Source organism: Nonomuraea mesophila (genome assembly GCF_004352805.1).
In the GTDB taxonomy this organism is placed as follows: Bacteria; Actinomycetota; Actinomycetes; order Streptosporangiales; family Streptosporangiaceae; genus Nonomuraea; species Nonomuraea longispora.
Genome location: NZ_SMLD01000026.1, coordinates 1 through 57,671, shown reverse-complemented (window position 1 = coordinate 57,671; position 57,671 = coordinate 1). Strand labels below are relative to the sequence as shown.

Annotated in this window: 53 protein-coding genes (1 of these 53 running past the window's edge); 26 read left to right on the top strand and 27 right to left on the bottom strand. The window is 69.9% G+C overall.

Going from position 1 to position 57,671, the window contains the following annotated elements; all coding sequences use genetic code 11:
* Together E1295_RS13075 and E1295_RS13070 are read right to left on the bottom strand one after the other, a co-directional pair.
* Positions 1-43, bottom strand: partial view of a phenylacetate--CoA ligase family protein gene (locus E1295_RS13075; RefSeq protein WP_132630526.1) — the 5' end (the start) only. The gene continues 1,022 nt to the left of window position 1, outside the view; the window shows 43 of its 1,065 coding nt (coding positions 1-43); its start codon is at positions 41-43; its stop codon lies beyond the left edge, outside the window.
* Entirely contained in the window at positions 40-1,107 is a 1,068-nt protein-coding gene (locus tag E1295_RS13070) for an LLM class flavin-dependent oxidoreductase (RefSeq protein WP_132630525.1), read from the bottom strand. Before E1295_RS13070 ends, E1295_RS13075 begins: the two co-directional genes overlap by 4 nt.
* 92 nt (positions 1,108-1,199) lie before the next feature.
* On the opposite strand from E1295_RS13070, the gene E1295_RS13065 reads away from it, so the two are divergent.
* Complete coding sequence (locus E1295_RS13065) at positions 1,200-1,718, top strand: hypothetical protein (protein ID WP_132630524.1); 519 nt, start codon at positions 1,200-1,202, stop codon at positions 1,716-1,718.
* On the opposite strand, the gene E1295_RS13060 is transcribed toward E1295_RS13065, so the two are convergent.
* A complete protein-coding gene (locus E1295_RS13060) occupies positions 1,715-2,650 on the bottom strand; it encodes an acyl-CoA dehydrogenase family protein (protein WP_132630523.1) in 936 nt (311 codons plus the stop codon). The genes E1295_RS13065 and E1295_RS13060 overlap by 4 nt on opposite strands.
* 129 nt (positions 2,651-2,779) lie before the next feature.
* On the opposite strand from E1295_RS13060, the gene E1295_RS13055 reads away from it, so the two are divergent.
* Entirely contained in the window at positions 2,780-3,448 is a 669-nt protein-coding gene (locus tag E1295_RS13055; RefSeq protein ID WP_132630522.1) for a hypothetical protein, read from the top strand.
* An 82-nt stretch (positions 3,449-3,530) separates the two neighbouring features.
* Positions 3,531-5,276, top strand: coding sequence for a proline--tRNA ligase (locus E1295_RS13050; protein ID WP_181957981.1), 1,746 nt, complete (start codon positions 3,531-3,533; stop codon positions 5,274-5,276).
* A 61-nt stretch (positions 5,277-5,337) separates the two neighbouring features.
* Here the strand turns inward: E1295_RS13050 and E1295_RS13045 are convergent, their stop codons facing one another.
* The 4 genes from E1295_RS13045 to E1295_RS13030 are packed head-to-tail and all read right to left on the bottom strand — an operon-like array spanning position 5,338 to position 9,155.
* On the bottom strand, positions 5,338-6,852 hold the full coding sequence (locus tag E1295_RS13045) for a tripartite tricarboxylate transporter permease (protein WP_132630521.1): 1,515 nt from the start codon (positions 6,850-6,852) through the stop codon (positions 5,338-5,340).
* 1 nt (position 6,853) lies between these two features.
* On the bottom strand, positions 6,854-7,327 hold the full coding sequence (locus tag E1295_RS13040; RefSeq protein WP_220448682.1) for a tripartite tricarboxylate transporter TctB family protein: 474 nt from the start codon (positions 7,325-7,327) through the stop codon (positions 6,854-6,856).
* The gene (locus E1295_RS50070; protein ID WP_132630520.1) at positions 7,324-8,313 is read right to left on the bottom strand and encodes a Bug family tripartite tricarboxylate transporter substrate binding protein; all 990 of its coding nucleotides are present in this window, start codon (positions 8,311-8,313) and stop codon (positions 7,324-7,326) included. Before E1295_RS50070 ends, E1295_RS13040 begins: the two co-directional genes overlap by 4 nt.
* Entirely contained in the window at positions 8,310-9,155 is an 846-nt protein-coding gene (locus E1295_RS13030; protein ID WP_132630519.1) for an alpha/beta hydrolase family protein, read from the bottom strand. Before E1295_RS13030 ends, E1295_RS50070 begins: the two co-directional genes overlap by 4 nt.
* Before the next feature lie 68 nt (positions 9,156-9,223).
* Between E1295_RS13030 and E1295_RS13025 the strand changes: the two genes are divergently transcribed.
* Entirely contained in the window at positions 9,224-10,291 is a 1,068-nt protein-coding gene (locus E1295_RS13025) for an ArsR/SmtB family transcription factor (RefSeq protein ID WP_132630518.1), read from the top strand.
* Here the strand turns inward: E1295_RS13025 and E1295_RS13020 are convergent.
* Together E1295_RS13020 and E1295_RS13015 are read right to left on the bottom strand one after the other, a co-directional pair.
* Entirely contained in the window at positions 10,268-10,735 is a 468-nt protein-coding gene (locus tag E1295_RS13020; RefSeq protein ID WP_132630517.1) for a ferritin-like domain-containing protein, read from the bottom strand. The two genes, E1295_RS13025 and E1295_RS13020, sit on opposite strands and share 24 nt — an antisense overlap.
* Positions 10,732-11,274, bottom strand: a complete 543-nt coding sequence (locus E1295_RS13015) for a hypothetical protein (RefSeq protein ID WP_132630516.1) — start codon at positions 11,272-11,274, stop codon at positions 10,732-10,734. The genes E1295_RS13020 and E1295_RS13015 overlap by 4 nt, the downstream gene beginning before the upstream one ends.
* A 259-nt stretch (positions 11,275-11,533) precedes the next feature.
* Here E1295_RS13015 and rimP point away from each other — a divergent pair, with 259 nt between their 5' ends.
* The 8 genes from rimP (at position 11,534) to truB (ending at position 19,323) form a co-directional block, all read left to right on the top strand.
* Entirely contained in the window at positions 11,534-12,019 is a 486-nt protein-coding gene (gene rimP / locus E1295_RS13010; protein WP_132630515.1) for a ribosome maturation factor RimP, read from the top strand.
* A 25-nt stretch (positions 12,020-12,044) separates the two neighbouring features.
* Complete coding sequence (nusA, locus tag E1295_RS13005) at positions 12,045-13,037, top strand: transcription termination factor NusA (RefSeq protein ID WP_132630544.1); 993 nt, start codon at positions 12,045-12,047, stop codon at positions 13,035-13,037.
* Positions 13,021-13,332 (top strand): YlxR family protein, encoded by a 312-nt coding sequence (locus E1295_RS13000; protein WP_132630514.1) that lies wholly within the window; start codon positions 13,021-13,023, stop codon positions 13,330-13,332. Before nusA ends, E1295_RS13000 begins: the two co-directional genes overlap by 17 nt.
* Positions 13,333-13,444: 112 nt before the next feature.
* The gene (infB, locus tag E1295_RS12995) at positions 13,445-16,498 is read left to right on the top strand and encodes a translation initiation factor IF-2 (protein WP_132630513.1); all 3,054 of its coding nucleotides are present in this window, start codon (positions 13,445-13,447) and stop codon (positions 16,496-16,498) included.
* Positions 16,499-16,618: 120 nt separating this feature from the next.
* Positions 16,619-16,915, top strand: coding sequence for a DUF503 domain-containing protein (locus tag E1295_RS12990; RefSeq protein WP_132630512.1), 297 nt, complete (start codon positions 16,619-16,621; stop codon positions 16,913-16,915).
* A gap of 40 nt (positions 16,916-16,955) precedes the next feature.
* On the top strand, positions 16,956-17,417 hold the full coding sequence (gene rbfA, locus E1295_RS12985) for a 30S ribosome-binding factor RbfA (protein WP_132630511.1): 462 nt from the start codon (positions 16,956-16,958) through the stop codon (positions 17,415-17,417).
* The gene (locus E1295_RS12980) at positions 17,414-18,451 is read left to right on the top strand and encodes a DHH family phosphoesterase (RefSeq protein ID WP_132630510.1); all 1,038 of its coding nucleotides are present in this window, start codon (positions 17,414-17,416) and stop codon (positions 18,449-18,451) included. Before rbfA ends, E1295_RS12980 begins: the two co-directional genes overlap by 4 nt.
* Complete coding sequence (truB, locus tag E1295_RS12975) at positions 18,451-19,323, top strand: tRNA pseudouridine(55) synthase TruB (protein WP_132630509.1); 873 nt, start codon at positions 18,451-18,453, stop codon at positions 19,321-19,323. Before E1295_RS12980 ends, truB begins: the two co-directional genes overlap by 1 nt.
* 85 nt (positions 19,324-19,408) lie before the next feature.
* Here truB and E1295_RS12970 read toward each other — a convergent pair whose 3' ends face one another.
* Entirely contained in the window at positions 19,409-20,428 is a 1,020-nt protein-coding gene (locus tag E1295_RS12970) for a TRM11 family SAM-dependent methyltransferase (RefSeq protein WP_132630508.1), read from the bottom strand.
* 127 nt (positions 20,429-20,555) lie between these two features.
* Here E1295_RS12970 and E1295_RS12965 point away from each other — a divergent pair, with 127 nt between their 5' ends.
* The 6 genes from E1295_RS12965 to E1295_RS12940 all read left to right on the top strand — a co-directional run bounded on the left by E1295_RS12965 (position 20,556) and on the right by E1295_RS12940 (position 27,419).
* Positions 20,556-21,482: a bifunctional riboflavin kinase/FAD synthetase gene (locus tag E1295_RS12965; RefSeq protein ID WP_132630507.1), complete on the top strand. Its 927-nt coding sequence runs from the start codon at positions 20,556-20,558 to the stop codon at positions 21,480-21,482.
* Between the two features lie 195 nt (positions 21,483-21,677).
* Complete coding sequence (gene rpsO, locus E1295_RS12960) at positions 21,678-21,947, top strand: 30S ribosomal protein S15 (protein WP_132630506.1); 270 nt, start codon at positions 21,678-21,680, stop codon at positions 21,945-21,947.
* 288 nt (positions 21,948-22,235) lie between these two features.
* Positions 22,236-24,572 (top strand): polyribonucleotide nucleotidyltransferase, encoded by a 2,337-nt coding sequence (locus tag E1295_RS12955; protein ID WP_132630505.1) that lies wholly within the window; start codon positions 22,236-22,238, stop codon positions 24,570-24,572.
* Positions 24,573-24,627: 55 nt separating this feature from the next.
* Entirely contained in the window at positions 24,628-25,938 is a 1,311-nt protein-coding gene (locus tag E1295_RS12950) for a M16 family metallopeptidase (protein ID WP_132630504.1), read from the top strand.
* Positions 25,939-26,037: 99 nt separating this feature from the next.
* A complete protein-coding gene (dapB, locus tag E1295_RS12945) occupies positions 26,038-26,775 on the top strand; it encodes a 4-hydroxy-tetrahydrodipicolinate reductase (RefSeq protein WP_132630503.1) in 738 nt (245 codons plus the stop codon).
* Positions 26,776-26,945: 170 nt separating this feature from the next.
* A complete protein-coding gene (locus E1295_RS12940; RefSeq protein WP_132630502.1) occupies positions 26,946-27,419 on the top strand; it encodes a GNAT family N-acetyltransferase in 474 nt (157 codons plus the stop codon).
* Here E1295_RS12940 and E1295_RS12935 read toward each other — a convergent pair.
* Positions 27,416-28,141 carry an AAC(3) family N-acetyltransferase gene (locus tag E1295_RS12935; RefSeq protein ID WP_246080006.1) on the bottom strand — a complete coding sequence of 242 codons (726 nt, stop codon included), beginning with the start codon at positions 28,139-28,141 and terminating at the stop codon, positions 27,416-27,418. The two genes, E1295_RS12940 and E1295_RS12935, sit on opposite strands and share 4 nt — an antisense overlap.
* Before the next feature lie 279 nt (positions 28,142-28,420).
* Here E1295_RS12935 and E1295_RS12930 point away from each other — a divergent pair, with 279 nt between their 5' ends.
* Entirely contained in the window at positions 28,421-29,740 is a 1,320-nt protein-coding gene (locus E1295_RS12930) for an MFS transporter (protein WP_281284736.1), read from the top strand.
* Here E1295_RS12930 and E1295_RS12925 read toward each other — a convergent pair.
* Positions 29,690-31,660, bottom strand: a complete 1,971-nt coding sequence (locus tag E1295_RS12925; RefSeq protein WP_132630499.1) for a tetratricopeptide repeat protein — start codon at positions 31,658-31,660, stop codon at positions 29,690-29,692. The two genes, E1295_RS12930 and E1295_RS12925, sit on opposite strands and share 51 nt — an antisense overlap.
* A 211-nt stretch (positions 31,661-31,871) precedes the next feature.
* The gene (locus tag E1295_RS48650; RefSeq protein ID WP_166427198.1) at positions 31,872-32,030 is read right to left on the bottom strand and encodes a hypothetical protein; all 159 of its coding nucleotides are present in this window, start codon (positions 32,028-32,030) and stop codon (positions 31,872-31,874) included.
* Between the two features lie 210 nt (positions 32,031-32,240).
* Here E1295_RS48650 and fxsT point away from each other — a divergent pair, with 210 nt between their 5' ends.
* Positions 32,241-34,736 carry an FxSxx-COOH system tetratricopeptide repeat protein gene (gene fxsT / locus E1295_RS12920; protein ID WP_166427197.1) on the top strand — a complete coding sequence of 832 codons (2,496 nt, stop codon included), beginning with the start codon at positions 32,241-32,243 and terminating at the stop codon, positions 34,734-34,736.
* A 24-nt stretch (positions 34,737-34,760) separates the two neighbouring features.
* Here the strand turns inward: fxsT and E1295_RS12915 are convergent, their stop codons facing one another.
* From E1295_RS12915 to E1295_RS12870, 10 genes are all read right to left on the bottom strand, one after another.
* The gene (locus E1295_RS12915; RefSeq protein WP_132630497.1) at positions 34,761-36,044 is read right to left on the bottom strand and encodes an HEXXH motif domain-containing protein; all 1,284 of its coding nucleotides are present in this window, start codon (positions 36,042-36,044) and stop codon (positions 34,761-34,763) included.
* The gene (locus E1295_RS12910; RefSeq protein ID WP_246080005.1) at positions 36,041-37,273 is read right to left on the bottom strand and encodes an FxsB family cyclophane-forming radical SAM/SPASM peptide maturase; all 1,233 of its coding nucleotides are present in this window, start codon (positions 37,271-37,273) and stop codon (positions 36,041-36,043) included. The genes E1295_RS12915 and E1295_RS12910 overlap by 4 nt, the downstream gene beginning before the upstream one ends.
* A gap of 97 nt (positions 37,274-37,370) precedes the next feature.
* Positions 37,371-40,055 (bottom strand): hypothetical protein, encoded by a 2,685-nt coding sequence (locus tag E1295_RS12905; protein ID WP_132630496.1) that lies wholly within the window; start codon positions 40,053-40,055, stop codon positions 37,371-37,373.
* On the bottom strand, positions 40,048-41,031 hold the full coding sequence (locus tag E1295_RS12900; RefSeq protein WP_132630495.1) for a hypothetical protein: 984 nt from the start codon (positions 41,029-41,031) through the stop codon (positions 40,048-40,050). The genes E1295_RS12905 and E1295_RS12900 overlap by 8 nt, the downstream gene beginning before the upstream one ends.
* Position 41,032: 1 nt before the next feature.
* Entirely contained in the window at positions 41,033-42,283 is a 1,251-nt protein-coding gene (locus E1295_RS12895; RefSeq protein ID WP_132630494.1) for a KAP family P-loop NTPase fold protein, read from the bottom strand.
* 76 nt (positions 42,284-42,359) lie between these two features.
* Positions 42,360-43,364, bottom strand: coding sequence for an adenosine deaminase (gene add, locus E1295_RS12890; RefSeq protein ID WP_132630493.1), 1,005 nt, complete (start codon positions 43,362-43,364; stop codon positions 42,360-42,362).
* A 9-nt stretch (positions 43,365-43,373) separates the two neighbouring features.
* On the bottom strand, positions 43,374-44,249 hold the full coding sequence (locus E1295_RS12885) for a 1,4-dihydroxy-2-naphthoate polyprenyltransferase (protein WP_132630492.1): 876 nt from the start codon (positions 44,247-44,249) through the stop codon (positions 43,374-43,376).
* A gap of 12 nt (positions 44,250-44,261) precedes the next feature.
* Entirely contained in the window at positions 44,262-44,870 is a 609-nt protein-coding gene (locus E1295_RS12880) for a GNAT family N-acetyltransferase (RefSeq protein WP_166427196.1), read from the bottom strand.
* Between the two features lie 44 nt (positions 44,871-44,914).
* Positions 44,915-45,430, bottom strand: a complete 516-nt coding sequence (locus tag E1295_RS12875) for a CGNR zinc finger domain-containing protein (protein ID WP_132630491.1) — start codon at positions 45,428-45,430, stop codon at positions 44,915-44,917.
* 43 nt (positions 45,431-45,473) lie between these two features.
* On the bottom strand, positions 45,474-46,880 hold the full coding sequence (locus E1295_RS12870) for an aminotransferase-like domain-containing protein (protein ID WP_132630490.1): 1,407 nt from the start codon (positions 46,878-46,880) through the stop codon (positions 45,474-45,476).
* On the opposite strand from E1295_RS12870, the gene E1295_RS51810 reads away from it, so the two are divergent.
* The 3 genes from E1295_RS51810 (at position 46,879) to E1295_RS52410 (ending at position 49,656) form a co-directional block, all read left to right on the top strand.
* Entirely contained in the window at positions 46,879-47,817 is a 939-nt protein-coding gene (locus tag E1295_RS51810) for a DMT family transporter (protein WP_132630489.1), read from the top strand. The genes E1295_RS12870 and E1295_RS51810 overlap by 2 nt on opposite strands.
* Before the next feature lie 44 nt (positions 47,818-47,861).
* Positions 47,862-48,884, top strand: a complete 1,023-nt coding sequence (locus E1295_RS12860; RefSeq protein ID WP_132630488.1) for a hypothetical protein — start codon at positions 47,862-47,864, stop codon at positions 48,882-48,884.
* Positions 48,885-49,452: 568 nt separating this feature from the next.
* On the top strand, positions 49,453-49,656 hold the full coding sequence (locus E1295_RS52410) for a pentapeptide repeat-containing protein (RefSeq protein WP_132630487.1): 204 nt from the start codon (positions 49,453-49,455) through the stop codon (positions 49,654-49,656).
* On the opposite strand, the gene E1295_RS12850 is transcribed toward E1295_RS52410, so the two are convergent.
* Entirely contained in the window at positions 49,589-50,104 is a 516-nt protein-coding gene (locus E1295_RS12850) for a GntR family transcriptional regulator (RefSeq protein WP_132630486.1), read from the bottom strand. The two genes, E1295_RS52410 and E1295_RS12850, sit on opposite strands and share 68 nt — an antisense overlap.
* A 323-nt stretch (positions 50,105-50,427) precedes the next feature.
* Between E1295_RS12850 and E1295_RS12845 the strand changes: the two genes are divergently transcribed.
* Positions 50,428-50,682 (top strand): hypothetical protein, encoded by a 255-nt coding sequence (locus tag E1295_RS12845; protein ID WP_220448681.1) that lies wholly within the window; start codon positions 50,428-50,430, stop codon positions 50,680-50,682.
* A 229-nt stretch (positions 50,683-50,911) separates the two neighbouring features.
* On the opposite strand, the gene E1295_RS12835 is transcribed toward E1295_RS12845, so the two are convergent.
* The gene (locus E1295_RS12835) at positions 50,912-51,472 is read right to left on the bottom strand and encodes a hypothetical protein (RefSeq protein ID WP_220448680.1); all 561 of its coding nucleotides are present in this window, start codon (positions 51,470-51,472) and stop codon (positions 50,912-50,914) included.
* A gap of 594 nt (positions 51,473-52,066) precedes the next feature.
* On the opposite strand from E1295_RS12835, the gene E1295_RS12825 reads away from it, so the two are divergent.
* Positions 52,067-52,843 carry a class I SAM-dependent methyltransferase gene (locus tag E1295_RS12825; protein WP_132630483.1) on the top strand — a complete coding sequence of 259 codons (777 nt, stop codon included), beginning with the start codon at positions 52,067-52,069 and terminating at the stop codon, positions 52,841-52,843.
* A 1,083-nt stretch (positions 52,844-53,926) separates the two neighbouring features.
* Here the strand turns inward: E1295_RS12825 and radC are convergent.
* On the bottom strand, positions 53,927-54,583 hold the full coding sequence (gene radC / locus E1295_RS12820) for a RadC family protein (protein WP_132630482.1): 657 nt from the start codon (positions 54,581-54,583) through the stop codon (positions 53,927-53,929).
* A gap of 425 nt (positions 54,584-55,008) precedes the next feature.
* On the opposite strand from radC, the gene E1295_RS12815 reads away from it, so the two are divergent.
* The gene (locus E1295_RS12815) at positions 55,009-55,773 is read left to right on the top strand and encodes a dienelactone hydrolase family protein (RefSeq protein ID WP_132630481.1); all 765 of its coding nucleotides are present in this window, start codon (positions 55,009-55,011) and stop codon (positions 55,771-55,773) included.
* 742 nt (positions 55,774-56,515) lie between these two features.
* Here E1295_RS12815 and E1295_RS12805 read toward each other — a convergent pair.
* Positions 56,516-57,232, bottom strand: coding sequence for a GntR family transcriptional regulator (locus E1295_RS12805; protein ID WP_132630480.1), 717 nt, complete (start codon positions 57,230-57,232; stop codon positions 56,516-56,518).
* Between the last annotated feature and the right edge of the window lie 439 nt (positions 57,233-57,671).

Sequence of the window (57,671 nt, the reverse complement as noted above, 5' to 3'; positions counted from 1 at the left end):
CGGCGGCCCCGAGATCGTCGCGGGTCAGCCAGCGGGAGGTCATCGCGCCACCTCGGACATGAACAGCGTCATCGCGTCGCACACCCGGTCGTGCGCCAGGCCGCCGACCTGCGCCTGGATGATGAGATCGGTGGCGCCGGCCTCGGCGATCCTGGCCAGGGCCTTGCGCGAGCCCGCCACGTCGTCCACCACCACCATGAGGTTCTCGCGCAGGGTGCCCATCGCCTCCTCCGGCGGCAGACCGGCGGCCAGCTGGCCCAGCACGCGGTGCGTGGCGTGGCGGGCGTCGTAGTAGTCGGGCGGGGTGACCAGGTTGACCTGGCGGCGGATGTACCACAGGACGGCGTCGGCGGCGGCGGCGGTCGCCTCGTCGCGGGTGGGGGCGACGTACCAGGGGATCATGAGGGCGACGCGCCTGGTGGCCGGGTCGAAGCCGTTCTCGGCCAGACATTCCCGATATTTCGTGATGTCGGTGGCCACGTCGTCGATGCCTTTGAGCATCGTCATGCCGAGCAGGTTGTAGCCGTTCCTGGCCGCCGCGAGATAGCCCTCCAGCGACGTGGACGCCACCCACACCGGCGGGTGCGGCTCCTGCGCGGGGCGGGGATAGACGGCCACGTCGGGGATCTCGAAGAACGCGTTCGAGCGGCTGACGGAGGCGCCGTCCGCCTGCCAGATCGCCAGCGTCGCCTCCAGCGAGTCCTCCCAGATGCGCCGCGACTGCTCGAACGGCCGCCGGAACGCCTGGTACTCCAGCGGCGAGGCGCCGCGCCCCGTGCCGAACTCCACCCGCCCGCCGCTCAGCACGTCCAGCGTGGCGACGCGCTCGGCCGTGCGGATCGGGGACTGGAACGGCAGCAGCACCACGCCGAGCCCCAGGCGGATGCGCTCGGTGCGCTGGGAGATGGCGGCCAGGACCAGGTCGGGGGCGGAGGAGTGGGAGAAGCCCCGGGTGAAGTGGTGCTCCACGAACCAGGCGGTGTCGTACCCCAGCCGGTCGCCCAGCACGGCCTGCTCGACCACGTTACTGAACGCCTGCTGCTCGACCTCCCGGGTGCGGCCGCGGACCTCCAGTTCGTATCCCAGGCTGATCCGTAGGGACGTCATCGCGCCTCCGGCAGGTTGGTGACCAAGCGCTCGCTTGGTAGAGCGTATCAGCGGCAAAGACTTGCGGGAAGGGCGCGGCGGCGATCAGAGTGATGCCCGTGAAGCGAAAGCGCGCACCGCGGCGGCCCAGGGACGGCGCGCACCCCGGTCCCGTCGACGGCGCCGCCGACCGGCGGGCCGGCGACCGCGAAGAGCACGGCGACCTCTCACCCACAAGTGCCCGCGGATACGAGGCGTTCGGGCGGGTGATGGCCGCGCTCGCCACCGAGGTCGACTTCATCGAGTCGTGCCGCGACCTGACCTGGTGGCGCGGGGCCGACCACAGCTGGCACATCGAGTGGCGCGACGGCCCGTACGCCTCCGAGGTGGCCGCGCTGCTCTCCGGCCACGTCCGCGCCTCCGACGGCCCTCTCGTGACCGAGAAGGGCCAGGGCGGCGCGGGCTCGGCCGTGCTCGACGTGATGGGCGTACGCTTCGAGTTGCGCGCGATCGACCCGATGGGCCGGGCCGCCCTGCGGGCGCGTTCCGGCTTCTGGCGGTTGTCCGAGGCCCTCGACACCACCCGCCGCACCAACGCCCGCCACCCGTGGGAGGAACTGCTCGGCGGTTAGCCGAACACGTGGGCCGCCAGGCGGGCGCGGTGGGCCTGCGGAGGCCCGAAGAGCTGCGCGTCCGAGGTGGCGCGTTTGAGATAGCGGTGCGCCTGATGCTCCCAGGTGATCCCGATCCCGCCGTGGACCTGGATGTTCTCCCCGGCCGCCGCCAGATAGGCCTCCGTGCAGTACGACCCGGCGATCGCCGCGGACACCTCGTCGCGCGCCGCGGCCTGCGCCGCCGACGTGGCCGACTCCACCAGCAGCAGCAGGTCGGCCAGCTTGTGCTTGATCGCCTGGAACGACCCGATCGGCCGCCCGAACTGCCGCCGCGTCTTGGCGTGCTCGACGGCCATCTCCAGGCACCGCCGCGCCCCGCCCGCCTGCTCGGCGGCCAGGGCCGCGATGCCGAGATCTCGGACGCGGGTCCACGACCCGCCGTCCCCCAGCCGCCGCGCCGGGGCCTGGTCGAAGACGAGCCGCTGCAGGGGGCGGCTCTCGTCCATCGTCGCGTACGGCTCACGCCGCGTCGGCGCGGCCTGCACCAGCAGTCCGGCGACGTGGACGAGCACGACCTCGCCCGCGAGCGCGTACGGGACGACGCCCGTCAGCAGGTCGCCGTCCAGCCGCAGGTCGCCGTCTCCCGGCAGCACCACGGTCGCGGTCGGCGAGCCGCCGGCCAGCGACTCCAGCAGCTCCGCGGCCCCGGCGGCCCGGGCCGCCGCGACGGCCATCACCGCCGACTGCAGGAACGGGTAGGGGCACAGGGCCCGGCCCAGCTCCCCGGCCACCGCGGCCATCTCGGCGGGGCCGCAGCCCGCCCCGCCGTGTTCCTCGGGAACGAGCAGCCCGGCGATGCCCAGGTCGCGCGCGCACTCTTGCCACGGCGCGCCCGCCCGGCCGGCGAGATAGGCGCGTACGGCGTCGCGCAGCTCGTCGGGAAGTCCCACGAACACATCTTAACCAAGCGATTGCTTGCCTGTCCCCTAATGACCTAATTTTGCCCTTTCTGTACGATTTCATAGTGTGGAACTGGTCATCCCTGGAACTTGCCGGGAAAGGGCTGACCGGGGATGGAGATGAACCACACCACGATCGACTACGGCGACTTCGCCGAATACGACCGTCGTCTGCGCGACATCGAGCACCACCTGCTGGCGGCCTTCCTCGGAGGCCTGGCCGTCGGCTTCATCGGCGTGTTCGTCACCGGCGACGGCCCCGGATGGCTGGGCCGGCTCTACGAACCGTACGTCTGCTTCGCCCTGGCCCTGGCGGTCGGGGCCACCGCGTCGGGATTCGGATGGGCGCTGGTGACGACGTTCCTCGCGGCCGTGTCCACGCTGGTCGCGGCCATGGGTGCGAGCGCGCTGCGCGGCGACGAGGTCCTCGGGATGGCGGACGACGCCGCCGGGGTCAACCGGACGCTCGCCCTGCTCGTCTGCCTGGGCCTGGCCGCCTACGTCACCCGCAGGGACGACGTGTGGGGCGACCTCGCGGCGGCCGCGGCCGGCGCGGCTCTGATCGCGGACGTGGCGGGCAGGGCGGTCCCCGGGCTCGCCGGGAGCGACCGCTCCTTCTGGCCGTATCCCGCGATGGTGATCGGGCTGCTGTCCGTGGCGCTGGTGCTCGCACTGCGCAGGAACGTGTGGGGCCGGGTGCGCGCGCTGGCGCTGGCCGCGATGCTGTCCGGCCTGCTCTCGGCCGGCCTCGCCGGTGCCCCGGCGGGGGTGCTCCCGCTGCCGGCATGACCGTGCGGGCAAGCGGAGCGGCGCGGCGCCCGGAGTCGATAACCTGTAGTCCTTCACATCCGGGTCCGAGCAAGGAGTAGCCGTGTTGCTGCGCATGTCGTCGTTGTTTCTACGCACGCTGCGGGACGACCCGGCAGACGCGGAAGTGCCGAGCCACAAGCTCCTCGTCCGCGCCGGCTACGTCCGCCGCGTGGCGCCCGGCATCTACTCCTGGCTCCCCCTCGGCAAGCTGGTGCTCGACAACATCGCCAGGATCGTCCGCGAGGAGATGAACCGCATGGGCGGTCAGGAGGTGCTCTTCCCCGCCCTGCTGCCCCGCGAATACTACGAGGCGACCGGCCGCTGGACCGAATACGGCGACACGCTCTTCCGCCTCCAGGACCGCAAGGGCGCCGACTACCTGCTCGGCCCCACGCACGAGGAGCTCTTCGCCGACATGGTCAAAGGCGAATACTCCTCCTACAAGGACTTCCCGGTCACCCTCTACCAGATCCAGACCAAATACCGTGACGAGGCGCGGCCCAGGGCGGGCATCCTGCGCGGCCGCGAGTTCCTCATGAAGGACTCCTACTCCTTCGACCTCGACGACGACGGGCTCAAGCGCTCCTACGAGCAGCACCGCGAGACCTACATCCGCACGTTCGACCGCCTCGGCATCAGCTACAAGATCGTCTTCGCGCAGTCGGGAGCGATGGGCGGCTCGGCCTCGGAGGAGTTCCTGGCGCCCACGCCCACCGGCGAGGACACGTTCGTCGCCTGCCGCTCCTGCGGCTACGCGGCCAACGCCGAGGCCGTCGTCACGCCGGCGCCCGCCGCCCGCCCCTTCGACGACGTGCCGGCGACGCGCGTCATGGACACCCCCGACACCCCGACCATCGAGACGCTGGTGTCCTACGTCAACGAGCACCACGGCCTGTCCGTCACCGCCGCCGACACGCTGAAGAACGTCGTCGTCAAGGTGAGCACGCCCGGCTCCGACAAGACCGAGACGCTGGTCATCGGCGTGCCCGGCGACCGCGAGGTCGACTTCAAGCGCCTCGAGGCCGCCCTCGCGCCCGGCGAGCCCGCCATCTTCGAGGCCGCCGACTTCGCCAGGCACCCGGGCCTCGTGCGCGGCTACATCGGGCCGCAGGTCCTGCGCGAGCTCGGCATCCGCTACCTCGTCGACCCGCGCGTCGTCACCGGCAGCTCCTGGGTGACGGGCGCCAACGAGCCGGGCAAGCACGCCGCCAACGTGGTCGCCGGGCGTGACTTCGTCCCCGACGGCACGATCGAGGCCGCCGAGGTGCGCGCGGGCGACGACTGCCCCCGCTGCGGCTCCGAGCTGTCCATCGACCGGGGCATCGAGATCGGCCACATCTTCCAGCTCGGCCGCAAATACGCCGACGTGGCCGGGCTCGACGCGCTCGGCCCCGACGGCAAGCCGGTCCGCGTCACGATGGGCTCCTACGGCATCGGCGTCTCGCGTGCCGTCGCCGTCATCGCCGAGCAGTTGCACGACGCGCTCGGGCTGGTCTGGCCGCGCGAGGTCGCGCCCGCCGACGTGCACATCGTCGGCACCGGCAAGGACAACCAGGTCGAGGCCGCCATGAAACTGGGCGCCGAGCTGGAGTCGCGCGGCCTGCGGGTGCTGGTCGACGACCGGGCGCAGGTCTCGCCGGGAGTGAAGTTCAAGGACGCCGAGCTGCTGGGGCTGCCCACGATCGTGGTCGTCGGGCGCGGCCTGTCGCAGGGCGTGGTCGAGCTGCGCGACCGCGTCTCCGGCGAGAAGTCGGAGATCCCGCTCGCCGAGGCCGCCGACCGCGTCTTCGCCGCCGTCACCTCCTGACGTCCCGGCGCGGCGCCCACCCGGTCGGGGCGGGCGCCGCCCGGCCGCACGGCCGCCCGGCTCAGGATGTGGCGCTGTCGGGCGACGGCGCCGCCGACCTGGCGCGGCGCCGTACGATCGCGGGCCCGGCCAGGCACGCCGCCGCCACCAGCAGGATCACCAGCGACACCGGCCGGGTCACGAACACCGCGGGGTCACCCTCGCTGAACGCCAGCGCCCTCCTGAACTGCACCTCCATCAACGGCCCCAGCACCGCCCCCAGGATGAGCGGCGCCACCGGATACCGCGCCCGGTGCAGCAACCACCCCAGCAGCCCGAACCCGTACGCGATCAGCACCTCGAACACGCTCTGCGAGATCGAGTAGACCCCCAGCGTGGCGAAGGTCAGGATGGCCGCCGTCAGCAGCGCGGCAGGCACGCTGAGCAGCTTCACCCACACCCGGATCAGCGGCAGGTTCAGCACGAGCAGCATCACGTTGCCGAGGTAGAGGCTGGCGATCAGCGTCCACACCAGCACCGGCTGCTGGTCGAAGAGCCGCGGCCCCGGCTGCACGTCGTAGATCTGGAACGCGATCAGCAACATGCTCGCCGTGGCCGAGGTCGGAATGCCCAGCGTGAGCAGCGGCACCAGCACCCCGGAGAACGCCGCGTTGTTGGCCGCCTCGGGGCCCGCCACCCCCTCGATGGCGCCCTGCCCGAACTCCTCCTTGTGCCGCGACAGCCGCTTCTCCACGTTGTAGCTGAGGAACGTGGGCAGCTCGGCGCCTCCGGCGGGCAGCGACCCGATGGGCAGCCCGAACGCCGTCCCGCGCAACCACGGCTTCCACGAGCGGCGCCAGTCGTCGCGGCTCATCCCGATCCTGCCGTCCACCGTGACGGGAGGCTGCGGGGGCCGGTTGCGGGAGGCGGCGGTGGAGACCGCCTCGGCCACGGCGAACAACCCGACCGCCAGCGCCACCACCGACAATCCTTCGTACAGTTCGGGCAGCCCGAACGCGAAGCGTGGCTGGCCGGTCATCTGGTCGATCCCGACCATCCCGATCGTCAGCCCGAGGAGCAGGCTCGACAGCCCGCGTACGATCGAGTCGCCCATCAGCGAGGTGACCGTCACGAACGCGAGCACCATGATCGAGAAGTACTCGGCCGGCTGGATGAGCTTGGCGATGTTCGACATGCCGGGGGCCAGGAAGGTGATGACGACCGTGGAGATCGTGCCCGCGACGAACGACCCGATGGCCGCCGTCGCCAGCGCCGCCCCCGCCCGGCCGCGCCTGGCCATGGGATAGCCCTCCAGCGTCGTGGGGATGGAGGCCGTCTCGCCGGGGATGTTGAGCAGGATGGCGGTGGTCGAGCCGCCGTACATGCCGCCGTAGTAGATGCCGGCGAACATCACGAACGCCCCCACCGGCTCGAACACGAACGTCAGCGGCAGCAGCAGCGCGATGGTCGTGGCGGGCCCGAGCCCCGGCAGCACGCCCACCAGCGTGCCGATGGTGACACCGAGGACGGCGAGCAGCAGGTTCTGCAGGCTCAGCGCGTGGCCGAAGCCGTCGAGCAGGTTGCCGAGCACGTCCATCTCAGATCGCCAATCTGACCAGGCCGGGCGGCAGCGTGATGCCGAGCAGCCGGTCGAACAGGAAGTACGTGGCCAGCGCCAGCACCAGCCCCACGATCACGTCGCGCAGCACCTTCCTGCTGCCCAGCACCCTGGCGACGACCGCGAAGAACACGGTCGTCGCCTGCCAGTAGCCGGCGGGGACCAGGACCAGGGCGTAGCCCGCCAGCGCCGCCACCAGCATCAGCACCGACGGCCAGTGCGTCTCCTCCGCCTCGGCGTCCTGCGCGCCCGCTCCTGTACCGGCTCCTGGGCCGGGTCTGAAGGCCTGGACGACCCCGATCACGGCGACCACCGCGAGCGCGCCGCCGACCAGCAGCGGGAACGCCCGCGGCCCCACGGCCTGGTATCCGTTGCCCTGCGGGATCGCGTACGCCTGGACGAGCACGACCACGGCGGCGAGCAGGAAACCGGCGGAGACGATCCGCTGCGTCACTTGCCGAGCCCCAGCTCGCCCAGGATGGCGGTGACCTGCGTGCGCTGCTCGGCCAGCACCTTGCCGAACTCCTCGCCCGGCTTCCAGTCCTCGGTCCAGTTGTTGCGCTCCAGGTCCTTCTTCCAGCAGGAGGTCTTGCGCACCTTGTCGAGCAGGGCGATCACGTCCTGCTGCTGCTCCTTGCTCAGCCCGGCGGGCGCGAGCACGCCGGCCAGCGTGGAAACCGCCTCCTCGCCCAGCCCGAGCTCCTTCATCGTGGGAGCGTCGAGGCCGGGGACCCGCTGCTCGGAGTCGACGGACAACGCCCGCAGCTCGCCCGCCTCGATCTGGGAGCGCAGCTCGGCCACCGTGTCGATGCCCGCCGTGGCGGCGCCGCTGAGCAGCAGGTTCATGGACTCGCCGCCACCCGCGGTGGGCACGAAGTTGATCTCCTTGGCGGCGACGCCGCGCTGCTTGGCCAGCCCGGCCACGGTCATCTGGCCGGGCCCGCCGAGTGAGCCGCCCGTCCACTTGACGCTGCGGGGCTTGGCCTCCATCGCGTCGAGCAGCGACTTCAGATCCTTGTACGGCGACTTCGCCGGCACCACGATGGCGCTCGGTCCCCGGCTCAGCCCGGCGACGGGGGTGAGCTCGGACAGGTCCACCGGGGACTTGTTGCTCACGATGCCGCCCAGCATGGTCACGCTGTCCATGACCATGAGCTGGTAGGGGTCGCCCTTGTGCTTGGCGAACTGCGCCAGCCCGATCGTGCCGCCCGCGCCCGGCACGTTGGTCACCGTGGCGTCCACGTCGGCCACCTTGCAGGCGCTGAGCGCGTTGACCAGTCCGCGCGCCCGTGTGTCCCAGCCTCCGCCGGGGCTGCCCGGCGCCAGGATCGACAGGGCCTTGCTCGGGTAGGCGGCTCCCGCGTCGGCGCTCTCGCCGCCCACGGCGCAGCCGCTGAGGGTCACGGCCGCCACGACGGCGGCCAGCAGCTTGGTTCTCATGATGACTCCCGGGGGGTGAGGATCGATGCGAAGAAGTCCTTGACCGGCTCCAGCACCCGCATCGGCTGGTGGCCGACGCCGGGCACGACGTCGAACCGCACGCGGATGCCGTGCTCCTCGAAGTTGTCGCGCAGCGCCGTGAGCCGTTCGACGCGCGTGACGCCGTGGGCGTCGGCGCCGTCCATCCAGTTGCTGTCGCCGTGGTTGTTGATCTCCCAGGTCTCCACGTCGGCGCTGCCCACGACCATCTGCACCGGTACGTCGCGCAGTTCCTCCACCCTGGGCGGGCAGCCGAACTGCTCCTCGAACCCCTTCAGCCCGGTCCACCAGGGGCTGGTGTGGTCGATGTACGTTATCCGTCCCGGTGCACCAATGGACAATCCGGACAAACGGTCGGGATGGAGGTAGCCGAACCGGTGCACGAACTGGCCGCCGCCCGAGAACCCGTGCATCAGGAAGCGTTCGGCCGCCACGTTGAAGCGCTCGGCGACCTCGTCCACCATGGCCAGCAGGACGCGGTCGAAGCGGATGTCCCCATACCTGATGAACTTGAAGGCGTGCAGGTCGTGCGGGTCCTCGATGCCGGCGGGGAAGAGCGGGGCGAGCACCAGGCAGCCGTGCTCCTCCGCCCATCCGGCGAAGTTGTCGCGATACTGAGGGCCGCGCCGCCCGGTCCCGTGCTGCAGCACCACCACCGGCAGAGGGGGGCCGTCCGGGTCGTGCGTGGACGGCACGTACAGGCAGTAGGAGAAACGCTGGTCGAACTTCGACGCGAAGACGGTCGTGGCGCCCGCCGAATAGAAGGCGGTCGGATGCTTGACGACGTGCAATGCCTCAGTCATGAGGCGACAGCCTGCGTAAACGAAGGGTCACCCGCAAGGAGATTGACGCCTACGCGGTAATCTGCAGGGTGGCCGTCACGCTGTATCTCGACCCATCCGCCACCCCGTCCATCGTCGTGCGGCGCTCGCCGCTGGCGGAGCTGTGCGCCTGCCTGCACGCGCTCGACGAGCCGGGACACCACCCCGCCAGCGCGGCCTGGGCCGCCAGGGCGCACCGCGACCTGTCCGGCGGGCTGCTCGCCGCGGCCGCCGCCTGGGCGCCGCTCTGGGGAGCCTTCCGCGCCCGCTACCTGCTGCCGCTGTCCGCCGCGCCCGAGCGCACCCTGTCCGGCGAGCTGCGGGAGGTGGCCGAGCTGCCCATCGGCGACTTCACCGCGATGACCGTGCAGGCCCTGATCGGCAAGAACGACACGGAGCTGGTGCCGCTGCTCGGCGACGAGGAGCTGAACCGCATGCGGCTGATCTCCACCAGCCGGGTGGAGATCGGCACCCGGCTGCGCGCCGACCCCGAGGGGTTCCGCCAGGAGCTGATCGCCTTCCTCACCCGCTTCGCCGCCGCCGTGTTCGACGCCGAATGGCCGTCGCTGCGCCAGGTGCTCGACCACGACGGCGCACTGCGTACCCGTGACCTGCGCAACCGCGGACCGCTGGCGCTCGCCGACCTCCCGACCGCCACCGCGACCAGGACCGCGTCAGGATCGGTGCGGATCGTGTTCGACAAGCTCTACAGCGCCACCGCCCGCGTGGACGACGCACGCCCCTGCCTGATCGTGCCGACCGTGCATGGCCGGCCGCACCTCGTGATCAAGCACTTTCCCGGCTATCCCGTCGTCATCCAGTACAGCGCCGGCGCCGCTCCCGCGCCCACCCTGGAGACCGCCCGGCGCCGGCTCGCCGCCCTGCAGGACCCGACCAGGCTGCGGCTGTGCTACGCGATCCTGCGCAACCCGGTCGCCACCGCCGAGCTGGCCACCCAGCTCGGCATGACCGCTCCGCAGGTCTCCCGGCATTTGCGCAGGCTCAGGGAGGCCGACCTCGTGCACACCCACCGGCGCGGCTCGGTCGTCTACTACCAGCTCGACGCCGCCGCCGTCGAGCGCCTCGGGCCCGACCTACTCTCCGTCCTGTACCGGTGAGGACGAAGGCGACGACGTCGCGGCCGGCGGCGGCGCGGGCATGCCGGGGAAGGCCGGAGGCTGGGCGGGACGGAAGGCGTAGGAGCGGGTCACGGCCTCCTGCATGGCCAGCGCGGCGTAGCGGCGCAGCGCGCCGTCCTGCGCCGCCGCCAGCTCAAGGTAGGCGGCCGTGACGCCGCTCTCCAGGTGCACCGCCAGCTTGGCGGCCTGCGCGTTGCCGGAGGGCACGAACGGCAGCGCGTAGGAGGCGTCGGGCTCGGCGGGCTCGCCGCCGCGCGAGGTGATGTAGCCGCGCAGCTGGTCGCGGCGTGCCCGGTGGGCGTCGAAGGCGGCGGTCATCCTGTCACGTGTCGACCCCGACGTGCGCGCCCCGAGCAGCCCGTACGCGAACAGCGCGGCGTGCTCGGCCGCAAGCGCCTTGCGCAGCTTGTCGATGTCGTTCACAACGACCTCGGCAGGGCGGCGGCGTGGGCGGCCTCGCAGGCGCCGATGCTGGCGACGATCTGGGCCATCCCCGGCGACAGGCCGGCGAGCTGGCGGGCGCGCCGGGCCGCGGCCTTCTTCTCCAGCGCCCGCAGCCGGGCCAGCGAGGGTTTCTTCTGCGGTTCGCCCGGAGTGGCCGACACCGGCGGCGAGCCCGACGGCGAACCCGCCGCGGCGGGCGAGGCCATCGACACGTGCCGGCGCAGCGCGTCGACGTGCGCCTGGTGCCGGTCGCGGAACGGCACGAGCTTGCGCGCCCCGTCGGCGATCAGCGTCGAGTAGAGCGCGATCGTGCTCTCCTTCTCCGCGATCAGCCCCTTGACCAGCACGGTCTCCGGCGAGTCGGACGGCGGCGCGGACGGCTGCGAAGGGCCGGACGCGCTGCACGCGGTGAGGGCGGCCGCTCCGCCCGCCAGCAGGGCACGCCGGGAGAGCTGACGCGGGCGCACGGGCTTGACCTCCCACTGTTCACGGAGCAGACCGACGAGAAACCTGCTCATCAGCCTGCCGCGCGACCGCCGTGCCGCGTCGATGCCGCGGCGGCGGCCAGCAGGGCAGCTTTCTCATCGGTAGCATCGTACGGGCTGGCACCCGGATCATTGTCAGCCGACGCTCCGCCATTCGAGCACGACGAGTGGCGCTCTTTTCGTGCCCCCGTACGGATAGGGTGTCAACTGTCGTCGCTGGCCGAGCGGCCAGGCGGCGGAGAGCCGAAGGCGAGGTCCGCCCGGCTGAGACATGACAATAGGGGAGGTCGACATGGGCAGCGCATCATCCCGCGACCACCTGATGAAGCTCCTTGAGCCCGTGGTCAGCGCGGAGGGCCTCGACCTGGAGGACATCACGGTCACGCAGGCCGGAAAGAGACGGCTGCTGCGCGTGGTCGTCGACCGGGACGGCGGGGTGAGCCTCGACCACATCGCCGACGTGAGCCAGGCGGTCTCCGCGGCGCTCGACGACACCGACGCGATGGGCCAGTCCGCCTACACGCTCGAGGTCTCCTCGCCCGGCGTCGACCGCCCGCTCACCGAGCCGCGCCACTGGCGCCGCGCGGCCACACGGCTGGTGAAGGCCGAGATGAGAGACGGTTCCGTCGTGGAGGGCCGCATCATGGCGGCCGACGACGGCGGCGTCGACCTCGACGTGGCGGGAGCCGCCCGCAGGCTTGATTACGAAGACCTTGCCCGGGGACGGGTACAAGTGGAGTTCCGCCGGATCGACGACGTCGACGGCGACGAAGGCTAAGGGGGGAGCCGTCGTGGACATCGACATGAGCGTCCTGCGCAGCCTCGAACGGGAGAAGGACATCTCCTTCGACCTGGTCGTCAAGGCGATCGAGGACGCGCTGCTGATCGCTTACTTCCGCACCGACGGTGCCGCCTCCAAGGCGCGTGCCGAGCTCGACAGGCAGAGCGGTCACGTCACGATCTGGGCCGCGGAGGTCGACGAGGAGGGCGAGATCGTCAGGGAATATGACGACACGCCCAGCAATTTCAGCAGGATCGCCGCCACCACCGCCAAGCAGGTCATCCTGCAGCAGCTGCGCGACGCCGAGGACGAGATCAACTTCGGTGAGTTCGCCAGCCGCGAGGGCGAGCTGGTCTCCGGCGTCATCCAGCAGGGCAAGGACCCGCGCGTGGTGCTGGTCGACCTCGGCAAGATCGAGGCCGTGCTGCCCCACGCCGAGCAGGTCCCCGGCGAGGAATACGTGCACGGCGAGCGCATCCGTGCCTACGTCGTGCAGGTGAAGAAGGGCCACAAGGGCCCGTCGGTCACCCTGTCGCGCACGCATCCCGGGCTGGTGAAGAAGTTGTTCGCGCTCGAGGTGCCGGAGATCGCCGACGGCACGGTGGAGATCGCGGCGGTGGCGCGCGAGGCGGGCCACCGCACCAAGATCGCGGTCAGGTCGCGCAAGCCGGGCGTCAACGCCAAGGGCGCGTGCATCGGCCCGATGGGATCACGGGTCCGTAACGTCATGACGGAGCTGCACGGCGAGAAGATCGATATCATCGACTGGTCGGAAGATCCGGGCGAATTCGTGGGGAATGCCCTGTCCCCCGCGCGTGTTTCCCATGTTGAGGTCCTTGATCTCGACGGACGGGTGGCGCGCGTGACCGTTCCCGACTACCAGCTCTCGCTGGCCATCGGGAAGGAGGGGCAGAACGCCCGGCTCGCCGCGCGACTGACAGGATGGCGGATCGACATCCGTCCCGACACCCAAGCCGAGGATGCCGCCGGTTCCGTAGATGCGTCGACACGGTAAGCTGGAATATGGTGGCCTGGCCGCCCCACAGCGCACCTGTGTGGGCTGCAGGGTCCGCACGGCTAAGTCCGAGCTGCTCCGCCTGGTGCGGGTCGAGGATCAAGTGGTTCCCGACCTGCGAGGACGGCTCCCCGGGCGTGGTGCATCGCTGCATCCGTCCACGAGTTGTCTGGAGCTTGCCGAGCGTCGCCGAGCGTTCCCGCGCGCGTTCCGCGTGCCGGGGCCGCTTGACGTCTCGCGCGTGCGGGCGCACCTGGAAGGAGACCACGAAATGTCATGTAGGACGCCGAGTTGATGGGCGGAGTCAGATTGCTATGAGCGCCTGATGAGCACGCGGCGATGAAGACGTCAAGGTAGCGACGGTCCGGACGGCACAGCCAGCCTCCCGGGCCGAGTAAGGGAGTGCAGTGGCGAAGGTCCGGGTATACGAGCTCGCTAAGGAGTTCGGCGTAGAGAGCAAGGTCGTCATGGCCAAGCTCCAAGAGATGGGAGAGTTCGTCCGTTCGGCGTCCTCGACCATCGAAGCGCCGGTGGTCCGCAGGCTCACCGAAGCTCTGGGCGCATCCAAGGGTGGGCCCTCCAGAGGCGGCGGTCAGCCGTCCGGCAAACCGCAGCCCCCGAGGGCTGCCCCCCGGCAGGCCGACGGCCAGGCCGGTAACGGCGCGCAGACGCCGACCCCCTCACCGCGTCCGGGTCCCAAGCCCGGTCCGCGTCCGGGCCCCGCGGGCGGCGGTCAGCCGCGTCCGCCGGTGCCCATGCCGCACCAGCCGCAGCAGCAGCCAGAGGCCGCGCGCGGCGAGTCCGGCGCTCCACAGGCACGTTTCGAGAGCGGCGCGCCCGCGCGTCCCGGCCCGCGGCCGGGTCCGGCGGCCCGCCCGGGTCCCAAGCCCGGTCCCGCGCCCCGTCCCGGTCCCGGAGGTGGCGGCTCCTCGCAGGCGCCGCGTTCCGGCGGCCAGTCCGGCGGTGGCCCGCGTCCCGGTCCTGGGCCCAAGCCCGGTCCGCGTGGTCCGCGTCCCGGCAACAACCCGTTCTCGTCCAACGCCAGCGGCATGGGCCAGTCCCGTCCGCCGCGTCCAGGAGGCAACCGCGACGGCGGCGGTCCCGGCCAGCGTGAGCGCCGTGACGGCCCGCCCCGCGACGGCGCGATCCCGCGTCCGCCGCAGGGCCGTGGCGGCGGCGAGGGCAGGCCGGGCACCGCTGGTCCGCGTCCCGGCCCGCCCTCGGGCGGACCGCGTCCCGGTCCCGGTGCCGGCGGTCCCCGTCCCGGGGGCCCGCGTCCCAATCCGATGATGATGCCGCAGGGCCGTCCTGCCGGCCCCGGCGGTGGCGGCGGTGGCCGTCCCGGCGGTGGCGGCGGCGGTGGCGGCCGTCCGGGCGGCGGTGGCCGTCCGGGTGGCGGCGGCGGTCGTCCCGGCGGCGGTGGCGGCTACGCCGGCCGTCCCGGTGGCGGCGGTGCCGGTCCGCGCACCGGCACCGGCGGTCCCGGCGGCTTCGGCGGCCGGCCTGGTGGCGGCGGCCGCGGTCGTGGCGGCGGCACCGCGGGAGCCTTCGGGCGTCCCGGTGGCCGTCCCGCTCGCGGGCGCAAGTCCAAGCGGCAGAGGCGCCAGGAGTTCGACAACATGTCGGCGCCGGCGATCGGCGGCGTGCAGGTCGCTCGCGGCAACGGCGCGACGATCCGCCTTCCGCGGGGAGCGTCGCTGTCCGACTTCGCCGACCGCATCGGCGCCAACCCCGCCGCGCTCGTGCAGATCATGCTGCACCTCGGCGAGATGGTGACGGCGACGCAGTCGGTCAACGAGGAGACGCTGCAGCTGCTCGGCGCCGAGCTCGACTACAACATCCAGGTCGTCAGCCCGGAGGAGGAGGACCGCGAGCTTCTCGAGGCCTTCGACATCGAGTTCGGCGAGGACGAGGGCGATGAGGGCGACCTGGCCGCGCGCCCGCCGGTGGTGACCGTCATGGGTCACGTCGACCACGGTAAGACCAAGCTGCTCGACGCCATCCGCAAGACCAACGTGGTGGCGCGCGAGGCGGGTGGCATCACCCAGCACATCGGCGCTTACCAGGTCTCGGCCGAGCACGAGGGCCAGGACCGCAGGGTGACCTTCATCGACACCCCGGGTCACGAGGCGTTCACCGCCATGCGTGCCCGAGGCGCGAAGTCCACCGACATCGCGGTGCTGGTGGTCGCGGCCGACGACGGCGTGAAGCCGCAGACGATCGAGGCCCTCAACCACGCCCAGGCGGCCGAGGTCCCGGTCGTGGTCGCGGTCAACAAGGTCGACAAGGAGGGCGCAGACCCCAACAAGGTGCGCGCCCAGCTCACCGAATACGGCCTGGTGGCGGAGGAATACGGCGGCTCGACCCTCTTCGTCGACATCTCGGCGAAGAACGGCACGGGCATCGACCAGCTCCTCGAGGCCATCCTGCTGACCGCTGACGCCGAGCTCGACCTGCGGGCCAACCCGTCGATGGACGCTCAGGGCATCGCGATCGAGGCGCACCTCGACCGTGGCCGCGGCCCCGTCGCGACCGTCCTGGTCCAGCGCGGCACGCTGCGGGTGGGCGACTCGATCGTGTGCGGCGAGGCCTTCGGCCGCGTCCGCGCCCTGCTCGACGACACCGGCGAGCCGGTCGAGGAGGCCACGCCGTCCCGTCCGGTCCTGGTGATGGGTCTGACGGCCGTGCCGAGCGCCGGTGACAACTTCATCGTGGTCACCGACGACCGCATGGCCCGGCAGATCGCCCAGCAGCGCGCGGCGCGCAAGCGCAGCGCGGACATGGCGAAGTCGAGCCGTCGCCGCAGCCTCGAGGACATCTTCAAGGACCTCGAGAAGGGCAGCGTCGACGAGCTCAAGCTCATCATCAAGGGCGACGTGTCCGGTTCGGTGGAGGCCCTGGAAGACGCTCTGCTCAAGATCGACGTCGGCGACGAGGTCAGGCTCCGTGTCCTGCACCGCGCGGTCGGCGCGATCACCGAGTACGACGTCAACCTGGCCGTCGCCGACGACAACGCGGTCATCATCGGCTTCAACGTCCGGCCCGAGCCCCGGGCACGCGACCTGGCCGAGCGCGAGGGCGTCGACATCCGCTACTACTCGGTCATCTACCAGGCGATCGAGGAGATCGAGGCGGCGCTCAAGGGCATGCTCAAGCCCGAGTTCGAGGAGGCCCAGCTGGGCACCGCGGAGGTCCGCGAGATCTTCAAGGTGCCGAAGATCGGCAACGTCGCCGGTTCGCTGGTCCGCTCCGGCATGATCGTGCGCAACAGCAAGGCCAGGGTGATCCGCGATGGCGTCGTCATCGCCGACAACCTGACCGTCTCGTCCCTGCGTCGCTTCAAGGATGACGCGACCGAGGTTCGCGAGGGCTTCGAGTGCGGCATCGGGATCGGCTACAACGATCTGCGGATCGACGACGTGATCGAGACGTTCGAGATGCGGGAGAAGCCGCGCGTGTGACGCGCGGCCGGGCGCCCGGCGGGACATCCGCCGGGCGCCTCTCGCACGCCCTGGTTTGGTCCCCACCGCAGCAGGCCGGGCGTGCGTCCACCCCACCAGGACAAGCGGTGGTAGCCAACGATGTATGTGGGTGCCTTGACCCTGGACATCCTGCTCGGCGACGTCAGGTCGCTGAAGCAGAAGCGCTCCGCCGTACGCCCGCTGATCGCCGAGGTCCAGCGCCGTTACCCCGGCGTGGCGGTGGCTGAGACCGGCCATCTCGACCTGCACCGCAGGGCGGAGATCGGCATCGCGGTGGTCTCCGCCTCAGCGCGAAACTGCACGGAGGTGCTGGACGCCTGCGAGCGCATGGTGGCCTTCCGCCCTGAGATCGAGCTGCTGTCGGCCCGGCACCGGCTCTACACCGACGAAGATTGAACGACTGCACGGCCAGGTCGTGCGTGAGGGGGAGCGAACCATGGTGGATGCCGCACGAGCGCGCAAGCTCGCCGACCGCATCCAGCAGATCGTCGCCGAGATGCTGGAGCGCCGGGTCAAGGATCCGCGCCTGGGCTTCGTCACCGTGACCGACACGCGCATCACCGCTGACCTGCGTGAGGCGACGGTGTTCTACACGGTGTTCGGCTCGGAGGCCGAGCGGGCCGACAGCGCTGCGGCCCTCGAGAGCGCCAAGGGCATCATCCGCTCCGAGGTCGGACGCCAGACAGGCGTCCGGTTCACCCCCACGCTGACGTTCAAGCACGACCCGCTGCCCGACAGCGCGCGCCAGCTCGACGATCTGATCAGCGCGGCCAGGGCGCGCGACGCCGAGGTCGCGCGGCAGGCCCGGAGCGCCTCCTACGCGGGTGAGGCCGACCCCTACCGCAAGCCCGAGGAGGGCGACGACGGGGGTGCCGCTGGCAGGGACGACCAGGCGTGACACCCGACGTACGCGACAGGGCCGAGCCTCCCCGGGTCAACGGGCGGCCGCCGGACGAGTGCGCGGTCCCCGAGGCCGCGTGGAGCCGGGCGCTGCACCTGATCCGGCAGGCCGACGAGGTGGCGATGGCCTGCCACGTGACCCCCGACGGCGACGCGCTCGGCTCGATGCTGGCCGTCGCGTTCACCCTGCGCTCGATGGGCAAGCGGGTGGTGACGTCGTTCGGCGACCACCATTTCGTCGTGCCGCGGCTGCTGCGCTTCCTGCCGGGCCAGGAGATGCTGGTGCCGCCGGAGGAGTTCCCCGAGTCCCCTGACCTGATGATCACGTTCGACTCGTCGACGTTCCAGCGGCTGGGGCTCCTCGGTGCCAGCACCGCCAGGGCGCGCGAGGTCATCGTGGTCGACCACCACCCCTCCAACGAGGGCGAGTTCGGCACGCTCAGCCTCATCGACTCCACGGCCGCGGCCACGGCCATGCTGGCCGAGGAGCTGATCTACCGGCTCGGCGGGCAGCTCGACCGCGACATCGCCACCTGCCTGTACGCCGGCCTGGTGACCGACACCGGGTCCTTCCGTTACTCCACGACCACGCCCGCCGTGCACCACATGGCGGCCAGGCTGGTCGCCACCGGGCTGCGTACCGACGAGATCGCCCGCGAGCTGTGGGACCGTTCCCCGTTCGGCTATCTCAAGGTGCTGGCCGGGGCGCTCGAGCGGGTGACGCTGGAGGACGGGCTCGTGTGGACGTACGTCTCCCAGGTCGACCGGGCCGCGTACGGACTGCCCTACTCCGAGCTCGAAGGCGTCATCGACATCCTGCGCCGCACCGACGAGGCCGAGGTCGCGGTGGTGCTCAAGGAGGACGACCAGGGCTACTGGCAGGTGTCGACCCGGTCCAAGGGCAACGTCGACGTGGCCGCCGTGTGCGCGGCGCTGGGCGGCGGCGGGCACCACAACGCGGCCGGCTACACCTCCCAGGACAGCGTGGAGGACACCATGGTGAAGTTCCGGCGAGAGCTGAGGAAGGCCTGATGGCCCAGAGCGGTCTGATCATCGTCGACAAGCCGGCCGGCTGGACGTCCCACGACGTGGTGGCCAAGATGCGGCGCCTGGCGGGCACCCGCCGGGTGGGGCACGCGGGCACGCTCGACCCGATGGCGACGGGCGTGCTGGTGGTCGGCGTGGAGAAGGCGACCAGGCTGCTCGGTCATCTGGCGCTGACGGAGAAGGTCTACGAAGCCACGATCCGGCTCGGCGTGAGCACCAACACCGACGACGCCGAGGGCGAGGTCACCGCCACCGCGCCGGCCTCCGGCGTCGCCGAGGGAGAGATCCACAAGGGCGCCGCAGCGCTGACGGGCGCGATCATGCAGATCCCGCCGCAGGTCAGCGCGATCAAGATCAACGGGGAACGGGCCTACAAGAAGGCGCGTGCGGGCGAGTCGGTCGAGCTCCAGGCCAGGCCGGTGACCGTGAGCGAGTTCGCGGTGCTGGACATCAGGGCGGGCGACGACGTCGTGGACGTCGACGCGGTCGTGACCTGCTCCAGCGGCACCTACATCCGCGCGCTGGCCCGCGACCTCGGGGCGGAGCTCGGGGTGGGCGGCCACCTGACGCGGCTGCGGCGCACCCAGGTGGGCCCCTACGACGTGTCGCTGGCCAGGACGGTCGAGCAGCTCGCCGAGGAGTGCGAGATCCTGCCGATCGGCGCGGCGGTCGCCGCGGTCTTCCCGCGCAGGGACGTCAACGCGGAGGAGGCCCGCGTGATCGGGCACGGCGGCCGGCTGCCCGCCGCCGGCCTCGGTCAGGGCCCGATCGGCGTGTTCGGGCCCGACGGTGAGCTGCTCGCGCTCGTGGAGGAGAAGGGCGCGCTGGCCAGGCCGCTCGCCGTCTTCGCTGGATGAACACGAAGCGTGGGTGAGCTCGGAGCTCGGTTCGCAGGTGCGGTCGCGTTCGCGTGGTTGCGCGGCGTGTGTGCGGCCGGCGCGGTCAGCCGGGTTTGCGGGCGACGATGATGTCGCGCACGATCGCCTGGTCGACCCAGTGCTCGAAATCGGGATAGTCCATCACGTCGAGGCCCGCGCCGGTGAGAAGCCCGGCCAGCTCGGCGCGCTTGCCACCGTAGGTGTTCCAGGCGATGCCCATCGCGCCGCCCGGGCGCAGCAGCTCGGCCCAGCTCGGCACGGCCGCTTCCAGCAGCTCCATGGGGCTGCGCGACAACCCGCCGCCGCCCTTGCTGCCGTGCTGGACGCCGTAGGGGGCGTCGGTCGCCACGACGTCGAACGAGCGTGGCTTGAAGAACTCGCGGCTCTTGAGCGTGTCGGCGTTGACCACGGTCAGGCGCTGCACGTCGCCGGCTTTGAACGCCTCTTTCGACAGCCCGAACGTGACGTTGAGCCGCCGCCCCGCCAGCGCCCGCTCGCGGCGCACCGGCACGGTCTCGGCGGTGTGCTTGAGCCGTTTGGTGCGCAGCCAGGTCTTGATGAAGCCGGTGTAGGCCTCGAAGTCCTTGCCGTCGACGTCGAGGCCGTAGGCGTCGTAGCCGTACATGAGGGCCTGGTTGAGTGTGGTGCCGCGGCCGCACAGCGGGTCGAACACCGCCAGCCGCTCGCCCAGCCCCTTGCCGGTGGCCAGCCCTGTGACGTTGAGCAGCAGCTTGGTGAAGTGCTCGTTGGTCTTGCCGGCGTATTTCTGGATGGTGATCAGGTCGCTGCTGAGCCGGTCGAGCCGGTGCACGGGCAGCGGCCTGAGCAACTCGTCCTCCACGCCGAACAGGGCGTAGACGGAGGAGAGGTTGGACAGCAGCGCGAGGTGCGCCCGGCTCAGCGGCTCGGCCGTCTCGAACGTCACGTAGGGGACGCCGCCGATGGCGGTCTCGTCGCTGCTCAGGACCTGCCCGCCGAGCCCGCGCGCGCTGAAGACGGCCAGCTCGTTACGGGTCAGCCGGACGGAGCTCTCGGCGTAGACCCGGTTAAAGGCGGGCAGGATCAGCAGCGCGTAACGAGGCACGGTGCCCGATCCTATCCGCTGGCAGGGAGCGGGCGGCCGGACGAGCCTCTATGGTGACAACCCCCTGGGTTGCGGGGAACCATGACGCACATGGCAGGCTTGGGTGCGGTTGATCCGTGACGAGCGAATGGGGCCTCGTGTGCAGGGTTCGGGAAGGTCTGTCGTCACCATCGGCGTGTTCGACGGCGTGCACCGCGGCCACCGGCGGGTGATCGAGCGCGCGGTCGCCATCGCCCGCGAGCGCGGGGCGCGCAGCGTCGCCGTCACCTTCGAGCCGCACCCCGAGGAACTCGTACGCCCGGGGACACGCCCGCACCGGCTCACCAGCCTGCGGCGCAGGGCCGAGTTGCTGGCCGCGCTGGGCATCGACGAGGTCGACGTGGTGGAGTTCACGCCGGCGCTGCAGCGCACCAGCCCTGACGACTTCGTCCAGAGCGTGGCGGCCGAGCGGTGGCGGGCCGCGGTGGTGGTCGTGGGGGAGGACTTCGTGTTCGGGCACGACGCCAGCGGAGACGTCCAGACATTGCGGACGCTGGGCGATAAGTATGACTTCGAGGTGGAGGCCGTACCCCTGCTCGAAGGCGTCTCCTCGACCGCCATCCGCGAACAGCTCGCGGCCGGCGACGTCGAAGGCGCGCGCGAGCGGCTCGGCCGGCCGCACCGCGTGGAAGGCGTGGTCGTGCGCGGTTACCAGCGCGGGCGGCAACTCGGTTTCCCGACCGCCAACGTGGAGACGCCGCCGCACACCGCGATCCCGGCGGACGGGGTCTACGCGGGCTGGCTGGAGTGCGTCCCCGTCGCCAACCTGCCCGCGCTCTACGCGGGCGAGCGGTGGCCGGCGGCCATCTCGGTCGGCACCAACCCGACGTTCGAGGGCGTGCCGCGCACGGTCGAGGCGTACGCGCTCGACCGCGACGACCTGGAGCTGTACGGCGCGCACGTCGCGGTCGAGTTCGCGGCACGGCTGCGCGGCAACACCCGTTTCGAGTCCATCGAGGCGCTGATCGCCCAGATCCACGCCGACGTCGACGCCACCCGGAGGATCACCGGCTGACCCCCTTCCGACCCGCCCCATACGTCCCGCGCCGCGAGTGTCCCGACGACCTCGCGCAAGGTGGTAACCTTGCATGTCGGCTCTGTAGCGGCAGTGCTGCGCGCTGCCCATGAAGGCCTTCACGCGGCGACTGTAGGCACGCACGGTCGTTCGCACACACATCAGTCGTGCGTGCCCGTAGCTCAAAGGAGAGCCGTGTCCCTCGACACCGCTGCCAAGAAGTCCATCATCAGTGAATACGCGACGGCCGACGGCGACACCGGGTCGCCCGAGGTCCAGGTCGCTCTGCTCAGCAAGCGCATCAGCGAGCTCACCGAGCACCTGAAGACGCACAAGCACGACCACCACAGCCGTCGTGGCCTGCTGCTGCTCGTCGGTCGCCGGCGCCGCCTGCTGAAATACCTGCAGAAGGTCGACATCCAGCGCTACCGTTCGCTCATCGAGCGGCTCGGCCTGCGCCGATAGCATGAAGGGAGCGGCCCTGTGCCGCTCCCTTCGCATATGGCCCACGGCCATAGCCCCGGGCGCGTGGCGAGGTTCACCTACCCGCCGCGCCCGGCGTACAACTGAAGATCCGAGACACACAGCCCCCGCGTCCGCTTAGCACCATGCGACCCGCGACGCCTGCGGGCCGGTCCTCGGTAGTGGCTTCCGGTAGGAAAGACCGGGTGCTTCGATCGAAGACCGGCGCTGCACCTAACGAGGGTGCCGGTGAGAAAAGGGCGCGGGTGACCGACCATAAGGAGGTCCCCCGTGGAGGGTGTCCACACAGCTGAAGCCGTCATAGACAACGGCTCTTTCGGCACGCGCACGATCCGGTTCGAGACGGGTCGCCTCGCACGCCAGGCGGCGGGTTCCGCCGTCGCCTATCTCGACAACGACACGATGGTGCTCTCGGCGACCACCGCGTCCAAGTCGCCCAAGGAGAACCTCGACTTCTTCCCGCTCACGGTCGACGTCGAAGAGCGCATGTACGCCGCGGGCCGCATCCCCGGTTCGTTCTTCCGCCGTGAGGGCCGTCCCTCCGAGGACGCCATCCTCACCTGCCGCCTGATCGACCGGCCGCTGCGCCCGTCGTTCGTCAAGGGGCTGCGCAACGAGATCCAGGTCGTCGCCACGGTGATGGCCCTCAACCCCGACCACCTCTACGACGTGGTGGCGATCAACGCCGCGTCGTTGTCCACCCAGCTCGCCGGCCTGCCGTTCTCCGGCCCGATCGGCGGCGTGCGCGTCGCGCTGATCGACGGCCAGTGGGTGGCCTTCCCGACCCACCACGAGCTGGAGCGGGCCACGTTCGACATGGTCGTGGCGGGCCGCGTGCTCGCCGACGGCGACGTCGCGATCATGATGGTCGAGGCCGAGTCCACGAAGGACACGCTCAAGCTGGTCGCCGACGGCGCCGTCGCGCCGACCGAGGAGACCGTCGCCCAGGGCCTCGACGCCGCCAAGCCCTTCATCAAGGTGCTGTGCGAGGCGCAGTCGCGCATCGCGCGGGTCGCGGCCAAGGAGACGGCCGAATACCCGATCTTCCTCGACTACCAGGACGACGTCCACGACGCGGTCGAGGCCGCGGTGAAGACCGAGCTGGCCGCCGCGCTGACCATCGCCGGCAAGCAGGAGCGCGAGAACGAGCTCGACAAGGTCAAGGCGCTGGCCGCCGAGAAGCTCCTGCCCGAGTTCGAGGGGCGCGAGAAGGAGATCTCCGCCGCGTTCCGCTCGGTGATGAAGAAGCTCATGCGCGAGCGGGTCGTCAAGGAGGGTGTCCGCATCGACGGACGCGGCACCAAGGACATCCGCGCCCTGTCGGCCGAGGTCCACGTGGTGCCCCGGGTGCACGGCTCGGCGCTGTTCGAGCGCGGCGAGACCCAGATCCTGGGCATCACGACGCTCAACATGCTCCGCATGGAGCAGGTCATCGACACGCTCAACCCCGAGCGGACCAAGCGCTACATGCACAACTACAACTTCCCGCCCTACTCGACCGGAGAGACCGGCCGGGTGGGCTCGCCCAAGCGCCGCGAGATCGGCCACGGCGCGCTCGCCGAGCGGGCGCTGATCCCGGTGCTGCCCACGCGCGAGGAGTTCCCGTACGCCATCCGCCAGGTCTCCGAGGCGCTCGGCTCCAACGGTTCCACCTCGATGGGCTCGGTCTGCGCCTCCACGATGGCGCTGCTCGACGCCGGCGTGCCGCTCAAGGAGATGGTCGCGGGCATCGCGATGGGCCTGATCGGCGAGGGTGACACCTACGTCACGCTGACCGACATCCTCGGCGCCGAGGACGCCATGGGCGACATGGACTTCAAGGTCGCCGGCACCAAGGACGTCATCACCGCGCTCCAGCTCGACACCAAGCTCGACGGCATCCCCGCCTCGGTGCTGGCCGGCGCGCTCAAGCAGGCCAAGGGCGCCCGCCTGGCGATCCTCGACGTGATGCAGGAGGCGATCGACTCCCCGGCGGAGATGAACCCGACCGCGCCGCGCATCATCACGATCAAGGTCCCGGTCGACAAGATCGGCGAGGTCATCGGCCCGAAGGGCAAGATGATCAACCAGATCCAGGACGACACGGGCGCCGAGATCACCATCGAGGACGACGGCACGATCTACATCGGCGCCACCGACGGCCCGTCCGCGGAGGCGGCCCGCTCGGCGATCAACGCCATCGCCAACCCGCACATGCCCGAGGTCGGCGAGCGTTACCTCGGCACGGTCGTCAAGATCGCGGCCTTCGGCTCGTTCATCTCGCTCATGCCCGGCAAGGACGGCCTGCTGCACGTCTCCCAGATCCGCAAGCTGCACGGCGGCAAGCGCATCGAGAACGTCGAGGACGTCATGAGCGTCGGCGAGAAGATCCAGGTCGAGATCGCCGAGATCGACGGCCGGGGCAAGCTCTCGCTGGTGCCGGTCGAGGTCATCGAGCGCGAGGCCGCCGAGAAGGAGGCCAAGGCCGCCGCCGGCGACTCCGCCGAGGACGGCGACGCCGCTCCGGAGCAGCCCGCGCAGGGCGGCGACGACCGGCCCGAGCGGCCCCGCCGCACCCGCACCCGCGTGCGCAGCAGCCGCAACGAGGGGGACGACCGCAACTCGTGAGCGAGCTCAGCCAGGCAACCATCATCAGCGGCGTCGTGCTGACGAAGAAGGTTTCGTGAGCACGACCACGCTGCACCCAGGCAAAGACGGCGCCGGGGTGGTGAGGCGCACCGTTCTGCCCGGTGGGCTGCGCGTGGTGACCGAGACCATGCCGACCGTGCGCAGCGTCGCGGTCGGCATGTGGGTCGGCATCGGCTCGCGTGACGAGGCCCCCGAGCACATGGGCGCCACCCATTTCCTCGAACACCTGCTGTTCAAGGGCACCCCCACGCGCGACGCCATGGAGATCTCCGCCTCCATCGAGGGCATCGGCGGTGAGATCAACGCCTTCACCGCCAAGGAGTACACCTGCTACTACGCGCGCGTCCTCGACGAGGACCTGCCACTCGCGGTCGACGTGCTCGCCGACGTGGTGACCAGCTCGCTGGTGGCCGAGCAGGACGTCGAGTCGGAGCGCGGGGTGATCCTCGAAGAGATCGCCATGCACGACGACGACCCGTCCGACGTGGTGCACGAGCAGTTCGCCGCCGCGCTCTACGGTGACTCCCCGATCGGGCGGCCCATCCTGGGCACGGTCGAGTCGATCAACACTCTCGGACGCGACCGGATCGCCGAGTACTACCGCCGCTACTACCGGCCCCGCCGCACGGTCGTCTCGGTCGCGGGCAACGTACGCCACGAAGAGGTCGTCGAGCTGGTCACCAGGGCCTACGAGCGGGCGGGCATGCTCGACGGCCCGGCCGAGTTCGCGCCGCCGCGCACCAGCGGTCCCGGCGCCGAGACCCGCTCGGGCGTCACGGTGCTCGACCGGCCGACCGAGCAGGCCAACCTGGTGCTCGGCACGACCGGCATGACCCGCACCGACGACCGCAGGTTCGCGCTCGGCGTGCTCAACGCCGCGCTGGGCGGCGGCATGTCGTCCCGGCTCTTCCAAGAGATCAGGGAGAAGCGCGGCCTGGCCTACTCCGCCTACAGCTACACCTCGGCCTACGCCGACACCGGCCAGTTCGGCATCTACGTGGGCTGCCTGCCCTCGAAGATCGACGACGTGCTCAAGATCTGCCGTGACGAGGTGTCCAGGGTGGTGGCCGACGGCCTGACCGACGAGGAGATCATGCGCGGTAAGGGCCAGATGCGCGGCGGTCTCGTGCTCGGCCTGGAGGACACCGGCTCGCGCATGTCGCGCATCGGCAAGAACGAGCTCGTCCACGAACAGCTGATGTCGGTGGACGAGGTGCTGGCCCGCATCGAGGGGGTCACGCCCGACGAGATCTCCGAGGTGGCCGCCGACGTGCTCAACCGGCCGCTCACGCTCGCCGTGATCGGCCCGTACGGTGACAAGGACTTCACCGACGCCATCCGCTGACCCGCCGCTCAGGACCCCGGCCCGCGCAGGGCCGGGGTCCTGCGTGTTCGCCGACGTGGGCCGGGAGACGGATCGGGGCAGGACGATAGGGTTGTCGGTGTGATCAAGGTAGGAGTGCTCGGCGCCCGCGGCCGCGTGGGCGTGGAGGTGTGCAAAGCGGTCGAGGCGGCCACCGACATGGAGCTGGTGGCGGCGCTCGACAAGGACGACTCCATCGAGGGGCTCGCGGGCGCCGAGGTGGTGGTCGACTTCACCCATCCCGACGTCGTCATGGGCAACCTCGAGTGGGCCATCGGCCACGGTGTCCACCCGGTGGTGGGCACGACGGGGTTCGACGAGGGGCGGCTGGAGACCGTACGCCGATGGCTGGCGGCATCGCCGGGCACCAACTGCCTGATCGCCCCCAACTTCGGCATCGCCGCCGTGCTGATGATGCACTTCGCGCAGCGGGCGGCCCGCTATTTCGAGTCCGCCGAGATCGTCGAGCTGCACCATCCCAACAAGGCCGACGCGCCGTCCGGCACGGCCCGGCGTACGGCTGAGCTGGTCGCTGAGGCGCGCGCCGAGGCGGGGGCGGCCCGGATGCCCGACGCCACCAGCACCGCGCTCGACGGCGCGCGTGGGGCCGACGTGGAGGGTGTCCGCGTGCACGCGGTGCGCGTGTCGGGGCTCATCGCGCACCAGGAGGTGCTGCTCGGCGGCGACGGCGAGATCCTGACCATCCGGCACGACACGATGAGCAGGTCGGCGTTCACGCCCGGCGTGCTGCTCGGGGTGCGCAGGGTCCGCGAGCTGCCCGGTCTCACCCTGGGGCTCGAGCCGCTGCTCGACCTCTGATCCTCCGGCCGGCCGCGGCCTCCGCCGGGGTCGGCGCACACGACGTGCCCACCACCGGGCGGTCGTGGGCACGTCGTGAGGAGAGGGCCCCGGCTCCGCACAGCCGGGCCTACGTTCACCAAGATTAATACCCGTGGCGAGGTCCGCCCGAGAGATGAGATCGTGTCGGCATGGTGCGATGGGCGGATGCGGCGGAGCTGGCCGGCCTGGTGGCCGTCGAGCAGGCGGCCGACGGGCTGTTCGCCGAGGTGGGCATCGTCTTCCCGCCCGGCACGACCATGATCGAAGAGGTTGACGACCCCGGAAGGGTCCTCGTCGAGGGTGCGCCTCCCGAAGGGTTCGCCCTGCTGGGCACGGTCGACGGCAACGTGCACCTCGACCAGCTCGCCGTGCACCCGCGCAGCATGCGCCAGGGCATCGGCGGGCGGCTGATGACGGCGGTGATCGACCACGCGCGGGCCTGCGGCGCCCCGGCCGTGACGCTGACGACCTACCGCGACGTGCCCTGGAACGCGCCGTGGTACACCCGGCACGGCTTCACGGTGCTGCCCGAGCCGGAGTGGGGGCCGCAGCTGCGCGCGCTGGTGGAGCACGAACGGGAGCTCGGCATCGAGATCGCCCCTCGCGTGGTGATGCGCCGCTAGCCGCTCCGGGCGGGGCGGTGCGCGGCGAACCAGCGGGCGGCGTGGTCGACGGCGTCGGGCAGCGAGAACAACCGTGCGCGCGCTCGCCCGACCCGGCCGACGCGTACGGCGCCCGTTCGCTCGAAAGAGGCGCCGACGACCGCGAAGTCGCTGTCGTCCAGCGCCACGTCCTCGAACGCGCACCAGGTCCGGCCCGCGCCGTCGTCCACCACGGCCCGGTACGTACGGCGCGGCGGACGCTTGGTGTAGCGGTATTCGGCCAGGTGGAAGGCCGTGCACTTGTCGTAGCCGACGCCGAGCAGCAGCACCGTCGCGCCGACGTCGTACAGTTTGGCGAGCGGGGAGCGCTCGCCCAGGAGACAGTCACGGGCATGACCGTCGACGATCTTGGCCGCCAGCGGGCCGACGGCGGCGAAGGAGGTCTGGGGGTGGGCGCTGCGCTGCGCCTTCGCCAGCGTGCGGACGTGCTCGGGGATGCGGCCCATGGCGTCGGTGGGAGTCGTCGCCGGGTCGTAGGCCGGCATGCGCGCGCGGTAGGCGGCGACCTGTTCGGCCGACATCCCGGCGATCGCGGCGCGGTGAAGGGGCGAGGTGTCGGAGTTGGCGGACGTGCCGGTGGGCACCACCAAGGTGCCGTCGGGGCCGAGCGCACCGCGCAGCGCGGAGACGACCGCGCCCGCTCCGCCGTCGATGTGTCCGAGGCTGCTGAGTGAGGAGTGCACGAGGACCACCTGCCCGGAGCGGAGCCCAAGCGCCTCCAAAGCGTTTGTTAGGTGGGCAAACCTCATAATAAGGAATCCTTGCTCATCACGTTTGATAGGTCACTGCGTCGGACACGCAAAAATGCTAGCCGCTGGTTTCGTGACCTATACTGGCGCGGGTTGCTAGCGACAAGTCTTCGTAGCGCCCTCCCCATCCCAGAGCAAGAGGCGGACTGTCGCCGTGACCGTTTCCCATGGTGATCGTAGAATCACGCCTCGTGACGACCCGGGGCGGGGGATTTGAGCGGGGCCTACAGTCTGTGGCGCTACATCTCGCGCCGGTCGAAGATAACCGAATTCTCCATTGTGTGGGCGGGCTCGATGGCCTCCACGATCGGCTCGCGCACTTTTGGCGTAGCTTATCCGCTGCTCGCGCTGGCGCAGACCGGCTCACCCGCCGCGGCAGGCTTGGCGGGGTTCGCGCTGGCCGTCCCGATGCTGGTCTTCTACATCCCGGGCGGCCTGCTGGTGGACCGGGTGTCCGCGCGTACGATCATGCTGGTCACCGAGAGCGGTCGCTGGCTGACCGTGGTGGCCGTGCTCCTGTCGATGCCCGGTGGCGGCCCGTCGTTGCCCTGGCTCATGGTGGCCGCCGCGTTCGAGGGCACGCTCTGGGTCCTGTACACGCTGGCCGAAACGGCGCTGCTGCCCTCGTTGGTGCGGCCGACCATGATGTGGCGGGCGATGGCCAAAAGCGAGTCCGTGGGACATCTCGCCTCGCTCGTCGGGAGGCCGTTGAGCGGATATCTTTTCGGAGCCGGGCGATATATTCCTTTTGCGCTCAACGCGGTGCTTTTCGTCGTCTCCTGGCTCTTCTTCTTCGCCTTGCGGCGGGTGCCGGAGCGGCCTGATGCCGAGCCTCCGCTGTTGCGCGACCTGTCCGCGGGGTTTCGCGCGCTCATGGACCAGCCGTTCCTGCGCGGCTCGATCCTGGTGACGACCTTCACGAACCTGATGGTCAACGCGCTCATCATGATCTTCGTGGCCGGTTCCGCCGGGATGCCCTCGCTGGCGATAGGACTCGTGCTGGCGGCGAGCGGCGTGGGAGGCATGCTCGGCTCGGTCGTGGCCTTCTTCCGGGAGCCGCCACGCGAGGTGCTGATGATCCACGGCTGGACGTGGGTGGTCGCGCTCGCGCTGGCGGCCGTCGGCGCAGGGGTCCACGCAGGGCCGCCCTTCTTCGCCATGGCGTTCTTCGCCACGGGGTTCGCCGGGGCGTTCAGCAACGTGGCGATCAGGTCCGCGGAGGCGGAGAACATCGACCGCCGGACGCTGGCCCGGGTGGTCGGCGTGTCACGACTGGCCTCGCACGGTGCGCTCTGCCTGGCGTCCCCTTTGGGGGGCCTGCTCGTCACCGGGCTGGGCGTGACCGGGGGCGCGATCGTGCTGTCCGTGACCATGGCGACCGCCATGGCGCTGGCCCATCCCGGTGCCAAGGTGCGCGCGGTCCTGCTTCCCCGCCTTCCGGAGACCCGGATCGATGGGGAAGAACCGGTCCAGGAGGAGTTGTCACTGCGCGGCGACAAGCCGCCGCGCAGGTTCGGCCATGTGATGCGGTAAGGCGGGCGTTCGTGCGGAGATCGCACGTTTGGCGAGGTCCACGGCCGATGCGGTCTTTCCGGCGAGTTGCTCCACCCTGGCCGCATACCACAGCAACGGTCCGTGATCCACGGACTCCGCGAGGGCCTCGACCATCTCCCGCTGAGCTTCCCTCATACTGTCGACCTGCGCCAGCGCGAGCGCGTGCGCGACCTTGGCGAACGGCCACCGCAGCGGCTTGGCCCGGTCGAGGTCGCGTAACGCGGCGCGCGGACGTTCCATGCCGGCCAGGATCTGACCACGTCGAAGGAGGGCGTCGGTATTGTTCCCCTCTCTGTCGAGCACGCCGTTGAGCATCCCCACAGCCGCGTCCGGATGCCCACCGTGCCACAGGGCCCACGCCAGCTCCGTCTGGATGGTCAGGTCCGCGGGCACCCGGATCATCGCGGCCTGGAGCTCGCGTACGGCCTTGGCGGGGGAGCCCTGTGCGAGCCGGAGCCGCCCGATGGCGGTGAGCAGCGGTCCGACGGAGGCCACCGCACCGGCGGTCTCGAAACCCTTGGCGGCCGTGCTGTAGCGGGAGATCGCCTCGTCCAGATCCCCGCGTTCGTAGGCGACGTTGCCGAGCAGGGACTCGATCTGCGCGCGCACAGAGAGGTCGTCCCCGGATCGGGACAGCGCCTCCTCGCCGAGCCTGGCTGCCAGCAGGAGGTCTCCCTCGCGGTGCGCACTCGCGGCCTCGCCGAGCAGGTCATCGCAGCCGGGCGAGGCGGGCGGAGGTGACTGCTGCTCGTCCCGGCCAGGAGCCTTGAGCAGGTGGTGGTGGGCCAGTTCGTAGACCTCCTCGCCGCCCCGCCGGCCGGCGAGGAGGATGTGCCGTTTCACCAGCAGGGCAAGGACGGATCGGCCCACCCCCGCTGTTTCGACCGTGCCCTGCCGGACGGCCCGGCGGCTGCGCGTACGGCTCTCCGTACGGTCGGAGAACGTCATCCGCAGCCACGTCCTCAACCTGCGGTCATCGCCGTCGTACCGCTGCCAGGCGATCCGCCCGATCTCCCTGTCATAGTGCCCGGACAGCGCCCGGTCGGCATACCCGAGCACGTCGCTCATCGCGATCTGCTCCTGCTCGGGCGGCAGCGCGTTCCACAGCGCTTCACAGACCACCTGGAGCTGGACCGGGTGCACCTCGCGCGACCTGCCCGGCGGGTCCGCGCGAGGTGCGGCGTTGAGGAGCTCGGCCACCAGTTGCTCGGCCGCTCCCGGAGCGAACGCGCGTCCAGTGCCCCGCACCGGCCCGCGCACCGCTTCGAGCGCGCTGTCGCTGTCCAGTGCCTCCAGCGAGAACCGTTCCAAGGGGTGGTCGTCGGCGTTCGGGACCGCGCCGAGCAGTTCGCGCTCGTGCTCGAGGAGATCTCTCAGCCGGTCCGCGCGGATCGACAACAACACCCGGAGGCGGGAGTTCGCCTGCAGGGCCTCCGCGAGCTGGCAGAAGAACCAGTCGCGGTGCTGTCCGTTCCTCCTGCCGGGGACGAACAGCTCCTCGACCTGGTCGACGGCCATCAGCGTGACCGTCGGCTCGCCGTAGGCGTCGTGCTTGACCGGCCGGGTACGAAGGAACGCCGGGATCGTCATCCCGGCCAGCCGGGTGGGCCGCGCCGCCGGGGACCACGACGCCAGCAGGGCCAGAACGTACGGATTGTGCGGGGCCAGCGCGGCCCGCGGGAATGTGGAGCCGTACGACACCTGCCCCAGCGGCAGAACGTCCGTCATGCTCGGGCTCAGCAGCGGCAGGACCCCGGCCTGGATCAACGACGACTTCCCGATGCCGGAAGCGCCGTACAGGATGGTCAGCCGCTGTGTCTGCCAGAGTTTGCAGACCTCGCGGGATTCTCTGTCGCGACCGAAGAACACGTGGTGGTCCGCGGCACGGAAAACGCTCAAGCCCACGTACGGTCCCGACGTTCCCCGTTTCATGCCGGAAGTCGCCATGCCGATCTCATCCACAGCCACATTTCACCGCACATATCGTCCATGTCGGAAGGTGGTTGCGACTTTTCGCATGCGAGGCATTTCCAGCACACCCGCCCGGGTCGAAAGGTTCTTTTTCGGGCGTGGCCGGCTCCTGGATCGGCAGTGGATCCGCGAAGCGCGCCTAGATGGAGCTGGTGAAACCTGCGATCTGCTCCTTGTCGTCCGTCAGGCACGACGCCAGCGCGTTCCGGAGTGCGGCGCTCTCCATTTCGTTCAGCTTGTGCAGAGAGACGGCCGACACGTCGATCAGCCGGCGGGATCCGTACTGTCCGTCACGCATGTGCGCTCCATCCTTTTCGGTCACCCGAATATCGAAAACATGCGAGCGTTTATTGGCAAGTGCGTGGGCCTGGCGGAGTTCACTCCGGCGTGAATCCTCTTATGATTCTGTGCTAGATGGCCCGATCAATCAACCTCTAGGATGGATAATGCGTTTGGAGACCATTCTGGTGTGAAGCGGAGGACCGACGTGACGGATAACGCTTACCCCATGGCTCAGAGCCCGAAGATCTGGGAGCGGGTCCCCAAGCGCAATCCCAACTTCACCGGCCGCGCCGACCTCCTCACCGCGCTCAGAAAGAGCATCAACACCGTGACCGCCGTCGTAGCCCAGCCCCAAGCGCTGCAGGGTCTCGGTGGCGTCGGCAAGACCCAGCTGGCCATCGAATACGCCTGGCAATACCGCGATCACTACGACCTGGTCTGGTGGGTCTCCGCCGACCAGCCGCTGCTGGTCCCGTCCGTGCTGGCGGGAATGACGCAGGCGCTGAACCTGCCTCCCGCCAGCAGCACCGGCGTCGAGCAGGCCACGCAGTCCGTGCTCAGGACGCTGGAGAGCGGCACCCCCTACCGCCGGTGGCTGGTGATCTTCGACAACGCCGAGGAACCCGACTACATCAAGGACTTCATCCCCCGAGGGCCGGGTCACGTGCTCATCACGTCGCGCAATTCGCGCTGGAGCGACCATGAGCCCACCATCGAGGTCGACGTCTTCCGCCGTGAGGAGAGCGTGGCGTTCCTGCAGCGGCGCCTGCGCACGTCGATCGGCGAGCCGGAGGCCGACCTGCTGGCCGACAAGCTGGGCGACCTTCCGCTGGCGTTGGAGCAGGCGGCCGCGCTGCTGGCGCGGACGTTGATGTCGGTGGACGAATATGTGGCCCTGCTGGACGAGCAGACGAGCCGGCTGCTCAGCCTGGAGAAGGCACCGACCTATCCTCAGTCGATGACCGCAGCGTGGCAGCTGTCGGTCTCCCAGCTCGAAGACCGCATCCCCGCAGCGGTCGAGGTGCTGCGCTGCTGCGCCTTCTTCGGTCCCGAGCCGATCCCTCGGGATGTGTTCCGCCGGGCGAACCGCGCGGTGGGGCCGCGCCTCGCGCCCATCCTGTCCGACCCGATCGAGCTGACCAACGCGCTCAGCAACCTGGAGCGCCTGGCACTCGTCAAGGTCGAGCCGTCCACCCGCACCCTCCAGGTCCACCGCCTCAACCAGGCGCTGCTCCGCGACGAGACCTCGGAGAAGGACCGTGCCGAGCTCCGTCACGAAGTGCATCTCCTCCTCACGGGCACCGCGCCCAGCGACGCCGACGACACGAGCAGGTGGCCCCAGTTCGAGGAACTGGCCGCCCATCTGGAGCCGTCGGGGTTGGTCGAGTGCACCGTGCCGGCCGTTCGGCAGTTCGCGCTCAAACTGGTGCGCTACCTCTACGTGCGGGGCAGCTACCGGCAGGCGCAGGCGCTTCTCGACGAGTACATCACCAAGTGGACGGCGGCGGGCGGAGCCCTGCAGCCCGAGGTGCTGATGGCCCAGATACAGCTGGGCATCGTCCACCTGGCCCTCGCCAGGTACACCGAAGCGGAAGAACTCATGTCGCAGGTCGTGGACCAGATGGCCGAGACACTCGGCCCCGAGCACCCCGACACCCTGTGGGCGAAGAACAGTTACGCCGCCGCGCTCCGTGGCCGTGGTGAGTTCCTCCAGGCACGTGAGCTCGACTCGGAGGTCCGGTCGGGATACAACCGGCTGCACGGCGAGGACGACACCCTGAGCCTCCAAGCCCGTAACAACCTGGCCTTGGACTACGCGCTGACCAGCGAGTACAAGCAGGCCCGTGACATGCTGCTCGACGTCTACCTCTACATGAGCAGTGTGGAGGGCGTCGGCAGGCGCCCGCTGCTGCAGATGTGGAGCAACCTGAGCCGGGCCGTCCGGCTGAGCGGCCAGTTCCAGGTGGCCACCGACATGGCCGAGGAGGCCTACTCCTACGGCGTGTCCCACCTCGGGGACGACCACCCCACGACGCTCTCGGCGGCGAAGGACTACGCGATCGCGCTGCGCAGAAGCGGGCGGCTGGCCGAGGCTCTCACCCTCATGACCGACACGCACACACGCCTGCACCGCCTCTACGACGAGGGACACGCCGACACGATGGCGGCCGCCATCGGCCTGTGCAACGTGTTACGCGCCCATGGCGACCTCGAGGAGGCGACGGCGACGGCGCAGCGCGCGCTGCGGCACTACCCCATGATCTTCGGTGACGACCACCCGTTCACGCTGGCGGCCAGGATCAATCTCGCCCTGCTCCTGCGTCTGAACGGCGACCCCGCTGCGGCGCTGGAGATCGACGAGCAGGTCCTGTCCGGTCTCACGGTCCGGGTCGGCCGCGACCACGACTACGCCGTGAGTTGCGCCGTCAATCTGCAGAACGACCTTGCCGCCCTGGGCCGGCACGAGGACGCCCGGCGGCTGGGAGAGGAGAACCAGCGCTGGATCCGCACGCACTTCGACGAAGACCACTACATCAGTCTCGTATGCGCCGCCAACCTGAGTCACGACCTGCGAGCCACGGGCGCCGAGGCCGAGGCTGACCGCCTCCTGTCGGAGGTCAAGCAGCGGTTCGACACGGTCATGGGGCGTGAGCACCCCGACGCTCTCGCGATGATGGCCGGTGAGCGGATCAACTGCGACTTCGATCCCCCTCCCATCTGAGGTGGGCCGATGCGCCCGCCCGTCTCACGGGCGGGTGCCTGCCCAAGTCGCTCTGTGGTTCTCGGAGCGCCGGCGAGCTTGCACGGCCGCGGCCGGCGTGACCGGCTCGGCCAGCCAGCGGGCGAGCGTGTCGCGCAGCGTGGAGACCAGATGCGTGCCGGCCTCCGTCAGCGCGCCGCTGCCGAGGAGAGTGCCGGTGACCTGGTACGCGGCCTCACGCCAGTGGGCGAACTCCACCTGGGCTTGGTGCGCGTGCTGCGGATCGCCGGTGTGCCCGCGCCAGAATCTCGCGACGCCCGCGTGCGCGTACGCGCCGTGCAACAGCCCGAAGAGCGGGCGCGGGTCGGGACGCCACGGCGCGTAGAAGCGGCGGCCGTCGTCGGGAGCGACCAGCTCCACCACATCGCTCAGGGCGTTCAGCTTGGCGTGCTGGAGTTCGTGCGTCAGGGTGAGGGCCATGCCCATCCCATCGACCGGGTCGGACAGCGCGATCGTGCCGAACGTGTCCCGTGCGGAGGCGCTGTGCTGTTCGAGTGACGTGGTGACCACGGGGGTGAGCACCGAGACCGCCGTCGCCAGTTCCCCGGCCACCGACGGGTGGCGGTCCAGCAGCACCTGCCAGGCCTCGCGCAGACTGGCCGCCCACAACTGCAGCCGCTCGCTGGTCAGGCGTTCGCCGACGTCGTCCCCCGGCCAGCGGTAGGGGTCGAGGTCGTCGATGATCAGGCTCACGTCCTGGGAGACGGGGACGCGGTGCAGCACCTGCCAGCGCGGCCCGTCACCTGAGAGGCTCACCTCGTACGTGTGCCCGCCGACGTGCAGCTCGGCGCCGTCCTCCGTGGGTTCGGCGACCGCCTCGACCACCTCGGGCAGGTCGCCGGGCAGGGTGAGCAGCCCGAGCGAGGGCAGCATGAGCTCGCCCCCAGGCACCGGCACGTGCAGCCGGCAGGAACTCCGCGTGCGGATCGCCGCGGAGATCGCGACCGCCGCGAGCCGGCCCGGGTCTCCGCCGCCGCGGGGGAGTCCGCGGCAGGCCTGCAGCGCCCAGGCGCCCACCGCTGGATGACGCAAGAGGCGGTCGACCTCCGAGGGGAAGACGGTCTCCAGCTCGGACACGGTCTCGTAGGCGCGAGAGACGAGAGCGGCGTGCGGGTGCCGCGTCCGGTGCGCCTCGGCCACCAGCAGCCGTACGAGGAGCCGGTGTTTGCTCGCCTGCGCGGCGCACAGCTCACCGACGGCCTGCGCGCCTCCCTCACCCGTGGACAGCCCGGCGAATGCGGCGCTGGACACCACGTGGACGGCGTTCATCCGGCTCCACGCAGCCGGGCCATGTCACGCTCGCAGCGCGTCGCGATGTGCGTGATCAGCCGGTACAGGTCGGGACAGTAGACGGACGGTTCGGCGAAGCCGGTGTCCTGGTGGTAGCGGTGGGCGTACAGTCCGCCCCCGCAGACGGACATGAGATCGCAGCGGTGGCACGTGGCGGAGAGCGCCTGCGCGCCGATCTGCCGGGCGACGAACGAAGGGCTGCGCAACGCCCTGTCGAGAGGGTCGCGGAGCACGTGGAGCCGGGTCTGGGCCGCGCCGTGATAGGCGCTCTTCAGGATGTCGGACTGCTCGATGCCGCCGTCGGTCTCGATGACCACCATGCGGACGGGCGACAGCCCGACGCTCTCCGCCCGGGAGGAGCCGCCCATGATCAGACGCATGATCTCCCGGAAGAGCCGGATCTCGGTCTGCAGGACCGGGCTGTCGTACCAGTGGTCGAAGACGCAGATCAGCCAGTCGGCGTACGGTGTGGCCGCGGACCCGGTGTCGCGGAAGGGCGGCGGCGTGGCCCAGTTGCCGTGCGGCAGCAGGAAGTCGATCGCCGGCGGGTCGTACTCCAGCAGCGCCTCGTACGTCCGTAACGGATCGTTGCGTACGTCGACCGTGCACAGGATGCCGCTGAACAGGTGGTGGTAGGGCCCGTCGGTCAGCCGCCACAACGACTCGCTGACCAGGGCATGGCTGCCGCGGCCGTCGGCGAAGCGGCGGTGGCGGTCCTGACCTTCGGCGTCGCCGTCCAGACTGACCCCGACCCGCACTTCCAGCGACTCGAACAGCCGCAGGTACGTTTCGTCCAGGCGTACCCCGTTGGTCTGGACGTGAACGTTGACCTTGGTGCCCGTGTCGACCGCGCCGCGCATGCCCTCGACCAGGCGCGTGATGAGTTCGGGGCCCGCGAGCAGCGGCTCGCCGCCGTGCAGGATGACGTCGATCTCCGGCAGATCGTGGCGGGTGGCGTGCTCCGCGATGCGTTCGATCGCGCGGTCGGCGATGGCGTCGGACATTCTGCGCGGCTGGTCGCGCCAGCTCTGGTCGGCCATCTCGTACACGTAGCAGTGGCGGCAGGACAGGTCGCAGCGACTGTGTATCTTCAGAACGAACTGCTGAAAGGCGAGTGGCTCCCAACCGGTCGCCAGCAACGCCTCGACGTCGAGCAGTTCCGGGAATCCCAGGGTGAGCAGTGGTCTCGGTACAGGGTCTCCTGACAACGGGTACCTCTTCGCTCTCGCGCCCCAACTGGCCCTCGCTCATGGCGGAGTGCTGCGTTGAACCCCGGTCCTTATGTCTCACGACTTAGACGGTGAGTCAAGATTTATAGCGATTAATCCGATTATCTTCCTGGTAATAGAGCAACTCCTCAAAGAACAGAAACAGCTCATCGATTTCCGCGATCAGAGGAAGCCAGTCGTAGGTGCCGAAGCCGCCATGCTCCAGCGGCGACAGCAGATGCGCGGTGGCCCTGAGAGCGCTCGGCGGAATCTCGATCGGCATGACGTGGCTGACGCCGCCGCGGAAGGCCAAGGCCAGCGGGTGCAGCGGTCCGCGTACGCCGAGCGCCTCCAGCGCGAACTCGGCGGGTTGCCGCGAAACCGCGCCGTCGGCCAAGGCCAGCGTGCCGGGATTGGCCAGAGCCACGAGAACGCGCAGCTCAGGAGGCAGGTCGCGGAGCACACGCGGCGGCAGCTCCGCCTCGGCATGCCGCTGCCTGCGTGCCAGCAGGAGCAGCATCTCCGGACACCCCTCGCGCAGCCCGCGCAGCACGTCAGGAACACACTCGGCGGGCGAGTGCTCAGAGACGGCCAGCCGGCGTCCCATGGCCTGCCTGACGATCGCGAGCGGCTCGGTCAGCATGGCCTCCACCAGCCGCTGGTAACCGTCGTCGGGATCCTCGCGGAGGGCGTAGGCGTAACGTCCGACGGGGTCGGCGGAGTGCGGCTCGGCGCGTGTGCCCGCCTCGCGGGCCAGCCGGTCGAGGTCGCGTCGGGACTCCACACCCGTCACCGCGTGGCGCACCTTCCTGGCCGCCGGCGCCCTCCAGAGCAGAGCCGCGAGGCCCAGCACGGCGGCGCCTCCGGCGACCATCCCCATCTGTAAGGGGAGCGTGCCGGCCGTGGCCGCCGCGGCGAACAGCGCGATCGCCGTGACGACGGCCAGGGCCAGCGAAGCCAGCAGCTTCGCCCGCCTGCGCACGGCGAACGCGCTGGCCCTGCGGAACTCCAGCCAGTCGGCCACGGCCCGCGCGTCCCTGGCCTCGGTGATGTGTTCCACGAGCTCCGCACGGCGGGTCCGCCAGTCAGGGCGCCGCCGGCGCTCGCGTTCGAGCCGTTCGGCCACCTCGTCGAGCCTGCGCTGCAGCGCCAGCACCTCGACCTGACGTGCCGAGGTCAGCTCGTCCAGCCGCGTGCGCAGCTCCTGCAGGGCCTCGTCCTGCGGGGGCGGCTCGTCGGAGACGGCCGGCATGGCGGCGAGCCGCTTGACGAGCTCGTCCAGCGCGCGGTCGAAGGCGGGGGAGCCGTCGGCCACCAGGACCACGTGCATCGCCTCGCGCAGCACGGTGAGTACGGTGGGGCTGACGTATCCCGTGACAAGGAGCGCCGTGAACGCCGAGGACGAGCCGGCCCGCCTGGTGAGCATCACGTCGGCGTTGGCCACCTCGTCGTCGAAGAACACGGCCTCCGACAACCTGATCACGGCTCTCGGCGCGGGACCTCCGGGCAACTGGAACGACGTGATGGTGCCGTTCTCCTCGACCCGCTCAGCGGCGAGCCCGCAGGCCCGTAGCTCTCTCTCGACCAACGTCGCCAGGGCGGCGAAACCGGGCGCGCTGCTGTGCCGCGCGGAAACGGTCGTGACCAGCCGGGCGTCGATGAGCCCGGCGGGAGCCGCGGCTTCGAAGCCGGCCCAGGCCAGCTGGAGCAGCAGGCGGATGTTGCCGCCACTGTGCCGCAGCAGCTCCAGCACGCCGGCCTCGGTGAACGGCCAGATGTCGTCGCCGTCCGACTGCCGGGCGGCGTTGATGTACGTGGCGAGCACCAACGTCGCCTCACCCGGAGTGAGCGGCAGCATGTGACAGGCGCCGGCGCCCAGCCGCTGGCGCAGATCCTGCGGCATGCACTCCCAGCCCGCCTCGCTCGCCACCAGGACGAGCATCCCGCGAGCCCGCGGGACGGTTTCGACCAGGCCCTGCAGAATCCCGATGTTCCTGGGCACGGGGTCACCGTCGTCGAGCAGGAACTTCTCGCACTGGTCGAGCACCATCACGAACGGCCGGCCGCCGCCGGTCACCAGCCTGGTCAGCAGCTGCATACCGTAACGGCAGGTCAGGGGGTCGTCGATCTGGGCGCTGACCCCGAGCGCCCTGGAGGACTCCGGGCTGATCGGCCGCCCGCACAACCAGTCGTAGGCGTCATCGGCGAACCCGGGCCGCATCAGGTACGACAGCGCCCGCTGGAACTGCGGCCAGTCGCCCGCCACCGCGGCGATCTCCTTGGCCTGCTCCTCCAGCACCTCCCCGGACTCCACCGGGTCCGGACGGAACGGGCCCGACGCCTGCGACTCCCCGCCGACCGGTCTTCCCTCACGGCCGGACAGTTCCTCCGCCAGCGTGTCGAGGTAACTCAGGCTCAGCTCCGTCAGCAGGCTCAGCGGCAGCTGGGAGACCAGGCGCCGGTAGGCGGCGACGAAGTCGTCGTCCTGGAATCTCAGGTAGAGCTGTACGGCGTCGGGAGACTCCTCGTTGACGAACGCCATCATGGACCGCGCGGCGTGCGTCTTGCCGATCCCGTGCGCGCCATAAAGGCAGTGCAGAGCGCCGTCGTCGTCGAACGACGCCAGGTAGGTCCGAGCCTGCCGCACGCCGCCGCGCACGGCCGGCAGCAGCGCCGTGGGCGTGCTGTGGGCCCAGTCGGTCAGGAAATCCGGCAGGGACGTCTCTTCCGCGCTGGACGTGCCACGGGCCGGGAAGGGATTGCGCGCGGGGTAGTCAGCCATCGATGCCTCCAAGCCCGTTCCATCTCTCGCGCTGGTACATCCGGTTCACCAGCCAGCTCTCGGGCATGTGCAGGTCGTCCGTGGGCCACGGGTCGTCCTTGTCGTACTCCCGCAGCCGGAACTCCAGCAGCACCTCCAGATGCTGCATGGCCCGGCCGATGGTGTACCTGCGCCCGCTGAAGGCGTTCTTCACGCCTTCCTCGTGGAAGGGGGAGGGCGGCCGGCCCGTCCAGCGGCCGCGCGCCAGATGGGCCACCTGCTCCCCGGTCAGGGCGCTCAGATCCACGACGTGCACGTGAGAGGCCAGCCGCTGGCGCTCCGCCCTGGTCAGCCGGAAGGTGTTGGCGTGCTCATAGTCGTCGACCGTGAACACGACGACGGTACGGGTGTTCTCGAACACCTTGGTGGCCAGGGTGATCAGCTTCTTCGTCGGGACGCTCTCGTACCTGATGCCGAAACCCGCCCTCGCCGTCGCGTGGGTGGAACCGGTGAGCCCGGCGATCTCCTGAAGGTCGTACGCGTTCATCTGGTCGGCGTGCGTCCGCCGGCCCAGCTCGGTGAAGCGGTCGCGCAGCACGTCGGGGATGGCGATCGCCTGCTGGTTCATCTTGTTGCGCAGGGAGAGCAGCGTCGAGCACATCACCGGGTAGGGGTCCTGCGTCATCTCCTCGGGTTCCGCGCAGTGGATGGCGAAGCTCTCGCCGAGCCCGGCGGCGTCCCTGTAGAGGCTCATCACGTGGTTGGCCAGGGACGTTCTGCCGCTCTTGCTCACGCCGTTGATGAGGAAGAACACCGGGCGGTTCCCCCTGACCCCGGCCTCGACAGCCTCCTTGATCGCCGTGAGCCGGACGAATCCGGCCAGTTCCAGCAGGCGCGCGCGATCGGCGTCGTCGGCAACGGCGTTCAGCGGCCGGCAGGCGTACGGGTTGCCGGACCGCAAGCCGTAGAGCTCGTACCGGGCTTCGGCGGGCGGCATCTCACCCGCCGATCATGGTCAGGTAGGTGGGAAGCTCACCTGCGGTCGCCTCGAACGCCGACTCGGCGAACAACGGCGCCAGGAAGGCGTGCCTGTCGTGGTGGACCTGCGTCAGCCGCTGCACCTCGTCGGCTTGAGCCCCGAAACGCGCCTGGAAGCCCTGGAGCACGTCGGTGACCAGTTTGTCCTGGTAGGCGAGTTCGAGTGCGACCAGCAGCGCCGGTTGCCGTACCACGTCGGCGAACAGTTCCGGGCTCTGCACGCGCAGGACCACCAGCCGCACGACCAGGTCGGTGCGCAGCCCGGCCAGACCGGGCGTGTTCTCGATGACGGCCTCGGTCAGGCGCAGCAGGTTGAGCACCCGCTTGATCTTGCGCGGGTTGGGGGCGACGATCCGCTCCAGCGTCTCCACATGCCCGGCGGCCATCCCGCCGGGAAACGACTCGCGGATGAAGCTCCCCACCTCCGCGGGTCCGAGCGGGTAGAGGTGCAACGGGAGCTGGATCATCTTGTCCAGGTAGTCGTCGGCGACGAGGGTGTGGTCGGAGAGGCCGAACGGCTGATATTTCACCGACACCCCGCGGTCGACCACGTCCTTGGCGAGCGCGATCACGACGAAGACGTTGCTGAGGTCCAGGAACAACTTGATCGATTCGAGCACGTCGATGATCTGATCGGGCTCGCACCGGTCGAGGTCGTCCACGAAGAAGATGAGCTTCTTGCCCTTGGCGGCCAGGCGGTCGGCCTCCTGCTGTAGCAGGCCGCGCAACCGGCCGGTCTGGCTGTCGACCTGGCCGCGGAGCTCGGCGTACTGCTGGGCGAGCTTGCCGATCTTCTCCACGCTCGCGGAGCCCAGGTTGATTCTCTTCAGGATCTCGTCGGCCGCGAGGTTCAGCATGATCGCGCTGAGCCGGCGTACGGTGTCGGCGAAACGGCGGCCGGGGTCGGCGTTGAGGGTGTCGTGCAGGGCGTTCAGCAGGGGAAGTAACATCTCGGGCTCGCGGCGGTGCACCCACGGGTTGAAATGCACCCGGACGAAATCGTCGCCGTGCTGGTCAAGGAGCCGCTCGTCGACCATGCGCAGCAGGGTCGACTTGCCGCTTCCCCAGGCGCCGAAAATGCCGATGGTCAGGGGCGTCTGGGTGCCGGGATGGGTGATGACCGAAATGAGTGGATTAATGTAGCGCCGGAACTGGAGCAGATCTCCCCGCCAATCCACCGGCGCATCCGAGAGCATCGCAAAGTCGGGCATCGTCCCTCCAGCAAGAGGATGCCTTCTTTTTACGCTGAATACCCGCAGTTATCCAACTGTGATAACGCTGGACACGTCACCCCCGCGCGAGGTAGGCGTCCACCTCCGCGAGGTAGGCGTCCTTGACGTGCCGCGGCAGCCAGGCGATCTCGAACGCGTCGCGTTCGAGCCGGGCCAGCTCGTCCCTGGTGAGCTGGAGCGCGCCCTGCAGGGCCTCCAGGTTCTCCCCGACGTACGCCCCGAAATAGGCCGGGTCGTCGGAGTTGATCGTCACGCGTACGCCGAGGTCCATCAGTTTGCGGATGCCCTCGGCCTTCATCGAGTCGGTGACGAAGCCGTTGGAGACCGGGCAGCAGGTCAGCCCCATGCCGCGCTCCAGGACCACCTCCACCAACCGCTGGTCCTCCAGGATGTTGACCCCGTGGTCGATCCGGTTGACGCCGATGTCCTCGACGGCCTGGCGGATGTGCTCGACCGCGTCGTCCTGGTCGACGTCGCAGTGCATCGTCAGGAGATAGCCCTCCTGCCTGGCCCGCTCATAGACCGCCGCGAACTTGACCGGAGGGTTGCCCTTCTCGTCGGAGTCGAGCCCGACGCCGGCGATCCACTCCCTGTAGGGCAGCGACTCCAGCAGCGTGGCCATCGCGTATTCGGCCTGGAAGTCGCGCAGGAAACACATGATGAGCTGCGCCCGCACCCCGAGCCGCGCCTCCGCCTCCAGCAGCGCCCGCCGCAGCCCTCTGACCACCACGTCGAACGGCACCCCGCGCGAGGTGTGGGCCTGCGGGTCGAAGAAGATCTCGGCGTAGCGCACGTTCTGCTCGGCGGCCTTGCGCAGGTAGGCCATGGCCAGGTCGTAGAAGTCGGGCTCGGTGCGCAGCACCTGCATGCCCTCGTAATAGATGCGCAGGAAGGACGGCAGGCTGTCGAAGGTGTAGGCGGCCCGCATCTGCTCCACGCCCGCGTAGGGCAGCCGCAGGCCGTGGCGCCTGGCCAGCTCGAACTTGAGCTCGGGCTCCAGGGTGCCCTCGATGTGCAGGTGGAGCTCGCACTTGGGCAGACCGGCGATGAAATCCTTCACCCGTCCACCCTAGAAGATGATCGCCAGCCCCACGGCGAAGAGCAGGCCGTACGCCATCTGCAGCTTGCCCGTCTGCTGCAGCACCGCGATCAGCGCGGGGCCGACCGCCCTGCCCAGCACCGCCCTGATGGGCGGGACCGCCAGCGGCGCGGCCAGCAGCACCAGCGCGGCCCATGGCGTGATCGGGATCATGGCCAGCGCCACCAGGAACGGCACCACCTGGCAGGCGACGTAGAGGGCGCGGGTGCGCTCGGCCCCCAGCAGCACGGCCAGCGTACGCTTGCCCGCCTGGCCGTCCGTGCCGACGTCGCGCAGGTTGTTGACCACGAGCATCGAGCACGACAGCAGGCCCACCGGGATCGACGCGACGAACGCCGCCCAGCTCAGCGACTCGGTCTGCACGAACGCCGTGCCGACCACGGGCACCACCCCGAAGAAGATGAACACGGCGACCTCGCCCAGGCCGCGGTAGCCGTAGGGGTGCCTGCCTCCCGTGTAGAACCAGCCCGCCGCGATGCACGCCGCGCCCACCAGCAGAACCCACCACGCGCGCGTGACGATGACGAGGACGAGGCCCAGCACGGCCGCCACGGCGAAGCTGCCCAGCGCGGCGGTCAGCACCTGCCGGGGCGTGGCCGCCCGCGAGCCCACCAGCCGCATCGGGCCGACCCGCTGGTCGTCGGTGCCGCGGATGCCGTCGCTGTAGTCGTTGGCGTAGTTGACGCCGATCTGCAGGGAGAGCGCCACGAGCAGCGCCAGGATCGCCCGCCACCACACGAAGCCGCCCTCGCCGATGGCCACGCCGGTGCCCACCATGACGGGGACGACGGCGTTGGGGAGCGTGCGCGGGCGGGCGCCCGCGATCCATTGACCGGTGGTTGCCATGTCGTCGGCCCTTTAACTGATGTCGGTGGTGAGCCGGACCATCCTGATCGGGCGGCCCATGTCGAGAACGCGTTCGGCGGTGTCCTCGCCCCAGCCGGCCGACTCGAGGAAACCGAGCACCGCGTAGTTGTCGGCGAACGCCCAGGTGACGATCTGCCGGAAGCCGTCCTCGCGCAGGTGGTCGACGGTGGCGTTGAGCAGGCGGCTGCCGTGCCCCCGGCGTACGAAGTCGGGATCGACCAGCAGCGTCAGCATCTCGGCCACCACGCTGGGATCGAGGTCGGGGTCTTCGGCGGGAGCGTGGGAGGCCAGCCCCACCACGCGCTCGCCGCCACGGGGTGTGGTCAGCGCGGCGCTGCCCCCCTTGCCCAGCGCGGGGAAGCCCTCGGTGTCGAGGATGGTCTCCACGGCCACCAGCACTCGATGCATGGCGGTGGGCGGGGCGACGATCGCCTCGTCCCACTGGCGCAGCCACATCTTCTCCGCAGCCGCGCCGGTCATCTGCTCGAGTGGCCCCTCGGGGAGGAAATCCCGATAGCCGTAACGCCAGGCGCGGATCTGCGTATTCGCAACCTGGAGCACATCCTCGCGCCGGGCCGCCCGGACGCCTACGTCTGCCATCTCGGCCCGCTCCTTCGACTGCCGTTCATGCCACAAGGCACGACTTACACCGTATCGGTGTTTGACCCTTGGGGACGACGCGAACCCTTCCTCCTCGCCCGGTAAGCCCGGGTTTTGGTGCGGTTCCCGCACACCCGCATGGAACACCACGAGCGCGACCTGTTCTTCGACGCGTCGATGAACGCCCACTGGCACGTCCCCTCCGCGCACACCTTGAGGCGGTCCCACGACGCGGTCACGGCAGCCACGGCGATCGCCGCCAGCCCGCCCCGCACGCCGCCGCCCGCCGGCGCCGCCCCGGGCCGCTCGCCCTGCCCGGCCCTGATCGTGAGGGGCAACGCGGGCAGCTCGGCCGCCTCGCGCCTGAGCGCCGTCCTGAGCGCCTCGCGCAGGGCGATCGCGGTGTGCAGGTCGTCGTCGCTGGCCCGGTCGCGCGGCTCGGCCAGGCCGCGCTCGCGCAGCCACACGGCCAGCTCGGCGGGCGACGACAGGTCGTCCGCCCGGGCCTCGACGTCGTAGGTGTTCACGAAGTCGCGTACGAGCTCCGCGGGGCACGGCATGCCGGTCACTCTAGTGCGCGTGGATCAAGCACACGTGCGGCCCTCAGGGCTCCATGGTGACCTCGTCCAGGGCCCTGGCGAGCCGGCGTACCCCTTCGTGCAGCTCGGCCAGGTGCGCGGCGGCCATGTGGGTCACCCGGATCCGCGGCCCCGGCGGCTCGGAGGGGTAATAGATCCGGCCGGGACTGACCAGCGTGCCGTGGCGCCGGGCGGCCGCCACCAGCGCGCTTTCGTCGATCTCGGCAGGCAGCCGTACCCACAGATGCATCCCGCCGGCGGGCAGCAGGTGCGGCTCGGCCCGCGGCATCCGCGCGGCGAGCGCGGCGGCCAGCGCGTCGCGGCGGACCTCGATCTCGGCGTGCACGGCGGCCAGGTGCCGCCGCCACGCCGGTGACCCGACGAACTCCAGCGCCGTCTCCTGCAACGGCCGTGCCACGAAGAACGACTCGACGAGCTGCCCGGCCCGCAGCCGGTGCGCGGCCGGTCCTCTGGCGATCACCGCCGCCACCCGCATGCTCGGCGACAGGATCTTCGTCAGCGAACCCACGTGGACCACCGTGCCGTGCCGGTCCATGGACGCCAGCGACGGTGGCGCCTGCGCGGTCAGGTAGCGGGCGAAGTCGTCCTCGATCACGAACGCGCCCGCCGCCCTGGCGACGTCCAGCACCTGCGCCCGGCGCCCGGCCGGCAGGGTCGCGCCCGTCGGGTTGTGCAGGGTGGGCTGGCAGAGGAACACCCGTGCTCCGGTCACGGCGAACGCCTCGGCCAGCAGGTCGGGCCGTACCCCTTCGCGGTCCATGGGCACCGCCGTGGGCCGTAACCCCGCGGCTCTGGCCGCCACGAGCGCGCCCGGGTAGGTGGGCGTCTCGACCAGCACCGGCGTGCCGGGTGCGGCCAGGGCGCGGAACGCGTGCGTCAGCGCCGCCTGCCCGCCGCTCACGATCAGCGCGTCGGCGGCGGTCACGTCGCCTCCCGCCTGCGCCGCGAACCATCTGCGCAGTTCGAGCAGGCCGGACAGCGGCGGCATGGCCCAGGCGCCGGGCCGCCGCACGGCCCGCGCCGCCGCCGCGGCCAGCTGCCGGTCGGGCCGCAGCCCCGGACGCAGGTAGCCACCCGTGAGCGGTACGGAGCCCTCGGCCGCCACACCCAGCAACTCCGCGACGGGGCCTTCGTCGACCACCCGGTCGCCCAGGGCGACGGTCTGCCACGACAGGTCGGCCGCGTCCTCGGTCCTGGCCACCCGCTGGGCCACGTACGTGCCGCTGCCGGGTCTGGTCACCACCCGCCCCTCGGCGGCCAGCTGTCCGAGCGCCCGCGACACCGTGACAGGGCTGACGTTGTGCCTGCGCATGATCTCCCGGCTGGACGGCAGCCGCGCGCCGGCGCCGAGCCTGGCGGCCTCGTCACGCAGTATCGCAGCGATCTTGGCGATACTGCTATCGTTGTCCATGAAGAAGGAGAATAGCGCTACTGTCCGTGATGGAGTAGCGGTCCCCGCCTCGGAGCCCGGCTCGGAGCAAAGCCGGCGACGCCGGGGCACCGCCCTGGCCTTCCTCGGCGTCCTCGCGTTCTCCGGCTCCTTTCCCGCCACCGTCCACGCGATGCGCGGCTTCGACCCGTGGCTGACCGCCCTGGGGCGGGCCGCCGTGGCGGGCGTGGTGGCGCTGATCTGCCTGAAGGCCGCCGGCCGCCCGCTGCTCCCCCCGCGCGGCCGGTGGCGCGCCTACGTCCTGATCTCCCTGGGCGTGGTCCTCGGCTTCCCCGCCTTCAGCGGCCTGGCCCTGGACCTGGGCGCGAGCACGGCGCACGCCGCGGTGGTCACCGGGCTCCTCCCCGCAGCCACCGCCGCCTGCGCCGTCGTCTCGGCCGGCGAGCGTCCCCGCCCGCTCTTCTGGGTGGGCTGTACGGCCGGCGCCGTCGCCATCACCGCCTTCACCCTCACCCAGCACCACGGCAGGCCCACCTGGCCCGACCTGCTCCTGGTCGGAGCCCTGCTGTCGGCGGCGGTCGGCTACACGGAGGGCGGCCGGCTGGCCAGGCACACCCCCGGCTGGCAGGTGATCTCCCATGCCCTCGTCCTGTCGCTCCCGCTGACGGTGCCCCTCACGGTGGTGCTGGCCCTGGCCACGCCGATGAACCCGACCCCGCCGTCGGTGGCCGGTCTCGCCTACGTGGCGCTGGTCTCGATGTTCCTCGGCTTCTTCCCCTGGTACGCGGGCCTGGCCCAGGGCGGCATCGCCAGAGCGGGACAGACCCAGCTCACCCAGCCGCTCCTGACGCTCGTCTGGGCGTGGGCCCTGATGGGCGAACGATTCGGCCCGGTCACGGTGGCCGCGGCGCTGGCCGTCCTGGTCTGTGTGGCCGTCACCCAGCGAGCCCGTACTTGAAAGACGTGACGCCGACACGCAGGATGGGGGAGGAGGTGTCACACATGGCGGACCTCACGATCCCAGAGGGCGGTTTCTGGCCTGCGCCGCAGATCCCGCAGCCCAACATCTATCCCATGGAATGGCGAGTCGAGACGGAGAAACTCGCCGCCATCTACGAGAAGTCCAAGCGCATGGTCTGGAACCCGGCCGACCTGCCCTGGGACGGCCTCGACCCGGACGACTTCACCCGCGAGCAGCGTCTGGGCATCATGTACTGGTTCGCCGTCCTGGCGAACTTCGACGCCTCGGGGCCGGCGGTGTTCGCCCGCGCCACCATCCAGGCCTTCGAGAAACACGAGGAGGACCCGGTCAGGAAGTGCTTCTTCTCGATCACCCGTGACGAGATGAACCACGAGGAGTGTTGCCAGCGGGCCATCGCCAGGCTCTGGCCGGGCGGGCCGCTCGACTGGACGCCCTCCGACGACCTTGAATCGGCCGCTCACAACAACATCGGCTGGCTCTATCACAACGGCGGCCGCTACTGGAACGGCTACAACTCGGCCGTGGGCAAATACTCGCTCCCTGTGCTGTTCACCAGCTTCATGATGGGTGAGATGGCCGCCTCGACGCTCTTCAGGGGCATGGCCTCGGGGACGCAGCACCCGGTGTTCGGCGAGATGTTCCAGCGCATCGGCAGGGACGAGTCTCGACATCTCCAGATATGCATGACCATCCTGGAGAACGAGTGGCCCGGGCTCACCGAAGACACCAAATCGCTCATCACCCGACAGCTCAGAGCCGGATTCGTCTTCCTCAGCATGATCCTCTGGGAGCCGCCTGAGGGCTTCTGGGAGTTGCCGCCGTACTTCTTGGCCAACCACCGCGTCCTCATGGACCACGCCAGGGAAGCCGGGCTCGGCGTCCTGTCGTACGAGGAGCAGGCGGAGAACTGGCGCGTGGCCATGGCCAGGGTCCGGGTGATCGTGGAGCGCTGGGGGATCGCCTTCCCCGCCATCCCGGAGCTCGACCTGGAAGGGGTGGAGGTGGATTTCATCGATCCCGAGGAGATCATCCCGGTCTTCTAGCCTGGCGCCCTGAGGTCCACGCCTGGCCGGGTGCCGGGTGCCGGTGCCCAGTGCCAGGTGCCAGGTGCCCAGTGCCAAATGCCGAGTGCCGGGTGGCAGGTGCCAGTGTCCGGGCCGGCATCCGGCCCCCCGCTCGGCGAACTGTTCACGCAGCCGGGGCACTCAGAGGGTGGGAGCCGCGGAACTCCCGGCGAAGGAGCCTGCCCTGCTCACCGGTCTCGTCCCGCCGGGAAAGGTCATCGCGGTGTGCTTGTCCGCCCTCGACCGCGCGCCATGCTCGACGACAAGGGCGAATTCGTGCACACCCACGAGCCGAGGCCGAGGGGCGGGCTCGCGTCCGGTCCTGTCCGACGACACCGGCGGCAGGGCCGGGGCGAGATCGCGCGGGGGAAGTGTTCCTTGTGCTCGCCGAGGTCACCTGGGGTGCACAGGGGGAGGGGTTCCAGGTCGTCGGGGCGCCTGGCGCGGACGGCGTCGCCGCCTCCAGTCCGTCGGGGACCGGCGTGGAAGGCGCCGCCGCTTGAGAGCGGGGTGGGTCATGAGGTGAACGACACCACGACGATCGTGCGTGGTTCCGCCTCGCGCCGTCCGGGCGTCCCTGTCCGGAGCGTCCCTGTCCGGGCTGTCTTTGTCCAGGGCGTCTCTGTCCGGGGTGTCCCTGTTCCGGGTATCCCTGTCCGGGGGAGGCCTCGCGGACGCGACAGCTATGATTCCCGATTTATGGGCCATTTCTCGGGGCTGTTCACATATGTGCCCCGATAAGGGACGGTGAAGACCCATCCCTGCTCTCTGAGGTAGGCAACGGCCTGGCGTACGGTGACTTTGGCGACGCCGTACTGGCGCATCATCATCTTCTCGCCGGGGATGGCCCTGTTCGGCGGGATATCGCCGTTCTTGATATTTGCCGCGACTTCTCCGGCTATCTTCTGATATATCGGCATCGTCTTGGGCGATCGCGGCGCGCCCGGCGGGCCGACGAACGTGCCTTCGCCCTGCACGGTGTACGCCAGCCCTTGTTCGCGCAATTCCCGGGCCACCCGCCGGGCGGTCGTCCGCGCGATGTCATATTCCTTTTCGAGCGTGGCCTCGCTCGGCACCGGATCGCCCGCTTGGAGTTGTCCGCGTTCGATCTGATCGCGGACCAGGTCGGCGACCTGCTTGTAGATGGGCACGGGCCCTTCGCGATCTAGCACGCCCGAATTATAGACGACACCGTACATGTCCGCTCAACGTGCGCGCCTACCAGGTCTATGGATACGTCCTCTAGACCAGCAGATAGTGGCGAGATTATAGTGAGCGTCATGCAATGGGAAGAAGGCGACCTGCACGGTCGGCACGTTCGGCCGGGTGTCGACGTGCACGGAGCAATCAAATGGGAGCCGGCGGCCAAGCGCCCGCGGGTGCGCGTCAGGGACAGCACGTGTGAGTGCATGCCGGTGGTTTATGAATTGTGCATCGCGGGCGGCCTGTTCTCCATTCTCAAAATCACCAGAGGGGAGGGAAGACGAAGGTCGAGGAGTTCACCACTAGACCGAACTCCCGCGTGCGTGACCTGTGGGAGTCCCTTTGTGAAGGTGCCGGCCAGGATGAGTCTGAGGTGTCGACGACGCGTGAATACTGGTTCCGGCACGAATTTCGCGAAGGGTCGGGTTCAGCCGACGAGGAGGACGCGGTGTTCGTGCGGGAGCCGGCGACCCGGCCGAACCGGTCTGGCGTGAACGTGATGTCCCTGACCCCGGGGACCGGGTCGTCGAACGCGACGATGCAGCAGCGGGGTGCCGGTCAGGCTGTTCTGTGACTTCCTGATCGAGGAAGGCCTGCCGGAGAGAAACCCGGTCGGGCGCGGGAACCACATCCGACCGCCGCACCGGCGAGCACGCGGACTTCCTGTTCGCCTTCCACGCCCGCCGCGTCCCATCGACCTACATCAACAGCACCATCATCCCGCTGCTCTGCCGCAAAGCTGGCGTCCCGACAGCAGACGTCCGTGGCAACATCACCAGCCACCGGGCCCGCTCCACCACGCCTCACCGCTCTACAACGCCAAAGAACCCATGACCCTGTTCGAGCGCGCCACAGCCCAACCGGTGCCGCACGAAGTCCGGATCGGCATCGCCGAGATCGATGCTGTTCTCATCAAGAGCGTTGGCGATGTGGAAACGACCGGCGTTGAAGAGGAACTCCACAGCGAGGGTGCCGTCCGCCAGGTCGTAACTCGAAGGACGCCACTCGAGCAGAGCAACTTCGCGCAGTTCCTGGCCGATGAACGGCTCAAGCCGTTCATCGGCGCTGGACCACGCAGGTGTCTCCTCGACGTACTCCCAGCCGGTGATCGCAGCCGTCGTGTCGATGGTGTTCCAGCTGATCGACAGCTCATCGAACTTCCAGTGGCAGATCTCTACCCGGACACCGTCGAAGTCCAAGACGACGGGCCAGTCAGCGAACCAGTCCCCGTCCTCGACGAAACGCACGATCGCGAACCCCGTCAGGCGGCGGCCACCAAGCGCGGCCAGGCTGGGTCCATGGTTCTCGCGGACGGCTTCAAGCCCGACGAGAAAGGTCGGCTCGAAGCCGGAAATGCCCAACACGATAGCCGATTGTCCAGGTTCTTCACGGGACCAGCCGGCCGATATCCACTGCCGAGCCGCATGGCCCCCGCTTGACAGATCAGGTTTCACATAATGATGCGGTTGACGTGCCCCTCGACCGGGCCGGAACGGAAGGGCATGGCCAGACCCGCGTGGGCTGTGTCGAGATCGCGGCGCAGGCCTGTGATGTGGTTCGCCTGGCCGGACTCACCGCACCCGGCAGGCCGAACGCCGCTGCCGATGGCGGAAGTCGGACCCAGCGCAGCGGGCCCTGCCGGTCTGGCCCCTTTGCGCAATGGTGACACCTACGCTCGCCTGGCCGCCGTTTCGCCGCGAGGACCACCACGGCCTGACGCTGTGCTCGCGAAGCCGTTGATCCTCTGGCCGCCGTGGCCGCTGACGTCCACGCCCGGCTGACCTGGCTTGGCATCACCGGAACCGAGCACCTCAGCGGGATCAGGCTCCACGGGGACACTTCTCCGGAGGCTTGCCGTACCAGGCCGTCGGGATGAACAGCCTCACCGTGTGATGAGACAGTGGGCAACCGCGTAAGGCGCTGCCGTCGAGGAGTGGATCGCGACACCGGGGTGGAGAATGCCGAGCGTTTATGACAGCGAACGGCTGGCGGCAAGCTACGCCTTCGACCGTCCTCCTGTGCATCAGCGCATCCTCGAGTCGGCACGCCTCGAACGTCCGCTCCGGCGAGCCCTGGATGTCGGATGCGGCGCGGGCGTGTCCACTGCGGCACTCGCGCCCTTGGCCCACCAGGTCATCGGCCTGGAGCCGGTGCCGGCCATGCTCGCGCACCGACGATCCGTCGCGCCCTCCGCTCGTTTCGTCATCGGCGCAGCGGAGCGGCTGCCGTTCGCCGCGGAGTCGTTCGACCTGGTCGCCGCCGCCGGCTCACTCAACTACACCGACCTTGCGGCCGCCCTTGCCGAGGTGGCTCGCGTCCTGACTCCTGACGGGATCTGCCTCGTGTACGACTTCTCCAAAGGCCGCTCCGCGCTCACAGGCGACGCGCTGGCGGCGTGGTTCGAGTCGTTCGAGCAACGATTTCCGTCACCGCCTGGATGGCGGCCGACGGCCGTACACGATGCGCCTCTCGCCGGGACGGGGCTGAGCCTGCTCGATCACACCGACCTGGACATTCCCGTACCGATGACATTGGACGACTACCTGCGTTACGTGCTGGGGGAGGTCGGCGTGGACAGTGCCATCGCCCGCGGGAACGACAGCGCCGAGCGGGCACGTGAGTGGTGCCGCCGCACGCTCGCGGAGGTGTTCAAGGACGGAGAGGTGACCGTGGTCTTCCACGGGTGTCTGACCACGCTGGTTCCGACCGGCGGCAGTCGGCCCGCTGCTGGATGACGGCGCTCGACCTGGTGGAACACGGACGCCGTCGCCTCCCGCCCTTCCGGCGGCGACGTTCCTCTGAACGCACTCTGCCCCCGCGCAGGCAGGGAGGGCTGTAGCCGACGGTGTATGGCGTGGATCGTTCACCGAACCGGACTGCGGGCTGTCGTCGTCATCAGTATGGCGATCAGGCGTTGGGACAGGAGGGTGTTCTCACGTGCCATGCGCACACCACCGTCACGGCCACATCGAAGCGGGCTATCGGACAACCGTTGACAGACGCATGGTCTCCACTGTGTCGTCGGGGTCGGTGCGGATCAGGCATGACACCGCGTCGGAGCTCGCCTCCCGCGACCGTACGGACTTGGCCGGCCCGTGGGAGGAGAGTCGGCTCGTCGAGGTTCGGATGGTCGACGGTGTTCGGATGCAGGTGGATGGTCGGGATCGCCGTCCTTTTCCCTCCTTAAGGACACGACCGTTACGCCCGAGGAGTCTCGAGTGGGCTTATCTGGGGTCAGGCAGAGAGTCTGATGATCGCTCGACTTTCGGCGACGGCGTGGATACACGTGTGACGTTCACGCCGGCGGAGGGATGGCCGGATCTGCCGCGTTGACGGTGAAGCCGGGAAGCATTCGGGCGCACTGGCCGCGGATCTCCGCGCCCTGGATCCAGTTATGGAAGGCCAGTGATTCCCGGCTGCCCACGGAGGGTGGGCAAGGCCATGCAGTTTCCACCGCAAGGCCTTGCCCACCAGTTGACGGTCGACAGTTGCCGCGTCTGAAGTCCGTCAAGCAGTGAGGGTGCCAAAAACCGTCCTGCACCAAAGGTGTTTCGCGCCGGTCTCTGGCGACGCGCCTGCCCAATCGCACGACGTAAACGATCGGGCTTCGCCCGGGACCGGCGCGAAACCATGGACGTGGCGACGCGCCCTCCGGAGGCACAGAACCACGCCATGACGGGTGCCGGCCGACTGATGTCCTATCGGCCACCCGCGGCATTAGGCTCTCATGGTTGTCTCTTGGAAAACTGCAGTTCGTCGCTATGCACAAGATCATGGTGTTTGATGTTGGCTGGGCGAGAGTCCGCGGCGGATTGGGTCTATGTCGGGATTCGTCGCCAGGCCGCATCGACGATGATCAGGTGGTCGAGGAGTCGTACGCCGACGGTCTCGGCAGCCGCGAGAAGCTGGGCCGTGGCTTCCAGATCGGCCACACTCGGCTCCAGAGACCCGCCCGGATGGTTGTGTGCCAGGCCGAACATCGCGCCACCCGCGGTCAACACTTCGGTGATCACCTCCCGGATCGGCACCGTCGTATGGTCGGCCCCGCCTTCGGACAGCACCACGCGTCGCAGCACCCGGCCACGGGTGTCACACACCACCAGGACCAGCCGCTCCTGAGCACGATCACGCAGCAGGGGAGCGCACGCGTGTGCCAAGTCGGACGTGTTGTTGATCTGCTCCCGCTCCGGCCACGCGTCCGCCCGCCGTACGAGATGGAAAGCCGCACTCACTCGCGCGGCCTTGGCAGGGCCGACGCCGGGCACGGTGAGCAACTTGTGCGGCTCAGAGCGGCTGAGCGCCTCCAGATCCCCGCAGTGCTGAATCACCTGGCTGGCCAGATCCAAAGCGCTCGACCCACGAAACCCTGAGCCCAGCAGCACGGCCAGCAGCTCCCGGTCGGCCAGCGCAGCAGCGCCACTGGCCATGAGCCGTTCGCGGGGCCGGTCGCCTTTCGGTAGATCCTTGACTCGCATCGACAACCTCCGCGACCGTTCTATCAACGCGTACCGACAATCTCTGACCTGCGCATTCGTCGCGAACGGCACCCGTCCACCTTTGCCGCCCACAAGGCGGAATATCGCGTCACTACGGCGTACGGTCGGACGGAGGATCCGCCTGCTCCTTCCGCACTCCGACGTGAGCGAGCGGTCCCTCGGCAGCCCTTTGAGGCAGCACCACAACGCACCGGAGCCGAAATGCGTTCACCGGTTGGTGCGGTGACCGGAACGATCACCGGGTTGGCGCGCAGGGCGCTATCCAGGCGTGACCACGGAACCTGGCGGCATACCCAACGGTGACCGGGCGGCGGGAGATCAACCGCGGTGGGCGCCACCGTCGCCGGCCCTGCCGCCCACATAATTCGCTCGCCCGTCAGCGGGAATGCCGATGTAATCCGACCATGCGCATCGCCTCAGAAACCGTCGCTGACGGCATCCGCGAACAGCTCTTCACCATCGGAGAGATCCCTGGGGTGCTGTGGACGCCCGCCGAGGGCTCCGGTCCCCGTCCGCTGGTCCTGATCGGGCACGGCGGCGGCCAGCACAAGAAGGGCTGGGAGGTCGTTTCCCGGGCCTTCCCCTACGTCACCTCCTGCGGCTTCGCGGTCGCCGCGATCGACGCTCCGGGTACCGGCGACAGGCCGGAGCACCCGGAGATCCGGCGGCTCGTCGCACTCATCCAGGAACGAGAGGCCGTGGGCGAGTCCTTCCGGTCCTGCCCGGAGTGGCCCGCCCTCAACGAGACCGTGGCAGCGCAGCTCATACCCGACTGGCAGACCACCCTGGACGCGCTCCAGAATCTGGACTCCGTCGGCGACAGCCGGCCCGTTGGGTACTACGGCCTGTCCCAGGCTGGCGAAATGGGCATCCGCCTCGTCGCGGCCGAACCTCGGATCAAAGCCGCCGTCCTCGGCCTCGTCGGAAGCGACTGGCTCATCGACACCGCGGCGCGGATCACGACCCCGGTCGAGTTCGTGCTGCAGTGGGACGATGAAGGTAATCCGCGGGACTCAGTCATGAAGCTGTTCGACGCGCTCGGCTCCACCGAGAAGACCCTGCATGCCAATCCCGGCGGCCACTTTCGAGTCCCGTCCTTCGAGATCGACAGCTCGATCAGCTTCTTCGCCCGGCACCTGGACATCCCCGGCGCCGCTAGCACCTCCTGACACATCGGCGCCACGCCGACGCGCGGTCCGTCGCCAGTGCTCGTTGAAGAGGCGGATCATGTCGTGCACGGTGTCCTCATCGGCCTGTACTACACGCACGACAACCGGGACAGTGTTACCGCCGACGGAGGCCGGCAGGATCATCGCTCGCCGATAGGGAACCGCGCTCATCGTGCCGCGCCGCGCGATGCGTTGCCAGTTTCTGCCCTTCTTGGTCCGTGAACCTGCCGACCTTCACGGGTTGCGTTACCTGGCCGCCCGAGTGCCGACCGGACGTGGTCAGCACCATCCAACTGACAGGAACGCCCTACAGGCCAACCGGCTGATCCTTTCCTGTCACCGCACAAGCTGTCCTGTTCGCTGCGGTACGCCCGCCTGGCGGCAGGTGTGCTGCGTTACGCTGCACCGTCAGACGATATGCGCATCCCATCCCGATGCCCCGCCATCCGGTATGGGAGCCCCGTCCCGATGCACCATCAGCCGGCGCGCTCTTCCGTCACAACTTGCCATCGGGGGTGTGCCTGCGGGCTGTGGCCGTGGAGGCGATGACAAAGGGGCGGGCTCCGGGCGAGGAGATGCGCTCACCCGGAGCCGGAGCCGGAGCCGGAGCCAGAGTTGGGGCCCGGAGCTGGGGCCCGAAGCCGAGGCCCGAAGCCGGAGCTGGGGCCGGAGCCGAGGCCCGAAACCGGAGCTGGGGTCGGAGCCGAGGCCCGAAACCGGAGCTGGGGCCAGGGTTCGGGCCTTAAACCGGCATGCTGTACGTGATTCGGAAGCGGTCCCCCGGGATGACGATGTCGCTGGTCTCAACAGGACGATCGCCGGCCCAGTGGGTGCGTTCGATGTGTAGAACATGAACGCCCGCCGCCAGGTCGAGCGCATCGATCTCCGCGGGACGGGGGACCCGGGTGTGCACGCTCTCGACGATCTCGGTGATCTTCACACCATGGGCGTACATCCTCGCCACCAGGCTGCGCCGTTCCTCCTCGGAGTGCGCGGCGAACTCCATCGGCTCGTAAGAGGTGGCGAGCTGCAGCGGCCGGCCGTCGCCGCGATAGACGTAGCGCGTTCTGCTCAGCGTGGTCGACTCCTTGAGGCGTAGCCGCCTGGCGATGTCGGGTCCCGCTTCGGCTGGCTCGCTATGCCAGTCCCATGTCACGCGCCTTCCCTGCGACTGCAGGTCTGCCGCGAACGGGGCGGGATGATCCAAGAACCGCCATCGATGCAACGAGGTTAGGTCGGGGCGCTCCCTGACGTAATGGCCCGAGCCCACGCGGCCGATGATGAGGCCTTCACCCGCGAGCACGCGTAGGGCGTGACGGGCTGCGGTCTCTCCGACCTGATATTTGCGGGTCAGCTGCGCCCGCGACGGAATGGGCGCGCCGGGGGGAAGGGTACCGTCGGTGATCTGTCGCCGGATGTCTTCGACGACACGCAGGTAGACCGGATCTGAGGTGGCCACTAGTCCATCCCTGGGGGTTCGTGTGAGGCGTTGCCCTATGTTGCCGTATTCGGCAGGTAACCGACCGTCATCGATGACTGCTGGAGCCCCAACTTTGCGATGGCGGAAAATTATCGGAGAAACCCTGTAACGCGGATGTAAGGGACACCGATTCTCCGATAGAGGTCGTCGATGTGTGTACCCCCGAGCACATATCGGCGACCTCTTCCATGCCCGGGGCACCGGTGGCTCTGAGATCGAGCAAGCCTGTGCGCGGTCCGCCGCGGCATCCGACGAGACACCCCTGTGGCAAGAGATGCCACTTCGACTGCCTTGGCACCCTACATCCGCAGATCGGACAGTACGTCACCGTTGGAAAGGCGCATCCGACACGGGCTTGGAGAGGGCGGCTGGGCTGGCGGGGGCAAGGGATCGGGTGGCGTGGTTCTCCGTCTTTGTC

Coding starts and splice junctions, on each gene's coding strand:
- rbfA (WP_132630511.1), top strand. CDS start 16,956: ATGGTGGATGCCGCACGAGCGCGCAAGCTCGCCGACCGCATCCAGCAG.
- E1295_RS51810 (WP_132630489.1), top strand. CDS start 46,879: ATGAAGAAGGAGAATAGCGCTACTGTCCGTGATGGAGTAGCGGTCCCC.
- rimP (WP_132630515.1), top strand. CDS start 11,534: ATGGGCAGCGCATCATCCCGCGACCACCTGATGAAGCTCCTTGAGCCC.
- fxsT (WP_166427197.1), top strand. CDS start 32,241: ATGGCTCAGAGCCCGAAGATCTGGGAGCGGGTCCCCAAGCGCAATCCC.
- E1295_RS12870 (WP_132630490.1), bottom strand. CDS start 46,880: ATGGACAACGATAGCAGTATCGCCAAGATCGCTGCGATACTGCGTGAC.
- E1295_RS13000 (WP_132630514.1), top strand. CDS start 13,021: ATGCGTCGACACGGTAAGCTGGAATATGGTGGCCTGGCCGCCCCACAG.
- E1295_RS13055 (WP_132630522.1), top strand. CDS start 2,780: ATGAACCACACCACGATCGACTACGGCGACTTCGCCGAATACGACCGT.
- E1295_RS12825 (WP_132630483.1), top strand. CDS start 52,067: ATGCCGAGCGTTTATGACAGCGAACGGCTGGCGGCAAGCTACGCCTTC.
- E1295_RS13015 (WP_132630516.1), bottom strand. CDS start 11,274: ATGAGCAGGTTTCTCGTCGGTCTGCTCCGTGAACAGTGGGAGGTCAAG.
- E1295_RS12990 (WP_132630512.1), top strand. CDS start 16,619: ATGTATGTGGGTGCCTTGACCCTGGACATCCTGCTCGGCGACGTCAGG.
- E1295_RS12915 (WP_132630497.1), bottom strand. CDS start 36,044: ATGAACGCCGTCCACGTGGTGTCCAGCGCCGCATTCGCCGGGCTGTCC.
- E1295_RS12885 (WP_132630492.1), bottom strand. CDS start 44,249: ATGGCAACCACCGGTCAATGGATCGCGGGCGCCCGCCCGCGCACGCTC.
- E1295_RS12850 (WP_132630486.1), bottom strand. CDS start 50,104: ATGTACGGTGTCGTCTATAATTCGGGCGTGCTAGATCGCGAAGGGCCC.
- nusA (WP_132630544.1), top strand. CDS start 12,045: ATGAGCGTCCTGCGCAGCCTCGAACGGGAGAAGGACATCTCCTTCGAC.
- truB (WP_132630509.1), top strand. CDS start 18,451: ATGGCCCAGAGCGGTCTGATCATCGTCGACAAGCCGGCCGGCTGGACG.
- E1295_RS12895 (WP_132630494.1), bottom strand. CDS start 42,283: ATGCCCGACTTTGCGATGCTCTCGGATGCGCCGGTGGATTGGCGGGGA.
- E1295_RS48650 (WP_166427198.1), bottom strand. CDS start 32,030: ATGCGTGACGGACAGTACGGATCCCGCCGGCTGATCGACGTGTCGGCC.
- E1295_RS12860 (WP_132630488.1), top strand. CDS start 47,862: ATGGCGGACCTCACGATCCCAGAGGGCGGTTTCTGGCCTGCGCCGCAG.
- E1295_RS13070 (WP_132630525.1), bottom strand. CDS start 1,107: ATGACGTCCCTACGGATCAGCCTGGGATACGAACTGGAGGTCCGCGGC.
- E1295_RS12815 (WP_132630481.1), top strand. CDS start 55,009: ATGCGCATCGCCTCAGAAACCGTCGCTGACGGCATCCGCGAACAGCTC.
- E1295_RS13045 (WP_132630521.1), bottom strand. CDS start 6,852: ATGGACGTGCTCGGCAACCTGCTCGACGGCTTCGGCCACGCGCTGAGC.
- E1295_RS13030 (WP_132630519.1), bottom strand. CDS start 9,155: ATGACTGAGGCATTGCACGTCGTCAAGCATCCGACCGCCTTCTATTCG.
- E1295_RS12905 (WP_132630496.1), bottom strand. CDS start 40,055: ATGGCTGACTACCCCGCGCGCAATCCCTTCCCGGCCCGTGGCACGTCC.
- E1295_RS12940 (WP_132630502.1), top strand. CDS start 26,946: ATGGTGCGATGGGCGGATGCGGCGGAGCTGGCCGGCCTGGTGGCCGTC.
- E1295_RS12900 (WP_132630495.1), bottom strand. CDS start 41,031: ATGCCGCCCGCCGAAGCCCGGTACGAGCTCTACGGCTTGCGGTCCGGC.
- E1295_RS12965 (WP_132630507.1), top strand. CDS start 20,556: ATGGGGCCTCGTGTGCAGGGTTCGGGAAGGTCTGTCGTCACCATCGGC.
- E1295_RS12875 (WP_132630491.1), bottom strand. CDS start 45,430: ATGCCGTGCCCCGCGGAGCTCGTACGCGACTTCGTGAACACCTACGAC.
- E1295_RS12880 (WP_166427196.1), bottom strand. CDS start 44,870: ATGGCAGACGTAGGCGTCCGGGCGGCCCGGCGCGAGGATGTGCTCCAG.
- radC (WP_132630482.1), bottom strand. CDS start 54,583: ATGCGAGTCAAGGATCTACCGAAAGGCGACCGGCCCCGCGAACGGCTC.
- E1295_RS50070 (WP_132630520.1), bottom strand. CDS start 8,313: ATGAGAACCAAGCTGCTGGCCGCCGTCGTGGCGGCCGTGACCCTCAGC.
- E1295_RS13065 (WP_132630524.1), top strand. CDS start 1,200: ATGCCCGTGAAGCGAAAGCGCGCACCGCGGCGGCCCAGGGACGGCGCG.